The 56,823-nt window shown below is 51.2% G+C and carries 55 protein-coding genes (1 of these 55 running past the window's edge); 35 read left to right on the forward strand and 20 right to left on the reverse strand.

The features are described 5' to 3' along the window. Positions 1–39: 39 nt before the first annotated feature. The 3 genes from IXB28_RS03315 to IXB28_RS03325 all read right to left on the reverse strand — a co-directional run bounded on the left by IXB28_RS03315 (position 40) and on the right by IXB28_RS03325 (position 2,624). Positions 40–501 carry a DUF2996 domain-containing protein gene (locus IXB28_RS03315; protein WP_215617121.1) on the reverse strand — a complete coding sequence of 154 codons (462 nt, stop codon included), beginning with the start codon at positions 499–501 and terminating at the stop codon, positions 40–42. Positions 502–733: 232 nt separating this feature from the next. Further along, complete coding sequence (gene gmd, locus IXB28_RS03320) at positions 734–1,798, reverse strand: GDP-mannose 4,6-dehydratase (protein ID WP_215617122.1); 1,065 nt, start codon at positions 1,796–1,798, stop codon at positions 734–736. A gap of 547 nt (positions 1,799–2,345) precedes the next feature. Then, the gene (locus IXB28_RS03325; protein ID WP_215617123.1) at positions 2,346–2,624 is read right to left on the reverse strand and encodes a hypothetical protein; all 279 of its coding nucleotides are present in this window, start codon (positions 2,622–2,624) and stop codon (positions 2,346–2,348) included. A 32-nt stretch (positions 2,625–2,656) separates the two neighbouring features. Here IXB28_RS03325 and IXB28_RS03330 point away from each other — a divergent pair, with 32 nt between their 5' ends. After that, on the forward strand, positions 2,657–3,235 hold the full coding sequence (locus tag IXB28_RS03330; protein WP_215617124.1) for a DUF924 family protein: 579 nt from the start codon (positions 2,657–2,659) through the stop codon (positions 3,233–3,235). Between the two features lie 42 nt (positions 3,236–3,277). Here IXB28_RS03330 and queF read toward each other — a convergent pair whose 3' ends face one another. Next, positions 3,278–3,694, reverse strand: coding sequence for a preQ(1) synthase (gene queF, locus IXB28_RS03335; protein ID WP_215617125.1), 417 nt, complete (start codon positions 3,692–3,694; stop codon positions 3,278–3,280). A gap of 227 nt (positions 3,695–3,921) precedes the next feature. Between queF and IXB28_RS03340 the strand changes: the two genes are divergently transcribed. The 3 genes from IXB28_RS03340 to IXB28_RS03350 all read left to right on the forward strand — a co-directional run bounded on the left by IXB28_RS03340 (position 3,922) and on the right by IXB28_RS03350 (position 6,463). Further along, positions 3,922–4,491, forward strand: coding sequence for a hypothetical protein (locus tag IXB28_RS03340; RefSeq protein WP_215617126.1), 570 nt, complete (start codon positions 3,922–3,924; stop codon positions 4,489–4,491). Positions 4,492–4,862: 371 nt separating this feature from the next. Next, the gene (locus IXB28_RS03345; RefSeq protein ID WP_215617127.1) at positions 4,863–5,201 is read left to right on the forward strand and encodes a P-II family nitrogen regulator; all 339 of its coding nucleotides are present in this window, start codon (positions 4,863–4,865) and stop codon (positions 5,199–5,201) included. Continuing rightward, positions 5,201–6,463 (forward strand): bifunctional folylpolyglutamate synthase/dihydrofolate synthase, encoded by a 1,263-nt coding sequence (locus IXB28_RS03350; RefSeq protein WP_215617128.1) that lies wholly within the window; start codon positions 5,201–5,203, stop codon positions 6,461–6,463. Before IXB28_RS03345 ends, IXB28_RS03350 begins: the two co-directional genes overlap by 1 nt. Before the next feature lie 20 nt (positions 6,464–6,483). On the opposite strand, the gene IXB28_RS03355 is transcribed toward IXB28_RS03350, so the two are convergent. Beyond that, a complete protein-coding gene (locus tag IXB28_RS03355; RefSeq protein ID WP_215617129.1) occupies positions 6,484–7,767 on the reverse strand; it encodes an ABC transporter substrate-binding protein in 1,284 nt (427 codons plus the stop codon). 139 nt (positions 7,768–7,906) lie between these two features. After that, positions 7,907–9,148 (reverse strand): formate-dependent phosphoribosylglycinamide formyltransferase, encoded by a 1,242-nt coding sequence (purT, locus tag IXB28_RS03360; protein ID WP_215617130.1) that lies wholly within the window; start codon positions 9,146–9,148, stop codon positions 7,907–7,909. Positions 9,149–9,669: 521 nt separating this feature from the next. Here purT and pilM point away from each other — a divergent pair. The 6 genes from pilM (at position 9,670) to IXB28_RS03390 (ending at position 16,564) form a co-directional block, all read left to right on the forward strand. Beyond that, positions 9,670–10,773 carry a type IV pilus assembly protein PilM gene (gene pilM / locus IXB28_RS03365; RefSeq protein WP_215617131.1) on the forward strand — a complete coding sequence of 368 codons (1,104 nt, stop codon included), beginning with the start codon at positions 9,670–9,672 and terminating at the stop codon, positions 10,771–10,773. 3 nt (positions 10,774–10,776) lie between these two features. After that, positions 10,777–11,562, forward strand: coding sequence for a PilN domain-containing protein (locus IXB28_RS03370; protein ID WP_215617132.1), 786 nt, complete (start codon positions 10,777–10,779; stop codon positions 11,560–11,562). Continuing rightward, positions 11,562–12,377 carry a hypothetical protein gene (locus tag IXB28_RS03375; RefSeq protein ID WP_215617133.1) on the forward strand — a complete coding sequence of 272 codons (816 nt, stop codon included), beginning with the start codon at positions 11,562–11,564 and terminating at the stop codon, positions 12,375–12,377. Before IXB28_RS03370 ends, IXB28_RS03375 begins: the two co-directional genes overlap by 1 nt. A 93-nt stretch (positions 12,378–12,470) precedes the next feature. Then, a complete protein-coding gene (locus tag IXB28_RS03380; protein ID WP_215617134.1) occupies positions 12,471–14,519 on the forward strand; it encodes an AMIN domain-containing protein in 2,049 nt (682 codons plus the stop codon). Positions 14,520–14,786: 267 nt separating this feature from the next. Then, positions 14,787–15,110, forward strand: coding sequence for an HU family DNA-binding protein (locus IXB28_RS03385; protein WP_215617135.1), 324 nt, complete (start codon positions 14,787–14,789; stop codon positions 15,108–15,110). A 140-nt stretch (positions 15,111–15,250) separates the two neighbouring features. Continuing rightward, positions 15,251–16,564, forward strand: a complete 1,314-nt coding sequence (locus IXB28_RS03390) for an FAD-dependent oxidoreductase (RefSeq protein WP_215617136.1) — start codon at positions 15,251–15,253, stop codon at positions 16,562–16,564. A 3-nt stretch (positions 16,565–16,567) separates the two neighbouring features. Here IXB28_RS03390 and dcd read toward each other — a convergent pair whose 3' ends face one another. Both dcd and IXB28_RS03400 read right to left on the reverse strand, forming a co-directional pair. After that, on the reverse strand, positions 16,568–17,161 hold the full coding sequence (dcd, locus tag IXB28_RS03395) for a dCTP deaminase (RefSeq protein WP_215617137.1): 594 nt from the start codon (positions 17,159–17,161) through the stop codon (positions 16,568–16,570). Between the two features lie 66 nt (positions 17,162–17,227). Continuing rightward, positions 17,228–17,818 carry a cob(I)yrinic acid a,c-diamide adenosyltransferase gene (locus IXB28_RS03400; protein ID WP_215617138.1) on the reverse strand — a complete coding sequence of 197 codons (591 nt, stop codon included), beginning with the start codon at positions 17,816–17,818 and terminating at the stop codon, positions 17,228–17,230. Positions 17,819–18,259: 441 nt separating this feature from the next. Between IXB28_RS03400 and IXB28_RS03405 the strand changes: the two genes are divergently transcribed. Together IXB28_RS03405 and IXB28_RS03410 are read left to right on the forward strand one after the other, a co-directional pair. Beyond that, positions 18,260–18,943, forward strand: coding sequence for an HAD family hydrolase (locus IXB28_RS03405; protein WP_215617139.1), 684 nt, complete (start codon positions 18,260–18,262; stop codon positions 18,941–18,943). A gap of 123 nt (positions 18,944–19,066) precedes the next feature. Then, entirely contained in the window at positions 19,067–19,372 is a 306-nt protein-coding gene (locus tag IXB28_RS03410) for a hypothetical protein (RefSeq protein ID WP_215617140.1), read from the forward strand. 28 nt (positions 19,373–19,400) lie between these two features. Here the strand turns inward: IXB28_RS03410 and IXB28_RS03415 are convergent, their stop codons facing one another. Together IXB28_RS03415 and IXB28_RS03420 are read right to left on the reverse strand one after the other, a co-directional pair. Continuing rightward, a complete protein-coding gene (locus IXB28_RS03415) occupies positions 19,401–20,312 on the reverse strand; it encodes a cation diffusion facilitator family transporter (RefSeq protein ID WP_215617141.1) in 912 nt (303 codons plus the stop codon). Between the two features lie 659 nt (positions 20,313–20,971). Beyond that, the gene (locus IXB28_RS03420; protein ID WP_215617142.1) at positions 20,972–21,556 is read right to left on the reverse strand and encodes a hypothetical protein; all 585 of its coding nucleotides are present in this window, start codon (positions 21,554–21,556) and stop codon (positions 20,972–20,974) included. Positions 21,557–22,221: 665 nt separating this feature from the next. Between IXB28_RS03420 and IXB28_RS03425 the strand changes: the two genes are divergently transcribed. Beyond that, a complete protein-coding gene (locus tag IXB28_RS03425) occupies positions 22,222–22,926 on the forward strand; it encodes a Crp/Fnr family transcriptional regulator (protein ID WP_215617143.1) in 705 nt (234 codons plus the stop codon). Positions 22,927–23,043: 117 nt separating this feature from the next. On the opposite strand, the gene IXB28_RS17140 is transcribed toward IXB28_RS03425, so the two are convergent. Together IXB28_RS17140 and IXB28_RS03435 are read right to left on the reverse strand one after the other, a co-directional pair. Further along, the gene (locus tag IXB28_RS17140) at positions 23,044–25,116 is read right to left on the reverse strand and encodes a serine/threonine-protein kinase (protein ID WP_215617144.1); all 2,073 of its coding nucleotides are present in this window, start codon (positions 25,114–25,116) and stop codon (positions 23,044–23,046) included. Positions 25,117–25,135: 19 nt separating this feature from the next. After that, positions 25,136–26,176: a LysR family transcriptional regulator gene (locus IXB28_RS03435; RefSeq protein ID WP_215617145.1), complete on the reverse strand. Its 1,041-nt coding sequence runs from the start codon at positions 26,174–26,176 to the stop codon at positions 25,136–25,138. 413 nt (positions 26,177–26,589) lie between these two features. Here IXB28_RS03435 and IXB28_RS03440 point away from each other — a divergent pair, with 413 nt between their 5' ends. From IXB28_RS03440 to hrcA, 3 genes are all read left to right on the forward strand, one after another. Continuing rightward, on the forward strand, positions 26,590–27,336 hold the full coding sequence (locus IXB28_RS03440; protein WP_215617146.1) for a hypothetical protein: 747 nt from the start codon (positions 26,590–26,592) through the stop codon (positions 27,334–27,336). A 101-nt stretch (positions 27,337–27,437) separates the two neighbouring features. Further along, positions 27,438–27,917: a 2Fe-2S iron-sulfur cluster-binding protein gene (locus IXB28_RS03445; RefSeq protein WP_215617147.1), complete on the forward strand. Its 480-nt coding sequence runs from the start codon at positions 27,438–27,440 to the stop codon at positions 27,915–27,917. Positions 27,918–28,178: 261 nt separating this feature from the next. Further along, positions 28,179–29,267, forward strand: coding sequence for a heat-inducible transcriptional repressor HrcA (gene hrcA, locus IXB28_RS03450; RefSeq protein ID WP_215617148.1), 1,089 nt, complete (start codon positions 28,179–28,181; stop codon positions 29,265–29,267). Here hrcA and IXB28_RS03455 read toward each other — a convergent pair. Next, positions 29,225–29,839, reverse strand: a complete 615-nt coding sequence (locus IXB28_RS03455; RefSeq protein WP_215617149.1) for a rhomboid family intramembrane serine protease — start codon at positions 29,837–29,839, stop codon at positions 29,225–29,227. The two genes, hrcA and IXB28_RS03455, sit on opposite strands and share 43 nt — an antisense overlap. A gap of 478 nt (positions 29,840–30,317) precedes the next feature. On the opposite strand from IXB28_RS03455, the gene IXB28_RS03460 reads away from it, so the two are divergent. After that, complete coding sequence (locus IXB28_RS03460; protein WP_407659171.1) at positions 30,318–30,884, forward strand: DUF4126 domain-containing protein; 567 nt, start codon at positions 30,318–30,320, stop codon at positions 30,882–30,884. Positions 30,885–30,939: 55 nt separating this feature from the next. Here IXB28_RS03460 and hemH read toward each other — a convergent pair whose 3' ends face one another. Next, positions 30,940–32,103, reverse strand: coding sequence for a ferrochelatase (gene hemH, locus IXB28_RS03465; RefSeq protein ID WP_215617151.1), 1,164 nt, complete (start codon positions 32,101–32,103; stop codon positions 30,940–30,942). A 114-nt stretch (positions 32,104–32,217) separates the two neighbouring features. Between hemH and IXB28_RS03470 the strand changes: the two genes are divergently transcribed. Further along, on the forward strand, positions 32,218–33,405 hold the full coding sequence (locus IXB28_RS03470) for a site-specific integrase (RefSeq protein ID WP_215617152.1): 1,188 nt from the start codon (positions 32,218–32,220) through the stop codon (positions 33,403–33,405). A gap of 95 nt (positions 33,406–33,500) precedes the next feature. Here IXB28_RS03470 and fabG read toward each other — a convergent pair whose 3' ends face one another. Continuing rightward, complete coding sequence (gene fabG / locus IXB28_RS03475; protein ID WP_215617153.1) at positions 33,501–34,247, reverse strand: 3-oxoacyl-[acyl-carrier-protein] reductase; 747 nt, start codon at positions 34,245–34,247, stop codon at positions 33,501–33,503. Positions 34,248–34,426: 179 nt separating this feature from the next. Between fabG and trxA the strand changes: the two genes are divergently transcribed. The 4 genes from trxA (at position 34,427) to IXB28_RS03495 (ending at position 36,766) form a co-directional block, all read left to right on the forward strand. Next, entirely contained in the window at positions 34,427–34,744 is a 318-nt protein-coding gene (gene trxA / locus IXB28_RS03480) for a thioredoxin (RefSeq protein WP_215617154.1), read from the forward strand. Between the two features lie 163 nt (positions 34,745–34,907). Beyond that, the gene (gene folK / locus IXB28_RS03485) at positions 34,908–35,393 is read left to right on the forward strand and encodes a 2-amino-4-hydroxy-6-hydroxymethyldihydropteridine diphosphokinase (RefSeq protein WP_215617155.1); all 486 of its coding nucleotides are present in this window, start codon (positions 34,908–34,910) and stop codon (positions 35,391–35,393) included. A 135-nt stretch (positions 35,394–35,528) separates the two neighbouring features. After that, positions 35,529–36,083 (forward strand): NUDIX hydrolase, encoded by a 555-nt coding sequence (locus tag IXB28_RS03490; protein ID WP_215617156.1) that lies wholly within the window; start codon positions 35,529–35,531, stop codon positions 36,081–36,083. Positions 36,084–36,193: 110 nt separating this feature from the next. Beyond that, a complete protein-coding gene (locus IXB28_RS03495) occupies positions 36,194–36,766 on the forward strand; it encodes a hypothetical protein (protein ID WP_215617157.1) in 573 nt (190 codons plus the stop codon). Here the strand turns inward: IXB28_RS03495 and IXB28_RS03500 are convergent. Beyond that, positions 36,750–36,953 (reverse strand): Pepco domain-containing protein, encoded by a 204-nt coding sequence (locus tag IXB28_RS03500; protein WP_215617158.1) that lies wholly within the window; start codon positions 36,951–36,953, stop codon positions 36,750–36,752. The two genes, IXB28_RS03495 and IXB28_RS03500, sit on opposite strands and share 17 nt — an antisense overlap. A gap of 205 nt (positions 36,954–37,158) precedes the next feature. Between IXB28_RS03500 and IXB28_RS03505 the strand changes: the two genes are divergently transcribed. The 3 genes from IXB28_RS03505 (at position 37,159) to IXB28_RS03515 (ending at position 40,005) form a co-directional block, all read left to right on the forward strand. Beyond that, the gene (locus tag IXB28_RS03505) at positions 37,159–37,839 is read left to right on the forward strand and encodes a hypothetical protein (RefSeq protein WP_215617159.1); all 681 of its coding nucleotides are present in this window, start codon (positions 37,159–37,161) and stop codon (positions 37,837–37,839) included. A gap of 119 nt (positions 37,840–37,958) precedes the next feature. Next, the gene (locus IXB28_RS03510) at positions 37,959–38,627 is read left to right on the forward strand and encodes an HAD family hydrolase (protein WP_215617160.1); all 669 of its coding nucleotides are present in this window, start codon (positions 37,959–37,961) and stop codon (positions 38,625–38,627) included. 433 nt (positions 38,628–39,060) lie between these two features. Then, positions 39,061–40,005 (forward strand): hypothetical protein, encoded by a 945-nt coding sequence (locus IXB28_RS03515; RefSeq protein WP_215617161.1) that lies wholly within the window; start codon positions 39,061–39,063, stop codon positions 40,003–40,005. 73 nt (positions 40,006–40,078) lie between these two features. Here IXB28_RS03515 and IXB28_RS03520 read toward each other — a convergent pair whose 3' ends face one another. Further along, positions 40,079–40,264, reverse strand: coding sequence for a DUF4278 domain-containing protein (locus IXB28_RS03520; protein WP_215617162.1), 186 nt, complete (start codon positions 40,262–40,264; stop codon positions 40,079–40,081). A 147-nt stretch (positions 40,265–40,411) separates the two neighbouring features. Beyond that, positions 40,412–42,505 carry a S9 family peptidase gene (locus IXB28_RS03525; RefSeq protein WP_215617163.1) on the reverse strand — a complete coding sequence of 698 codons (2,094 nt, stop codon included), beginning with the start codon at positions 42,503–42,505 and terminating at the stop codon, positions 40,412–40,414. 121 nt (positions 42,506–42,626) lie between these two features. Here IXB28_RS03525 and IXB28_RS03530 point away from each other — a divergent pair, with 121 nt between their 5' ends. From IXB28_RS03530 to IXB28_RS03555, 6 genes are all read left to right on the forward strand, one after another. Further along, entirely contained in the window at positions 42,627–44,057 is a 1,431-nt protein-coding gene (locus tag IXB28_RS03530) for an FAD-binding domain-containing protein (RefSeq protein WP_215617164.1), read from the forward strand. Positions 44,058–44,521: 464 nt separating this feature from the next. Then, positions 44,522–44,788 (forward strand): TM2 domain-containing protein, encoded by a 267-nt coding sequence (locus IXB28_RS03535; RefSeq protein ID WP_215617165.1) that lies wholly within the window; start codon positions 44,522–44,524, stop codon positions 44,786–44,788. Positions 44,789–44,852: 64 nt separating this feature from the next. Further along, positions 44,853–45,242: a DUF2752 domain-containing protein gene (locus IXB28_RS03540; protein ID WP_215617166.1), complete on the forward strand. Its 390-nt coding sequence runs from the start codon at positions 44,853–44,855 to the stop codon at positions 45,240–45,242. A gap of 290 nt (positions 45,243–45,532) precedes the next feature. Further along, entirely contained in the window at positions 45,533–46,870 is a 1,338-nt protein-coding gene (locus IXB28_RS03545; RefSeq protein ID WP_215617167.1) for a leucine-rich repeat-containing protein kinase family protein, read from the forward strand. A gap of 546 nt (positions 46,871–47,416) precedes the next feature. Further along, the gene (locus IXB28_RS03550) at positions 47,417–51,574 is read left to right on the forward strand and encodes a DUF4347 domain-containing protein (protein WP_215617168.1); all 4,158 of its coding nucleotides are present in this window, start codon (positions 47,417–47,419) and stop codon (positions 51,572–51,574) included. Positions 51,575–51,742: 168 nt separating this feature from the next. After that, the gene (locus tag IXB28_RS03555) at positions 51,743–52,543 is read left to right on the forward strand and encodes an N-formylglutamate amidohydrolase (protein ID WP_215617169.1); all 801 of its coding nucleotides are present in this window, start codon (positions 51,743–51,745) and stop codon (positions 52,541–52,543) included. Between the two features lie 70 nt (positions 52,544–52,613). Here the strand turns inward: IXB28_RS03555 and IXB28_RS03560 are convergent, their stop codons facing one another. Further along, positions 52,614–53,279: a class I SAM-dependent methyltransferase gene (locus IXB28_RS03560; RefSeq protein ID WP_215617170.1), complete on the reverse strand. Its 666-nt coding sequence runs from the start codon at positions 53,277–53,279 to the stop codon at positions 52,614–52,616. 157 nt (positions 53,280–53,436) lie between these two features. Between IXB28_RS03560 and IXB28_RS03565 the strand changes: the two genes are divergently transcribed. Then, positions 53,437–53,622, forward strand: coding sequence for a hypothetical protein (locus tag IXB28_RS03565; RefSeq protein ID WP_215617171.1), 186 nt, complete (start codon positions 53,437–53,439; stop codon positions 53,620–53,622). A gap of 30 nt (positions 53,623–53,652) precedes the next feature. Here the strand turns inward: IXB28_RS03565 and IXB28_RS03570 are convergent, their stop codons facing one another. Further along, entirely contained in the window at positions 53,653–54,213 is a 561-nt protein-coding gene (locus IXB28_RS03570) for an SRPBCC family protein (RefSeq protein WP_215617172.1), read from the reverse strand. Between the two features lie 224 nt (positions 54,214–54,437). Here IXB28_RS03570 and IXB28_RS03575 point away from each other — a divergent pair, with 224 nt between their 5' ends. The 3 genes from IXB28_RS03575 to IXB28_RS03585 all read left to right on the forward strand — a co-directional run. Further along, entirely contained in the window at positions 54,438–54,623 is a 186-nt protein-coding gene (locus IXB28_RS03575) for a hypothetical protein (RefSeq protein ID WP_215617173.1), read from the forward strand. A 121-nt stretch (positions 54,624–54,744) separates the two neighbouring features. Beyond that, the gene (locus IXB28_RS03580; protein ID WP_215617174.1) at positions 54,745–55,251 is read left to right on the forward strand and encodes a sterol desaturase family protein; all 507 of its coding nucleotides are present in this window, start codon (positions 54,745–54,747) and stop codon (positions 55,249–55,251) included. Positions 55,252–55,490: 239 nt separating this feature from the next. Continuing rightward, positions 55,491–56,823, forward strand: the 5' portion of a protein-coding gene (locus tag IXB28_RS03585; protein ID WP_215617175.1) for an alpha-D-glucose phosphate-specific phosphoglucomutase. Its footprint extends 302 nt past the window's final position; only the first 1,333 of its 1,635 coding nucleotides appear in the window; its start codon is at positions 55,491–55,493; its stop codon lies beyond the right edge, outside the window.

A 56,823-nucleotide genomic window follows, 5' to 3' on the forward strand; every position in this document is an offset into this window, starting at 1 on the left:
CTATTTCCCCCCTGCCAGGGGGGAAATAGGAGGTGGGGACTAATTCCCTTTTAACCACTTTTGCCCTTTCAACCGGCGTAAGACATAGAGCACCATGAGGTCTAACGTAATCCGGCGCTCATCGCCCATAAATTGCTCAATGGTGCTGGGTGTCGCGCCATCGGTTGCAAAAGAATAAATTTTCGGGCCCGTAATGCTGTCTTCTAAAAAGGCAATATTGAACTGACGACTGCCCTTAGCCCAGCGACCAATGACCTGGGGATAGGCATCTTGATCGACGCCAATCACATTGATGGGTTGGGTCTCGAAAGAAATTTGAATATCGTTTAGGCCTTCTTCCTGCTCAAGAGCGGTTCTGACCGCGGGTAGAAAATGCTGCTCGATAAATTCAGCAAACGGCTTGTCTTCTAACTTGGGCGGTTTAGCCTTTTTGGCTTTTGCTGGTGCTTTTTTTGCCGCTGCTTTATCAGCGGGGGCCTTAGGAGTTGACTCGTCTGCCATGCTTTTATCTATCTACACGTGTTTGGGTTTAGAGGCTAAGCAATCTCCAAACCTGGTCCCTATAATATTAACTCCGTGTCCATGCAGCACCGTAGTTTTTCTGTGGTGGACTGTGGGAGACTCTTTGGCAAATACGACAAAACGCCTCGAACGGAAGATAAAGTCCTTCGTATCAAGGCGTTTTGATTTAGAAAAACTGGGGTGAGCCTAGCGTTGACAGTAGGTCGATTTGCTAGGACATGACGCCTGCGATCGCGCTACGAACGGTAGCCGCATCGGATTGCTTGCTAATCGGCGTTTGGCCAATTGCTTCGAGGTCAGCATCTACCATCAGTTTGACTAAGCCAGGGAAATCGATGGAGGGCTTCCAACCCAAGGTTTGTTGGGTGTGGCTGGGGTCACCGATCAGAATATCCACCTCTGCCGGACGCAGATAGCGCGGGTCAAATTTAACGTAGTCGTGCCAATTGAGGCTGACATAGTCAAAGGCGATATCGAGAAATTCTTTGATGGTGTGGGTTTCACCGGTGGCAACCACATAATCACCGGGTTCGTCCTGTTGTAGCATCATCCACATGGCGCGGACGTAGTCCTTGGCATAGCCCCAGTCTCGCTTGGAGTCCAAGTTACCCAGATAGAGATCCTTTTGCTTGCCTGCGACGATGCGGGCAACGGCGCGGGTGATCTTACGAGTCACAAAGGTTTCGCCACGACGGGGCGACTCATGGTTAAACAGAATGCCATTGCAGGCAAACATGTTGTACGACTCGCGGTAGTTAACGGTTTGCCAGTGGGCATAAACCTTGGCGCAGGCGTAGGGGCTACGGGGATAAAAAGGAGTGCTTTCCTTTTGGGGAATGTCTTGCACCTTGCCAAACATTTCGGAAGAGCCCGCTTGATAAAAACGGACTTCCTTATCGGTGCGCTGCTGATAGTCGCGAATGGCTTCCATCAGGCGTAGAGCCCCCATGGCAACGGTGTCTACTGTGTATTCAGGGGAGTCAAAACTAACCCGCACGTGGGATTGGGCGCCCAGGTTATAAACTTCGTTCGGTTCCACCTCTTCCAGAATCCGGCGCAGCATAGTGCCGTCATTGAGGTCGCCATAGTGCAAAAACAGTCGCGCATCTTCACTGTGGGGATCGACGTAGATGTGATCGATGCGGTCGGTATTAAATGTTGAAGTACGGCGGATAATGCCATGTACTTCGTAGCCTTTTTCTAATAAGAGTTCTGCTAGGTAGGAACCATCTTGACCCGTGATTCCCGTAATCAGTGCACGCTTAGCCTGCGTCATAGATTTAGTGTCCTTTTTTCTAATGTATAAAAGCTGTGTCGTTGCTGCTCCTTGGTATGGTGCAATCTGTAAAACCTAAACTTACAGTGACGCTGTCAGTTCGATCCATTCCCTAACACAGCAGTAACGACAGAATTGCCAGTAGATCACTCCGGTCAGTAGCTCTGTACATGGCATCCCAGTCAATGTCTGCATGGAAGCAGCGCTTTGTAGGAGGCCAGCTTTAACTTTGAATGACAAATATAAAAGCGTTCAAAAAGAGCTTGCGATGGTAAGTATGACAGTTAATTTAGGGAGAGTTATTGACTTAGGTTGGCACTATCAGCATAGGTTCACCTTCATAAAACTAAACTGTTTGATGAACTAATAGAATATCCGTCACCAGAATCATTTGTGGGATTCCAAGATACAGACTGGTTTCTGGCACAATCTCCCAAGACAATTGAAAAGTTTGTTGATGCAGTTTAATGAATCGCAGGATGGGTTGGTGAAATCCTTAGCTAACATGGCTTGGCAGGCATCTTTAACCGGATGTGTGCTCAAGATATTATGCCCTGCGATCTCGTTCAATATCGTAGATGGCCTTTTCCCAACACCATTGTTCTGACCGATCAGGATTTTGCGATCTGACCCGTTCTACTAAGCGTCCGGCCACGGCTCGGTTGCCATTGACCAGCCTCATTAACCGTTGGCGAGTCGATCGAGGTACCCCAGATGGGCCCGTGGGTAATGACGGTACGCCAAAGCGAATCGGCAATCGATACCCCGTTAACCAGCAGAAAACCGCCACCACTAGCACTGCCGCAAATATGACTGAAAAGGACATGATTGATTTCCCTGTGTCTTATCCCCAAACTGATGACTTCAGCTACAAGCAATAGCCAAGCCGTTTTAGATTTTTGGTTTGGCTCACCAGCCGGCACCTACCGTAAAGAGTGGTTTCGTAAAGATCCTGACTTTGATGCCCAGATCCTCCACCAGTTCCTAGCGGTGTATTGGGCTATGGTAGCGCCCCCATCTGAGAATGGGTTGAAGACGCTTAAGGCCAGGTTGGCGAGGATAATTGTGTTAGATCAGTTTGCACGCAATATGTTTCGTGGCAGCCCCCAGAGCTTTGCGGCCGATCCGCTGGCATTGGCCACGGCCGTGATGGCGATGGAACAGGGGGATGAGGCGAGGCTATTGCCGGTGGAACGATTTTTTCTCTATTTGCCGTTTGAGCACAGTGAAAATTTAGCGGATCAAAATCGCTGTGTTCAACTGTTTGAACAATTGGTGCAAGACGCGCCCCATCTACACCATGGCCTGGACTATGCGCGTCGCCATCGGGATGTGATCGCCCAATTTGGTCGATTTCCCCACCGCAATGAAATTTTAGGCCGCCAAAGTACAGCCGCGGAATTAGCCTTTCTCCAGCAGCCGGGGTCGAGGTTCTAATTGTTTGTCGGGGCGTCGTTTGCAACACGCCTGCAAAATTGTCTATGCGGGTTTTGCGTATTCGATTTCCACCGTGGTGTGGACGTTACCCCGGGGTAGAAAATCCCCTTTGATTTTGAACTTTAGGGGGTCCGCCGCCGCGATGAAGTCGTCCATGATTTGATTGATGGATTCTTCGTGGGAGATGTAGCGATCTCGATAGCCATTGATATAAAGCTTGATGGCCTTTAGCTCTACCACTTTTTCATTGGGCGTGTAGGTTAGGTAAATGGTGGCAAAGTCGGGGTACCCAGAAAATGGGCACTTACAAGTAAACTCTGGCAGCGTGATATTGACATCGTACTGACGTCCTGGGCGAGGATTGGGAAATGTAATAAGCTCATTGTCCTCAATTGCCCGTTCGCCATACTTAACTTCAGGAGCTTGATCGGTGGGCAATGGGGAGTGATTAGTCGCCATGGATGGGATAAAAATATGAAGGTATAGTCCACTCCCATTGATCTCACCGAACTAGTCCATAAATCAATAGTATTTGCCTCGGATCTAAATAACTTTGGTCAAACACTTGACGAATCGCGTTGACGTTGCTCTAATTTGAACGACCCGGGTGTGTCGTTGGCTAACTGTTGAGCTCATCCTGGATATCGCAACGCCTGTGTTTTATCGGAGATTTTTTGGACCTGCTTATGAATCCTTCCCACAACTCTGACTCGGCGAGGAATCAGGTGCGCTCAGAAGCCAGCTATTCCCCGTCGGTACCTGTGTCGGTCTATCGCGAGTTGGCGGCTGAACTGCATGCTACCAAGGCTATGGTGGATTCACTCAGTGCCCAGAATAATCATCTGCATCAGCAAAATCATGTGCTGCGTCAGAATATTCACCAAATGGTACAAGTGGCCCTTCAGCTGGGACACCATGCCGGAGTGGCCCATCCGGCGGAATCAGAGATGACCTACTCTGTGCCAGCTGCTGATTTTCCTGCTACGCCCTATGCGCCGGTTGAGCCTGTGGCTCCCCAGGCGATGATGCAAGAACCTCGGGTAGAAGACTCGGTAAAACCGCCTAGGCGGGTGAGAAAGGCTGAAATTTCTAAGTTGGTGACAGAGCAGTCGGGCGAAAACCGTCGCTATAGCTTGGAGTCTTCCGCTTCCGGCAGTATGAGTACTCTGTGGCTGGTGGTTTCCATTGCCATTATTATTTTGACCGCCTTTGGCGCTGGCTTTTTGATTATGCGGCCGCTGATCAGCGATCGCTAAGTCCTGAACATTTTGTTGGGCGGCCGCTGATCAGCGATCGCTAGGGGGCTATCAAGATTCAGAATTAGGATGAGGCTATGCGAGGGTAAACGAGATGAAGCGTCACTCTTGACCCTTGAACAAGACCAAATCTCAATTTTTAGCGTTGATGCGGCCCTAGCCTTGCTAGAGGCAAAATCGCTCTGAGCCCTCAATATCCCAGTTTTCAACCAGAAGTTATTTGGTTGGTTGACCAGGTTCTAATCTAAAATTGACTGCGCATGGGCGCTATCGTAGCAACCGTTACGGTGGAACCTCTGCATAACTCGTTAAACCTTGATATCGTGGTCCACAATGTTGTGGTCCCGGTGTGTGTGGAGCTATAAATTCGCATGAAAAAAATAGAAGCTATTATCCGGCCCTTTAAGCTAGACGAAGTAAAAATTGCACTGGTGAACGCAGGCGTTGTGGGTATGACCGTGTCTGAAGTGCGAGGATTTGGGCGCCAAAAGGGTCAGACAGAACGCTATCGAGGATCTGAGTACACCGTAGAGTTTCTCCAAAAGCTCAAGGTTGAAATTGTTGTCGATGATGATCAGGTGGACGCCATTGTGGATCAAGTGATTGCTGCGGCACGAACGGGTGAAATTGGCGACGGTAAGATTTTTGTCACCCCTGTAAATGAGGTGGTGCGTATTCGTACTGGTGAGAAAAACTCGGAAGCGGTTTAGTGTCTGCTGACAAGTTGTCCATTGACGACTTTTTAGACCGGTATGGTCGCTTTGGTATCAATCTGGGGTTATCGCGGATCCAAGCCTTGCTGGGTCGGCTAGATAACCCCCAGGAACGTGTACCCATCGTGCATGTGGCTGGTACTAACGGGAAGGGGTCTGTCTGTGCTTATGTGTCTTCGGTGCTATCAGCAGCCGGTTATCGTGTGGGGCGCTATACCTCTCCCCACTTGGTCAACTGGAATGAGCGAATTTGCATCAATCAGCAGCCAGTGTCCGACCAGCAGCTTCGGTTTCATTTGCAAGCTGTCGCTGCGGCCATTGACGACGGTGAGACGCCAACCCAGTTTGAAGTATTTACAGCGGCGGCTTGGTCCTATTTTGCGTCTGAAGCTGTTGACCTGGCGGTGATGGAGGTTGGTTTAGGGGGCCGCTTGGATGCTACCAATGTGTGTCCTACGCCGCTGGTGACGGCTATTGTGTCCTTGAGTCGTGAGCATTGGCAGCGTCTGGGGCCTACCTTGGCCGATATTGCTGGGGAAAAAGCAGGGGTGATTAAGGCGGGCCGACCGGTGGTGATGGGCCCCTTGCCAGAGGCGGCTGAGGCGGTGGTGCGTCGGCGGGCGGCTGACCTGGATGCCCCTTTGCATGCGATTACTCCAGCGGCAGATACTGTCGCTGGCCAATGGCGCAGTGGCCTAGGCGATACTACCGTGGACTACCGCGCTAGTTTGCTGGGAGAGCACCAGCGGGTAAATAGCAGTGTGGCGATCGCAATTCTTCAACTCTTACAACGGCAAGGCTGGGACATTTCCACCGAGGCGATTCAACAGGGGATGGCCACAACCCAATGGCCAGGTCGTTTGCAATGGCTGCGGTGGCGAGGGCAGCAGTTGCTGCTTGATGGGGCTCACAATGCCGCTGCGGCCATGATGCTGCGGCAGTATGTGGACCAGTTGCCCCAGCCCATAGCTTGGCTCATGGGTATGCTGGCCACTAAGGACCATCAAGACATTTTTGAAGCCTTGCTGCGACCAGGGGACACCCTATATCTGGTGCCAGTGCCAGAGTCTGACACCGCCGAGCCCGTCGCCCTAGCCCAGCTCGCCAATGCGGCCTGTCCAGCCCTAGGCAAGGTGTATACCCATGGCACTTTGCAGGGGGGGGTAGAAAATTTTGTTGCAGCCCCCCATGACACCAAGGTTTTCTGTGGTTCTCTGTACCTGATTGGGGCGTTTCGCGCGCGCTATGGCCAAGCCTGAGCCAGGTGCTGGCGATACGTTTATCGACTGTTCCACTCATCTGCGGCATCTGCCACGGCGTCATCTACGGTTTTTTCGCCTAGCATGGCCGCCTGCAAATTGTCATAGATGGCTTTTTGCAGCGTTTTCACATCTTCTAATGCCGGAATCAGCACTTCCGCATCGGCTAGCTGGTTGGCGCTAACGGCCCGTGCAATTTCAACTGGTGTTGCCCCTTCAGGGGCTTCCGTTAAGGTGCTATCCACCGCTGCAGCGGTGGAAGGTAGGACATTGGCCGCCTGGGCAAAGGATATTTGGTTGTCATTATTGGTGACATATAGGGCAAATTTAACGGCGGCTTCAGGGACATCCGTTGCTCTCGGCACCACTAGATTCATGGCTGCAACATTTTTTTTGCCGGTTTCTCCTGTGATCTGAGGCGCTGTTTTTGTGGCGGTGGCAATGGCTGGAGCATTTTTTTCAATGTTCGATAGCGCTTCGGCACCAGAGGCTAAAAAGACCGTTTCCCCTGCCTGGTAAAGCTCGATGGCACGACGGTGCCCCTGGGTGAGGACCTCACGCGGCAGCAGTTCTTGCTGGTAGAGGTCAGTCCAATATTGGAACACAGCCTTGCCTGCGGGGGTGTTAAAGGCCGCATTGCCCGCGTCATCCACCAGGGGCACACCCATCTGGATAAACGACTGCAGAACATCGGCGGCATCTTCAGGGACAAAGCTGATAAAAAAGGCATATTTGCCGGTTTTATCCTTAATCTGTTTGGCCGCTGTAGCGAGTTCGCCATAGGTGCTGGGGGGCTCACTAATCCCCGCTTGTTCCAGCAGTTGGCTATTGAACAGTGTGACTCGGGTGGTCAGATACCAGGGAAACCCGAAACTTTCTCCATTGAGCGTGGTGGCCTGCCAAATTTTGGGTAGGTAGGTGGCTTGGTCTTCAGGGCTAAGCTGTTGCTCCAGGGATAACCACGCATTGCGACTCGCCAATTGGGACGCAAAGTCAGGGTTGAGGTTGACCACATCGGGGGCCGTGCCCGCAGAAACAGCGGTTAAAATCTTGCTTTGCATGTCGGCCCAAGGGATATCGACCCAGACCACGTCCACGTCGGGGTTTGCTGCTTCAAAGTCGGCAATTAGCTGGTTGAAGTAGTCGGTAAATTTTGGCTGCAACTGCATTGTCCAAAATTCGACTTCCTGTTTGCCAGCTTGGCTAGTATCGCCGCCGCCACAGCCTGCTACGGCTAGCAATACCCCGGCAGTGGCCCAGGCTGCCATACGTGATAGAAAGTGCCGACGTTGAAACAGTTTCATGATGATTTTTTGGTAAACAAAAAATAAATCGATGGATGTGTTCAGACACTGTAGACCAAGACGGTCCGATGTGGTGTTTTGACTTTAGGGACGTGGCCTTGTTTCTATGGTTACACCTTGTGTTTGGCCAGGGATCAGGCTAGTGGACGCTGACCTGATGCGCACAGTCTGTGGCTCGGCTCCGGGCTTCTTCGATGGTGGCCCCTAGGGCGAGGGCTACCCCCATGCGGCGGTTCTTGTGGGCGCGGGGTTTGCCAAACAGTCTTAGTTTGCTGTCAGGGACCGTCAGGGCTGCAGCAACTCCGGTAAAGGTGGGACTATCGGTGGCGGCATTGGCGAGGATGACGGCGGAGGCGCCGGGGCGAATTTGTTCGATATTGCCAATGGGGAGGCCGACAATGGCGCGCACGTGCAGTTCAAATTCCGACATGTTTTGGCTCACCATGGTGACCATGCCGGTGTCGTGGGGGCGGGGGCTCACTTCGCTAAAGTAAACGGTTTGTTCTTGGCTAGGGTCGCCGGCAATAAATAGCTCAACGCCAAATAGACCAACGCCACCTAGGGCATCGGTGATGGCTTTGGCGATGGCCTGACATTTTTCTAGGGTGGTTGGATTTAGGGGGCAGGGTTGCCAAGATTCGCGGTAATCCCCGTCTTCTTGGCGATGGCCGATGGGGGGGCAAAAATGGGTTTTGGCTTCGGCATTGGCTAGGTGTGGTTGGGAGCGCACGGTCAGCAGAGTAATTTCGGTGTCAAAGTCTACGAAGCCTTCGACGATAACGCGTTGATCTTTGCCACGTCCGGCCTCAAAGGCATAGGTCCAGGCTTTGTCGATGTCTGGGGCGGTTTTGACCAGGCTTTGGCCTTTGCCGGAAGAACTCATGACGGGTTTGACGACACAGGGGAGGCCAATGGTTGCGATCGCGTCTCGATATTCCGCCTCGGTGGCCGCAAATCGATAGGGAGAGGTGGGCAATCCCAATTCCTCTGCGGCTAATCGTCGTATTCCTTCACGATCCATCGTGAGGCGGGTGGCTAAGGCCGTTGGTATTACCGTCCAACCCTCGTGCTCTAAAGCAATTAATGTGTCCGTTGCGAGGGCTTCCACCTCCGGCACAATCAGATCAGGTTTTTCCTTCGCGACAATATGTTTAAGTGCTTCACCATTCAGCATATTCAACACGTGGGAACGGTGTGCTACTTGCATGGCTGGAGCATGGGCGTAGCTATCTACCGCAATTACCTCAATCCCCAGTCGCATGGCCTCTAGGGCAACTTCTCGGCCCAGTTCTCCAGACCCCAATAACATAAGCCGCTGAGCGTTGGAAGCGAGCGGTGTGCCCCAGTTCCCATTGTTCGGCTGATTTGCCACGTTCGCCATAGTTACTCAAAAAAAACAATTTTTTTAGAAATCGTGTGATCAATTTAGCCAATTGCGTGTAATATCGCTCGTAAAAAATTACATTCTCTTCCAAAGCCATCTATTCTCAAGTTGGTTGGGGTTGAGGACATAGAGATTCACGTTGAGAACCAAGATTTCATTCAACCAACCCTTCAGGGCGGTTAACAATCCGCAATGAAGCTGTTGAATAAAGCCTGGAAACTAACCTGAAGCATGCATTTCTACCAAAGAAGTGCTTACATCTAAGGGCTCGGTTGTTGAGGAGGTCATTTAAAAAACAAATTGAATAATGTACGTTTTGTTTGCTTTTTAGGGCAGTCTCTACACCAAACTCTGTATTCTTTAGCGGTTGCTAGCCATTCCTGCGCAAATTGTGTACGATGCGTTAGCAAAAAATCAGTTTAAAGCTGAAACAGTTGGGTGTACTCCAACACAGACCAAGGCTCTGCCTAGTCCAAATTGCCTTCCATGACCGGATAACATCGTGACCGGATAATGCTGTGAATAGTTTAAAGTCGCTATTTTCAAGAAAACCCCCAGGTGTTGGTGTTGAACTAACACCAGAGCGGGTCAATGTCGCCCGCCTGCGGAAACAAGGGCAGAAGTTAAAGTTAGAAACCCTGGCTTCTGCGGAAATTCCAGAAGGCATTTTTGAAGAGGGGCAAATTATTGATACGGCAGCTATGGCAGAAGCCATCCGGTCTGCCTTAACGGAAAGCAAATTGAGGGTGAAACGGGCCACAACGGCTGTTCCTGGTCGTGCCATTACCCGAGTGATTCCAGTGCCAGCTGAGTTGGACGATAATGAGCTTCGCGAAATGGTGCTAAACCAAGAAGCAAGCCTTTACCTGCCATTTCCACGGGAAGAAGCTGACGTGGATTATCAAAAGCTAGGTTTCTTTGTGGATGAAGACGGCATTGAGAAAGTCCAGGTTTTGTTAGTGGCCGTCAAAAAAGAGGTGACTGATGCCTACATGGAAACCTTTCAACAGGCTGGCTTAGCTCTAGATGTGGTCGAAACCAGCAGCTTTGCCTTGATTCGTACCATTCGGGAACAATTACGGCAATTTACTCCCCAAGAGGCTGCGGCTATAGTCGATATTCAATTTGAGAGTACAGAAATCTCCATTGTTGTTGATGGCATTCCTCATTTTTCTAGAACAGTGCCCATCGGTACCTTTCAAATTCAAAGTGCGTTGAGCCGTGCGATGAACCTGCCGCCTACCCGTAATACTGAGTTACTTCAAGGTATGACGGTGCCAGCCACACCCATGGATAGCATGGGGGCTCCCCAAGTGGGTGGCGGTACTAATCCCGGCACAGCGGCTATGCTCAGGGTGCTGGGGGAATTATCCGATGAGCTACGGCGCTCCATTGACTTTTATCTGAATCAAGGAGAAGACATGGAAGTGGCTCAGCTATTGTTAGCAGGACCAGGCAGCGCCATTGGTCAATTAGATGAATTCTTTGCCCAGCGATTGAGTTTGCCAGCTAGCCCCATTGACCCGATTGAGGCCCTATCCCTCGAGGTCGGGGACGAAATTTCAGAGGCTCAGCGACCTGGGTTAGCAACAGTTCTCGGCTTGGGTTTGCGGGAGGTTTAGACCATGTATAGTATCGACATCAACTTTCTAAACGATCGCGAAGAACGTCCAGAACTAGCTTCTGGCGCTGCTCCGATTGTGCGTCAACAGTCAACCGCTGACCGTACGCCCATTGCCATTGGCCTAGGGGTGTTAGTGGCGGCATTGGCCGGTGTGGGCGGATTTTTTGGATTCTTGAAGTATCAAGAGTCCACGCTAGAAAAACGCCAGGCCGAGCTAGATTCTCAGCTGACTGAGTTGCAGGCCAAGTTAGCCCAGGTCGATCGGATTAAAGCTGAGACCGCGGCTGCTCGAGATGAAAGTCGTGCCTTGGCAGGTGTATTCACTAAGATTCGGCCCTGGTCTGCCATTGTCAAAGATATTCAGAATCGTATCCCTACCCGAGCGCAGTTGGGCCAAGTTTCTCAAACGGCTGGAGAGGCCGTACCGCTTGAATCTGGAGGAGAACCCGTGACTCCAGAAGCCGGTGGCATCAGCATTAACGGAACGGCCTGTTCCTTTGATGATGTCAACGACTTCATGTTGACTTTGAAAAATTCTCCCTTTTTAGAGAGTGAAACCGTTAAACTAACTACCTCTAGTTTGGGGGGAGAGGTGCTAGGGCGTTGCCCAGGTGAAGCTCAACGGGATGAGCCCACAGAGCTGGTGAACTACACCATTGGTGGCAATATCAAAAGTGTATCTACTGAACAATTTGATCGACTGCTTGCTGAATTGGAAAATCAACAGGCCTCTGTCGGTCTTTCCTCTAGGTTAAAAGCCCTTTTAGAGACAGGAGTGCTCAAATAATGACATTAAGCGGAGATTTTATCCCAGCCGAAGATGATTTATATGATGAGCCGTCAAATCCTGTTGTCTTCGGTATTGAGTTAACCCCCAAGGTGTTGGGTATTTTGGCAGCTCTAGCTGGCATTGGCTTAGCCATATTTTTATTCCAGCGATTTGTTCAGCCTGTGCGTCAAAGCAATCAAGAATTAAGGGCTGATATTGCCGAGAAAGAACAACAGCTCGAGACCCAGGCCCAACGCCTAGAGGAAATTGCCAAGTTGGAAGAAGAACGGGATGCGGCCCTGATTCAGCGTCGTAACGTTTATTCGTTATTTGCTAACGAGTCTTCTATGGATACGCTGTTGTTAGATATTAACCAGCGCATCAAAAACAGTAATGCGTCTATTGGGGCTGCGCGCAATCAGATCCAAGCTCGTGGCATCCCGCCCATTATTGTTGAGGCTAAGTTAAACAGTTTTGTGCCCAGTGGGGAGGTTGTTATTGAGGATGGCAGTTTAGGCGAGGACGTGAATGGGAAATTAAAGCGTCAAACCTATGATGTTCGCTTTTCGGGGGACTTTGCCCAAACTCAGTCGATTTTAGGCAATATTGAACGCCTTGAGCCTCTGCTAATGATGAGAGATTTTTCTTTGAATGGTTCTGAAACGGTGACTGAAACTGTCCTAAATGGCCAGGGGCAAGTGGTAGGCCAGCCAAAACAGCGCATTAATTCATCATTTGCCATCGATGCGCTCATTCCCACGGCGGATCCAAATGCCCCGCCAGAAATTGCCCCGGCTCCAGCACCTGAAGGTGAAGCCGCTGAGGCCCAGTAGCAGCGATATGAATCAGTCACCATAGGTGCTTTCAACTCGCGAGAATCCAGTCCCAGGTATCAACGTCCTCTAAATAAGATTAAGGAGTGAACTGTGAAACGCTTTTTCAAACTAGGAAGTTTAATTGCTGGCGGAGCTTTGAGCGTCCTCACAGCTCAGGCTGCTGACGCAGCGGCTACTGCTATTCAAAGTGTTGAAGTTAACACGACAAAAAACGGTATGGAGCTGTTGCTAGCCACGAAAGATGGTGACACTCCTCAAATCTTTGCGGTCAATCGAGATAATGTGCTGCAGGCGGACATTACGAATGCGCAGTTAGCCTTGCCCAGGAGCAAGGATTTCACTAAGGAAAATCTGCCTCCCGCGATCAAATCAATTCAGCTGCAAGCCTTGAACGACAATACGGTGCGGTTGACCATTAAGGGCGCTGATAAAGCCCCCGTTGCCGATCTTCAGAAGCTGGATGGCCAAGGATTGTTGGTGAGTTTGGATACCCGCCCCGATGCGGTCTCCCAGCCTAGCCCACTGCCGGAAAAACTTGAAACCGTTACTGACGCTACCCTGCTGCCGACACATCTGGCCCAGGCAGAGACCGATACTCCAGATATTTTAGTGCCGAGTCCTGAAGTGATTATTGACGGCAACCCTGTGTCTGCTCCTACGGTCAATGCGGCGCCTCCGTTTTTGCCTCGGGCTGTGGCACCTCCCGTGGGTGATATTGCCGTATCTGAAGTCAATGCCGGTTTGGATGTGATTGACTTGGGCACTGCTGAGCGAGTACCTCGCTTAGTTTTGCGGGATGCAACCGCCCGTGAAGCGCTTTCTTTGTTGGCTCGGGCTGCGGGGCTGAATTTGGCATTTACTGATGCCAGTGGTGAAGGTGGAGATGCCGCCGCCGCTGACACTAAAGTGACCTTAGACATTGAAGATGAGCCCGTGCAAAATGTATTCAATTACGTTTTGCAGATTTCTGGGTTAGAAGCGAATCGTGTGGGGCGGACTATTTTTGTTGGTCCTCGTTTACCCCAGTCGGCTCGCAATGTCACCATCCGCAGTGTGCGTCTGAACCAGGTTAATGTGGCGACAGCTATTAACTTCCTTGTGTTTATGGGGGCTGAAAGTGCCTTTACTGATCAGCAAGAAATTACAGAGGTGGTCGCAACCACAGATGTGGGCGAAGTGGAAGAAGTTGAGAGAACCGAACTGGAAACTAACGTTGAGGTGCTGCGGGCCGATTATCAAGACTCTGCTCCGCTGCTGCGGGGGTTAGAGGTAATTGGTGATGAGCGCACCAGTTCAGTCACGTTAGTGGGGACTCCCAGACAGATTGAGATTGCTACCGCTCAGCTTGTGCAGCTGGATCTGCGCCGTCGTCAGGTGGCTGTAAATGTGCGAGTGATTGATGTTGATTTAGGGGCGATTGAAGAAGTCGACACTAGCCTTTCGTTCCGTGCCGGTGATGTTGGTGTCAATATCGTTGACGGTGTTGCAAACTTTGGAATAAGAAGTTTAGCCAATATTGCCAGTAGTTTTATTTTGGATGTTGATGCTCAAATTCAAAACGGTAATGCCAAGATCATCACCGATCCAACCTTGATTGTTCAGGAAGGGCAAGATGCGGCTATTTCCCTAGTGGAGCAGGTGGTGAGCAGTGTGACAGTTAACTTTACTGAAACTGCAGGGGTGACCCGTGAGACCCAAACGGTGAATTTCGAGGATGTGGGCCTTAATTTAGCCATTAATATTGACCGCATTGATGATAATGGCTTTGTTAATCTTTCTGTTGCCCCAACGGTGTCATCGCCGTTGTCACAAATCGATTTGGATAATGCTGGAGCCTTTGCTACACCAATTACCACGCGTGCGCTTTCCTCAGGGTTGATTCGTGTGCGCGATGGGCAAACTCTGTTGCTGTCTGGGATTATCCAGGAAACCGACCGTGTAACCGTGACTAAGGTACCAATTCTTGGCGATTTGCCTTTGATTGGTGCGTTATTCCGAGACACTAGAAATGAAGATGAGCGTCGTGAGTTGATTGTGTTACTGACACCTCAAATCATGGATGACTCCGATGAAAGTATCTATGGATACAGCTATACGCCCGGTGAAGATGTTCGAGAATTGTTGGGAGAAGAAGAGTAAAGAAACTTGATCCTGTAACAATTTGTTAAGCCCGCCAAAGCCTTTAATCATGAGGCTTTGGCGGGTTTTTATGGATCCTATTCTTTTTGCCTGCAGGAAAAACGTATGAATTTTCCTAAAAATCGCTGAAATCCATATGAATTCAATGTTTTATAGATCCATACCGTCAACGTAGCCCTTAGAATAGGGCAGAGAAAATATGAGGGCTCAAGGGTTTCAGCGGTCTGCTGGAATTTTCCTTAATTTTTCTGGCTTGTTGGTTCAGCCATGGGCGTAGTTCATTCATTGGTTTTAATCTGCGAGGAGACAAAAATGAATAAAGGTGAACTGGTAGACAAGGTGTCTGAAAAGGCCTCTGTTACTAAAAAACAGGCCGATGCGGTAATTTCGGCGGCAATTGAGTCCATTATGGAAGCGGTTTCTAGTGGTGAAAAGGTCACCTTGGTGGGCTTTGGTTCTTTTGAGCCTCGCCATCGTAAGGAACGTGAAGGTCGTAATCCTAAGACTGGCGATACTATGGTGATTCCGGCTACCACTGTGCCTGCATTTTCCGCTGGTAAGTTGTTCAAGGAAATGGTTGCTAAAAAGTAATTGGTGCCATAGCTTCCAAAGTATTATTGGTGTCGCTATTGCTTTAGGTGTTTTTCGGTGCTGTGTGGGCAGTTTGTTTGCCTATTCGAGTCTGTTGACGCCTAGCAGTGGCGGCACTTTCTGTTTGATTTGGTAAAGCGGTGGTTCAGTGCAGCACTGAGTATGACTTAGCTATTTTGGGCGGCAGTACGGGGAGTCGTTTGGCCGCAATGCGGGCGGCTCAAATGGGTGCCCGTGTGGCTTTGATAGCCCCCTGCTGGCAGCTAAATGATGCTGTTGAGGCTAGTTTTCGTGCGATCGCACAGCCTGGTTTAGAGAGATCGCACCCATGGGCCCATGGGCGGGCATTGTTTGAGGTGGAATGTCGCCATCGGCCCTTATCCCCGGCTCAGCTGCGGGCCTGCGGTGTTGATGTTGTCTTAGCTGGGGCTAGCTTTAGTCAAACAAAATCCTTAAAAGTAGAGCAGCGGCACATTCAGGCCAGTCGGTATTTGTTGGCAGATGGATATAGCTTTTCCCCGTCGCCATCGGGAGCTTTGCTATGTCATCAACTCATGCAGTTAGACGTATTGCCGGAAAATATCACCTTAGTTGGCGGCGGTGCCGCGGCGGTGGAATGGGCCTTTGGCCTCAGTCGTTTTGCTAAGGTGACGCTGCTTTCCCCCCAACCCAGACTGTTGCCCGCAGAGGATGGGGATATTGAACGGTTGATGGCTGCGCAACTGCGTAGCTTAGGGGTTGCCATTGCGGCTTTAGATGGCGACTTTACCTACGCTGCAGAGCAGATGGCCACAATGGCTGAAACCGGCCAGGTCGTGCTGGTCCCCCAATATCAAGTGGATGCATCCCTCGGGATGGCCCAATTGGGTATCGAGGCCGGTGATCTATCTGTGAATGCTTATTTGCAAGTACGACAATGGCCCCAGCTGTATGCTGTGGGGGCCTGTTTAGGCGGCGTCAATCGTGCTGCCCTGGCCCAGCAGGAGATGGCCATTGCCTTGGATAATGCCCTATTTAATGCCCGGCGCCCCATGGGGTATGAACGCGTATTCTATGGAATTCACGGGCTGTCTCCGGTGGGACGCTGGGGGTTAACGGAGCAGCAGGCGCATCATCGGTATGGCGCTAGGGCCGTAGTTTTTAAATCTTCGTGTTTACCGGTGGCTGAACACGGGGGCGACACCAATTTTTGCAAACTCATTACCTTAGGCAAAACATTGATTGGCATCCATTTAATGGGTCGGGGAGCGATGGATCTGGTGAGTGTTTTAGCCCGGTGTGAAACCATGCCAACCCTGGCCCCATGGGCCGCAGGCCAATATCGCAGTGGCACCCTTTACCAGGCGATTTACCAAGCGATCGCACAGTGGGAAAACCAGCGCTGGCAACCCGGCCAATGGCGGCGGGACTGGGCAGAAAATTGGTTTAACTGGCGTCGTTCCCAAGGAAATTAGGCCCTATACCCGAGCAAGGGTGACCATTTCCGCTTGATCTTGGTATTTACCTTGGCGGGTCTCATAGCTCACCTGGCAGGGATCGCCCTCTAGGAACAGTAGCTGCACAACCCCTTCGCTGGCGTAGATGCGACAGTCGGCACTGGAAGAATTGGAAAACTCTAGCGTGAGATAGCCTCGCCAACCCGCTTCTGCCGGTGTGAGGTTCGCAATAATGCCACAGCGTGCGTAGGTGCTTTTGCCAATACAAATGGTGGTGATGTTGTCGGGAATGGCGAGGCGTTCTAGCGCCACCCCTAGACCGTAGGAGTGGGCGGGCAAAATGAAATAGCTACCGTGCTCATCACTACGCAGCTGGGTGGTCTCAAGGTTATCTGGATTAAAATTTTTGGGATCAATGACAGTGCCTGGAATATGGCGAAAAATGCGAAATTCCTTAGGAGATAGCCTAATGTCGTAGCCAAAGGACGATAGGCCATAGCTAATAACCGGCACATTAGCGCCATTAAGGTCCATGCGCCGCACCAGTTCAGACTCAAATGGGGCAATCATCCCCTGGGTGGCCATGTCCCGAATCCAGACATCATTCTTGATCATTGTTTTTCGCGTGTTGTTTACCACTCAGCGTTTGAGACCTATTGGCCCATGGGATTTGGACCCAGACTAGGGCAAAAATTCCCGTCGAAACTCAGTCACCTGATCCGCCATGGACAAAATGGCATAGGGCATCTTGGGCCCTGTCAAAATGATATCCATCTGTGCTGGACGCTGTTCCAAGAGTTCTAATACTTCACTTTCTGGAATCAGTCCGTATTCAATCGCCAGACTCAATTCATCCAACATCACCAACCCATATCGATTGGTTTGAATCATATTTTTAACGTAGGCCCAAAGCTCCAGAACAGCGTCCTGGGCATCGTCCGTCGTTTCAAAAATACAGCCAGCATAGCCACAGCGCACCCAGTCTAGGTTTTGTCCCATGTGGGTCATATGGTCTGGACCTTGGTCAATGCCACCCTTTAAAAACTGGGCGACGAGTACGGTCATGCCTTGGTCGGCTGAACGCAGGGATTGCACCATCACGTTGGTGAAAAAGCTGCGATGGACTGAGGTGAATACTTGTAACGAACCTTCAAGCGCCTGCAAAAATGGATGGTGCAGTCCTTTGGAAATACTGGCGGGCGGAGTCCCTGGAGTGGACGCGACACGCAGGGAACGACGGGGTGAAGCAGTAACGCGTAACTGTTGAACCATAGAAACGCTACATCTAGTGGCACTACATTTAATAGCGAACTAAATATAGCGCATGTAGTGGGAGTTTGGGTCGCTGTTTTAAGAATTGATCCGTGGGGCGTTTGTTTATAAAGGCGCAGTAAGAATTTCTCCCTCCCCACCTTCAAAGTAGTTAAAGTGTACTGCTTTGAAGGTGGGGAGACATTGTCGTAGGCCAGAACGATTGAGCTAGCGATGCTCGCTAACTAGCCCAAAGGACTGTGGGGAAAGAATAGTGGGGATGCGAGGGCAACGCTAGCAATCAGGGTGAGGGTTGCGATCGCAGCTAATACGGTGACTTTGTCTGGTTTTATCTGTTTTTTCATGGGCTACCTCCATACGATGGACCGTCGGCACGGGCTATGGTCAAGTAGTTAACCCGGTGCGGTCAGTTCACCGGCATACTTTGAGCATCACCACCCTATGTTAAAAGCTGTTTTATTCGATCTCGACGGTACCCTGGCCCATACGGACCCCATTCATTTCCAAGTGTGGCACGCTTTGCTAGCCCCCTATGGCATGACGGTAGACCAGGACTTTTACGATCGCCATATTAGTGGCCGTTTGAATCCTGACATTGTCAGTGACTTGCTACCTCAGCTATCCCTGGAGGAAGGCGTCGCCTTTAGCGCCGACAAAGAAGCCCAATTTCGGCAGCTAGCGGCGAATAAGTTACAGCGGATGGATGGCCTCACCGATTTTTTGCACCACCTTGGGCAACAGGGCTATGCCACTGCCCTCGTCACCAATGCCCCTCGCCCCAATGCGGAATTCATGTTAGACGTGTTGGCCCTCCAGGGGATATTTCAGCCCGTGGTTATTGCGGATGATCTACCCAGGGGAAAGCCCGATCCCTTGCCCTATCAAACCGCCCTAGGGCAATTGTCCCTAGCACCCGAAGAAGCGCTGGTATTTGAAGACTCCCCCACGGGGGTGCGGGCGGCGGTGGCGGCGGGGATTCCCACCGTGGGGGTGACATCCTCCCACAGTGACGCCACCCTGATGCAGCTGGGGGCAATGTGGGCCATTGCCGATTACACCGATCGTCGCTTAAATGCCTATTTGGCTGCCGCCACTGGGCCTAAGGATTCATGTCTATCCTATTGAGGGGGTAAAGATTTCCCGGTGGTGGCAGTTGCTGAGAATGGTGTAGTTGCCAGACTGCTAATGCCTCTTAGATGCTAAGTATGGATTAGGTTCAGATTTGATCAGCCACTGCCAATTGCCACCATGAGTAATGTTTCCGATAGTCCAGGGAGTCAGCCCCAAACGGTTCAGGATCGTCTGGCGAATTTACGACAGCTAGCCCAGGCGTTTCCGAAGGAACAACGGGAAGATGTCCTACTTGAATTGGATGACTTGAGTACCGATTTGCGTACGAATGGGTCGAGTTTGCAAACGCTTCAATCTCGGTTAAAGCGCCTTGCTGCGATCGCTATGATGGCTCGCATGTTTGCCACAAACAACCAACAAGCCATTGAAGACTTTGCCAGTAACCTGGTTGAGCTGACCAAGGCCACGAAGGTGGAGCATTGATGGGTGGGCGCAGGGTTAATCGGGGTAGCTAGTAATACTGCCTCAGGGGCATGGTGTAATCTTCTTCCACCCACACTTGCGTACTGACGGGACCATAGTGGTGGCGTAGGGCGCTGTCCACCCGTTCCCCAATGGTGCGGGACATGCCCAGGCACTCTGGATGCACGGCTAAATACAGTTCAATCCACACCTGTCGGCCGACCATGCCTCGGGACCGAATCCGGTTGCAGCGGGTTACCCCTTCCACGGTGGTCACCACTTGGGCAATGGCTTCTGGGGCAATGGCGGTGGGTTTTAGCAACATGGGGAGCTGGGTGTTGAGCACCCGCCAGAAACTCTGCAGCGTCAGTGTCACAAGGGCAATGGCCATGAAGGGATCCAGCCAGCTATAGCCGCGCCAAATGCCGATTAAGCCCACCAACATGGCTATACTCAGCCAGCCATTATCTAAAACATGTTGGGTGGTGAGCTTGAGGGCGATGCTGCCTAGGGCTCGTCCCCGATACGAGACGAAAAATGCTAAGCCGATAGCAACGGCCACCATGGCGGCGATCAGCTGTATTAGGGCGACCGTCACCTCCACTGGAAATGGATTGGTCGCTCCCCCCATGACGTCTTGAAATTGGCTGAGCGCAACGATCAAAATATTGACGCCAAAACAGCCCAAAAGCGCCGCCAGCATCAGCGTACTGCCAACTTCTCCGCGACCGTGGCCCCATATTTCTTTGCCCAATATCCGTTGTGGCGAGGCGATCGCCGTGAGGCTGAGGGCCGTGCTAAACACATCAATTAAGGTGTGTAGGGCTTCGGCCAATAGGGTGACCGATTGGCTGACCCAGCCAGCAATCACTTCAATGGTCAAAATTACCAAATTAGCCCACAGCAGCATCAGCAGTAGGCGATAACAGGTTTGCCTTTGCTGTCCGGTGTCTAGAACCATCCCGTCTCGCTGGTTGCGATCGCTAAAGCCCTGAAATAGTAGCAGCTATAGACAGTGCAAGCGAAAAAAACACAGTACAGTTGGCTTAACTTGTCAAAACCTTACTGATTCTTCCTTGGTAGGGCGTACTAAAAAAAGTAACCCCCGCCCCATACGGTCTATATTCAGTAGGCTTAACTCCATGGATGGCTCTACTGACACTATTTGAATCCTTAGAAAAATAATCTATGAACGGGGCCCTATTTTGTCCAATTGCTGGCCACTCACTAATTGCTGGCCACTCACCAATTGCTGGCCACTCACCAATTGCTGGCCACTCACCACTCGCTGGCCACTCACCAATTGCTGGCCACTCACCACTCGCTGGCCATGTACTTGATGTTCTGACTAAAATAATGACGGTAGCGGCATTTAGTCAGAAGCCAAGCGACCCATATCTTTTATCCAAAACTTCAAAGCATAATCGCGGCTAGATGCTCTGAAGCTCCTTAAGATTTTTAGAAATAGATAGTCGAAGAAAATTTAAAAGCAGAAAGGGCACCGACGACTGGCCGTGTTTCGTCTCGGTGCCCTTACTGGTTCGCTCCTCACACACAAGACAAGTTTAGGCTAACTGGCCGAGTTTGTCACCCCCACACCAAAAAAATATGGAACCTTTTTCAAAACTGTTCCACCAGTTGATAGCCCCAACTATTGTGTAGTAATTCTTTCAGCACCACTTGCGCTACTTGAATCCATGGCAAGACGATGGAGGATTCAGGTGATGTGGGTGAAATATGCCCTGTACATCGGTCAATGGCTGAGACCAAATCCGTCGCTTGATGTACGAGGTGTAAAGATGTGGTTTCATGCCAAGCATCACAAATATGCAACAGTCCATCCAGCATCTGCTTCAGGGAAGGTACTGACGTGATCAAGCTCAATCCATAGATTGTCTGCGTATGATCTCCTACGGTCTGGATATCGATGCTGGATATACGGGTAGACCATCGGTGGCATAGTTCATATCCAGACTGTAATTGCCACAAAATATCCGGCGTCATACTGGGGGCGGCTTGGGTCAGAGGGGGGAGGCCATGGAGGTGCAGGTATTGCTGCCATTGCTGGAGTCCCTGGTCTGCGATCACAAATTCCAGGCAGCCCGTGTCAGTTTTTTTGACCTGGTCCCAAATGGCCGGGTCCCCAGATTCTGTTAAAACGGATAATAATACCGACGCAACTTCGTCCACAGACCATGGGCCCATGGGGGCTATTTTCAGTGGAATTGCAGAAAAATACGTAACCGTCTCCTGACATATCAACTTTTTTACGGGAATGTCCCGATGACAAATCTTTGTGATTTTACCGATGCTTAATAAAACCCCTGAAGATGTAGCAGGAGTGTGAAGGTTTAATGTGTTGCTTCTTTGACTGATGTGATGGAGATCATCAATTTTTGAAGCTAGGTTAGATTGCAACGTCCGTTTTAACGAAAACCATGTCATATTTGTATTAACTCGGTAAAAGTACAGAGAAAATTCTGTGGTTCTTTTAGTTGAGGTGTAAGTAAACGTACATAGCGTTACTGAAAATTCAGTTGTCTGCTTCAAAGAAAGCTGAAGGAAATATAAAGAAGTTGATTTCAGGATGCCAACTGGATCAGCCGTTTGTATTAATGTACTTAATGTATTTGTTTCGTATACTGATCGTGGTTCTACGGTTGACGGATACAGCGGTTCCTTGGTAGGTGACGTAGGTCTTTAATATCCTTTTAAATTCACAATAAACGCTTATTTTCAGGGCGCATCAATGACTGGGGTTTTCTTATATCGAAAGCATTCCAGCCAGCTTGTTTTGGCTCAAAACTCTATGGCTTGACACTAGGTAAATGACACTAACTGAATTATCGACAACTTCCAGTACCGTTCCCATGTCCTCATCTATCCCATCGGATGACGCTCGGCCATTCCATGTGTGGCAACGCATTCTTGACTGGGCCCAGGAACACTATCGATGCCGTACTTTTAGTAAAGATGAGCGCATTCCTACTCGTCCAGGTCTGCTGTATTTAGTACAACAGGGAGCCGTGCGGTTGGTGGGGAGTGCCCAGGTCAGTGCCACCCTTAAGCAGCAAAAGAGTTCTTCATCTCGCATGCCATTGGTGGCAGCAGAGGAGGCCTTTTTAGGATTCGTTGGTGCCGGTCAACCCTTTGAAATTGTGGCCCAGCCTCCATTTACCCTGCAAAGTTTTTCCCACGTCGATCACACAACGATTGTGTGGCTTTACTGGAATGATCTAGATACTTGGCCCCATTTCCGCCGTGAAGTTTTAGATGCATTTCGCCGCCAGCACCAGCGCAAGCTGCTATGGCTAAGTACCTTAGGCCAGCGACGCACTATTGATCGTCTACTGGGCTTTTTGACCCTGCTAGTGGATGAGTATGGTGAGCCCTGTGAGAATGGCTACTATTTGCCCTTTCCATTGACCCATGCCCAAATTGGTAGTGCGATCGGCTCCACTCGAGTAACTGTGACACGTCTGATGGGTAAGTTGCGTCAGCGCGGTTTGATTCAAAGTCATGGAGAGAATTTAATCAGTATTCCCTTTGGTGCCAGCCTCAAACAGCAGGGATAGGCTTTGCAATATATACGCTTTAGATGAGGCGGGGGTAGTCCTCCGTCTTGATTTCTGTTGGCTGTAATCGGTCCGTTTTTATCGGTTCGTTCTGTGGCTGGTTTGGCTCTGATGCAATTATTGCAGGGATGCAAAACCGGCTTTGTTTAATGCCGCCTGTCCTTCTTTGGATCGCAACAGGGTGGCATAAATATTGCCTATGGGGTTGTCTGGTGTGCTTACGATATAGAGTGGTCGGGTCAGGGGATAGTCGCCCGATTCAAAGCTATCTAGGTTGAGTTGGTTGCGCTGGCCAGGGCAATTTTGCAAGTCGATATAAGGGAGCTGGTAGGGGGGATGCTGGTCAATGGCGATTGGCTTGACCGTGCATTGACCGACCACTTCTGGGGCCGATGCAAAGTAAATGGCGCCGGGCGTATTGCCGGTTAGGCGTAGGGCTTCCGTGGTGTTTGCGCTACGTTGAACGCTGGTGGCCAGGGCTTCTCCATTTAGTACAGTTTTGCTAAAGAAGATGACGGTGCCACCGACGTCACTGCGAGAAATCGGCACGATGGGTAAATCTGGCCCCCCTAGCTGCTGCCAGTTGACGGCTCGACCGGTGTAAATATCCCTTAGTTCTGCTAAACGAATAGTTTGGATTGGTAAGTCTGGGTGGGTGACCACGGCCACCCCTTCGGTCGCAATGGGGATCTCTTCTAGGGTTAGTCCCTGTTGTTGGGCCTGCTGTCGCTCAGCTGCGGTCAGGGGGCGAGAGGTTTGGGCAAAATCTAGTTCACCGTTGATGAGCATTTGGATGCCAGTGGATGAGCCTGCGGCTCCATTGGTTGGCGATTGATAGATCAGCTGCAAGCCTGGAATGGCCTGCTGAATTTGTGCATCCACAATTCCTCGAATCGGGGCCCAAGTGGTACTGCCGCCGTAGCTAAATTGGCCTGGGGGCACAGCTACATCCTGAAACTTGCTGACGGATGGAATTTGGACCGTTTGACTATTACTGGTGAAAAATCCTTTTTGTTTAATCCACCAGCTCCCCCCAGCGATCAGGCCGATGAGTAAGGCCACTGCCGCCAATATGCCTGCCCGTGGTGGTGTTTTTTTTGTGGATGGGGGCGCCGCCGGTGGGGAAGCTGGCGCTGGACTGATGGGCGCTGCGGCCGGTGCGGTTACGGGAATCGGTGGCGGCGGTGATTTTTGGGCATAGGGTGGGGCGCTTGGCGGCGGTGGTGATTTTGCCGTTGCTGGGGCCCTGTTTTGCAGTAAGGCATCTAGGCTGTCTTGGGCGCTGGCATAGCGGTCTTGGGGGCTAAAGTTCAGGAGCTTGTCGATGACGTTTGCGAGGGTTTGGTCTTGGATTTGGACGTGGGTTTGCCAATGCCAACGGTTGCTGTAGCTATCAAATAGTTCGGCGGTGGTTTTGCCGGTCAACAGCACAATGCAGGTCACTGCTAGGGAATAGAGGTCAGAGGCTGGGAAGACCTGGCCACCTGTGACTTGTTCTGGAGGGGCATAGCCGGTGGTGTAGATGCCGGTTGAGCGGTTTGATGCGGTTGCCCCGGTGACTTGTTTGACGGCACCAAAATCCAACAGGTACAGCTGATTGTCCACTGTTTTCATGATGTTGGACGGTTTAATGTCCCGGTGGATGGCTCCGTTTTGGTGGACAAAGTCTAGAACTTTTAGGATGGAAATTAGGATTGCCTTAACGGCGCCCTCAGGAAGATTGCCACGGCGGTCGAGGATCTGGTCTAAATCTTCCCCGTCGATAAATTCTTGGACTAGGTAAAAGTATTCTTCATCGTTGCCGGAGGTGGGGGATTTGACCACCATGGGGAAATAGGCGTACAAATCTGGAATTTGTGGATGTTGGTTGCCTAGGCGCTCAAGTACTTCGGCTTCTCGGGCAAAGAGGGTTTGGGCAATTTGTAGCTGTTGCGGATTTAGTTGGGAGGAGGGTTGGAACAGTTTGACGACACAGGGGCGCTGGGTGGGGGTGTAGCGATCGCAGGCATAATACGCTGCGCCAAACCCCCCTTGCCCCAGCAGCCGGGTGGGCAAATAGCGGCCGCTCAAGATTAAGGGCATGCCACAGCTAGTGCAAAACAACTGCGCAGTGGTTTGAATCGATTGTTTTAGATTGGGATGGGGATTAAGGGGCCGAGCACAGCCTGGCCGAGTGCAGTGTAATTGCATGGATCAGCAACGCTTTAAACTAATTGCTCTCTTCCACCGGGTTTTGAGCTATGGGTTTCCCATTCGCTGGTGATTTGGCCGGGGCTGATTGACCCGCGCCATTCTTTTTGCGGTCTGATCGCTGATCAAAATCAATATCCCGGTTAGTAAACTGGGGCAAAATTTCCTTGGTGAATGCCCCAGCGGCCGTAGAACGGTAGCGATTGGGATTGAAAATGACCGATAGGGTGCGCTTCACCACCACCGAATCAATTTTGGCCCGGTGGATGACGCCCATTTGCAATTCCTTTTCAATGGCGGAGATGGATACAAAGGCCACCCCGAGGCCAGATTGCACCGCATTTTTAATGGCCTCAATGGAATTGAGTTCCATTTCAATCCGCAAGCGCCGAGTTTCAATGCCGCAGCGAGTTAATACCTGGTCAATCACCTTGCGAATGGTGGACTGGGAATCGAGGGAAATAAACTTAAGTTTGTAGAGGTCTTCTCGCTGGATGGCCTGACTGCTAGCCAATGGATGGAACACGGGCATAATTAAGGCCAGCTCATCCTCTGCATAGGGGATAATTTCAAGGGAATCTTGCAATTCTGGCGGCACCTCTCCGCCAATGATGGCTAAATCAATTTGGCCATTGCCCACACTCCACGATGTGCGCCGCGTGGAATGGACATGGAGCTGAACGGCCACATCGGGATAGCGCTGGCGGAATAAGCCGATCATCCTGGGCAGTAAATAGGTGCCCGTGGTTTGGCTCGCGCCCACAATCAGGGTGCCCCCCTGTAACTTCTGCAAGTCTTCGATGGCGCGGCAGGTTTCTTGGCACAGACTCAAAATGCGATCGCCATATTCCAACAGCAAATGCCCAGCTTCTGTAAGCTGGGCGCGACGACCGCCGCGATCGAATAGGGGGACGTCGAGCTGGCGTTCCAGGTTTTGTACCTGAAGGCTGACAGCGGGCTGAGAAACATAAAGGCTATCGGCAGCTCGCTTAAAACTACCCTCCGCCGCAATCGCCTTAAGAATGCGCAATTGATCTAACGTAAACGGGAGGTCAGACATAACGGTTAGGGTGTCAACGCCGGTATTTCGAACAAAATCCGTGGCATGTTTCGTGAAAACCTGGCAAGAGCATTATAGGTAATCAGATGGCGCTACTCTATCGCTGTTGACAAGCTAGCCAGCGTATTAACACCGTCGAGTCCACAGAATGCATAGCTCAATCATTCCTTATGAGGGGAGAATAGCTTAAAACGTTAACTAATATGTTGATTTATGGAGGAAACTTTGAGAGAACTTTTTGAATGACAGTTTGAGATCGCAGATGATGCCCTGGCCAGAACTGGTTTATCGCCTGCATGTATTCACTACCACCATTCCCAATATCAGCAAAAAAACAATATTAAATGCCGACAGCCATCGTTCAACACTCACTTTCACTTTGATGTGGATTTGACCTGTCTGCCCTTATCTATATGCAGTGCCAACTGATTCAAAATTTTATAAATCTGCCCGGTATTATCGGCTTTAGCCTCACGTCCGTAGACCAGGGGGAAATCCCGAGCGACATATATTCCGTCGGCTTTAACCAGGGCCGTTGTCCCGATCAGCGTCCCCTGCTAGTGCAAGGGATTCAGCAAATTATTCAAACTACCCCCCCTGCGTTAGAGTTCTGTGTTTTTCAATTTGGTGGGTATCAAGTGGAACTACATAAAGCTGAGAATGGAGCAATTTTGCTGATTTTTGGTGAAGGACCGCGCTCCAGTCAGCATTCAAAAGCTGTCAATGAATTAATGCACTTCATTAAGGCAGACTATGCTGCTCTAATTGAAAGTATCGAAACCTTGAATGCGGGCAATGCCTCAGGGACGATTGCCACAGATCTCGAGCAGCTGCCTACCGTACCTGTGGACACGGTGCTCGCTGCGATGAATAGCGTTAGTCAGGTGGCTAGGCGCTATCTCGGTGCTCAGCTGGTGGTCAATCACTGGCGAGCGTCCCAGCTGCGCGATAGCGACTGGCTGGGGCAATTTCAAATCGCTGCGGATGGCACCCTCAGCGTTACCGAACGCCACCCAGAACTATCGCCAGAACAGCTCGCCGAGGTGCGCGTTTGGATTCAGCGGTTTCATCAGCGATGTACTCACATTATTCGAGACTATGACATCCTGTTGGCACAAACCCTGTCGCCATCCCATTGGCAGTTGTTATTTGGTGAATAGTTATTTGTTGAATAACCTTGTGATGCCCGGTTACCGATAATTAGAGATTTTTAGTTGAATAACCTCATAGCGCCCGGTTACCGATAATTAGAGATTTTTTAATGGTAAAAACAGTCCGTTTAGAACCGATTGCTCAAGAAAGTGCGGTGGAAACCAACGGCAACCTGTTGTCAGTGCTCTTGCATCGGGATTTGAGCGTCCTAAAAGAATGTGGCGGTCGAGGGATGTGCGCCACATGCCATATCTATGTTAACCGAGGCATGGAGTCGCTGACGCCCATCAGTCGTCGAGAACAGCGTACCCTTGCCATCATTACGTCCTGCCATGCTAATTCCCGGTTGGCCTGTCAAGCTCGAGTCATGGGCAATGGCGTAGTTGTGGAACTGCCCCCCGGCATGTACGTCAACTCTGTTCAAGATATTGAACCGTTGATTGGGCGGCGGGCGGATCAAGATTTGTTGCATCCCCTGACAGGAGCTGTGCTGGTAGAAAAAGGCAAGCTCATTACCCGGTCTATGTTGCGTCAAATTGAAAACAGCAAAGACTTAAACCTGAATGATTATTTTCAGCACAGTACCTAATGTTGGGCGCGTAGCCAAACGATGTGGCTCTTACGACTGCGGTTGTCAAGGGGGGGAAATTAACCTGGTGCCAGGGCATCCTGTAACAATATGTTTACACTTCAATTCTTAAAACTCTTTTAAGACAAGACAATCTAATATTTTTATTAAAGGATTTAGTATCCTATGGGTCTTTCTGACAGTTGGATAATTCTTACTATGGATTGGTAAGAGTGTCTCAATGGTGAATGGTGCTAAACACGTTGCTTACAATGAATTTTGATGGCTCCCGACAATACCAGTAACCTCAGTTCTCGTCAGCAGCAGGTGATGCGTGCCACTGTGCGCCACTACGTATCAACAGCGGAACCTGTCGGTTCGAGATCGTTGCTGGAAGCATTTGACTTAAATGTGAGTCCAGCGACGATTCGCAATGTTATGGGAGCCCTGGAACGTGCAGGTTTTTTGTATCAGCCCCATACGTCGGCGGGGCGGGTGCCGTCAGATTCAGGCTATCGGTTGTATGTGGATGAGCTGATTAAACCATCGAAGCCCACGGCCCAGCGTATGGATCGTTTGCTCAGCGAGCAGCTGCAGTGGCAGGGATGGAGTGTGGAGGCCTTGCTCCAAGAGGCAGTGCATATCTTGGCCCATCTGAGTGGCTATGTCGCGTTGGTAACGCTGCCTCAGCTAGAGAAAATGGTGGTCAAGCATCTACAGCTCGTGCAGATTGCGGCCCATCAGGTACTGCTGGTGGTCGTGCTCGATGGCTATGGTTCCGAATCGATGGTGGTGAGGTTGCCCCAGGGGACTACGGGGACGGGGGTGGCTGAGGACTCGACGGATCTCGATCGTGAGCTACAGATTTTATCTAATTTTTTAACCACTCAGCTGCGCGGACGGCCCCTATCTGAAATTTCTACTTTGGATTGGGAAGAGATAGACACGGCCGAGCACCATGTTCTGGCCCTGTGCCATGCCATTGACGACTTAGCCCAACGAAAACGCCATCCTCAAACCCATATTTTGGTGACGGGTATGGCAGATGTGCTGAGCCAGCCTGAATTTGCAGAGCAGAATCGGTTGCGTAATTTGGTGGCGTTATTGGCGGATGAGCGGGAGCAGCTTTGGCCACTGATGTGTGTGGATGAGAAACATCCGCTCAAAATTTGGATTGGCCAAGAGAACCCGTTAGAGCCGATGCAGGGATGTGCCTTGATTTCGGCTCCCTACAACCGGGATTCGATGGCGGTGGGAACGGTGGGGGTGATGGGCCCCACAAGGATGCTTTACGAAGATGCTATTGCGGCTGTGGAAGCGACGTCTAGCTATCTGTCTGAAATCATGTCAGGGTTGGATTTGAGTACGTAGGCGGCGATGATGCCGCTGATAAATCCAAATAGGTGGCTTTCCCAGGAAATGCCGGGTTGGGTGGGAAACAGACCCCAGAACATGGCCCCATAGGTAACCAATATAAATAAAGCTACTGCGATCGCACCCATGGTTCGTTCATAGTAGCCGCGCCCCAATAGAAAGCCAACGTAGCCAAAAATTACACCGCTAGCACCGATGTGTACTGAGCTGCCAGCCACCAATAGGCCGCCGAGTAGCCAGGTGCCCGCACCCCCTAAAAAAGCAATGATGACCGATGCCATTACCCAGGTGCGGATAGATTGCAGCATCACCCACCAGCTGAGGGTCAATAGGGGAATGCTATTGGCCATTAAGTGCTTAAAATCGCCATGGAGAAACGGCGCCAACCCAATTCCCCACAGGCCACTCAAAGATCGAGGACGAATACCGTATTGATTTAGACGGCCTCCAAAAACTAAAAAATCTATAATTTCTATGGCCCAAAGGGAAATTAATAAACAGCCCAACAGCTGAAACCGAGCTGTGGTGGCAGATTTTAGTTCAGTTAATAGAGGACGATCGGATGACATAGTGGGAGAGGGTACGAACTCACGATTTGGGCAGCCTATATAAAACCAAGTCGTTGCTGACTTTCCTTTAATCAGCAACGGCCAAACAAATTCCTGATGTAGGCTGCTTGTTTATTTATGGGGGGTGTCGCCTTGCGGGTCAGGATTTTTCTATCCCGTGGCATGCACGGACCTGTGGCATCCAAGGACCAAAGTTAACCCTGTGATCTACTAGTTCTAGATTAAGTCAACTCTTTAAAAGTTGCTGGTGCCTGGTTGGTAGTAAATGGGCGGTTATTGCTACTGGCCTCTGCCTGTCTTAAGTATTCGTCTGTTTAAAGATTGAACAAAGCTGACTGTTTACCCCACCTTGTGACCGCTGTGGATAGGGGTGTCCTTTCATTTTGTGTCTGTTTAATACTGGTTTGTTGGCCTGCGTTTTATTCAGATTGCTGTGGTCTTCAGGCTCATCTCACTCCATTGACCTAACGACGTGATTATTCCAGAACTCCTTGCCGTACTTGCAATTTCGGCGGCCACTGGTCTGAGGTTGGCCTTGCCTTTGTTGCTAATTGGCTTATTCGCAGGGGATAAGCTGTGGTCGACGGTGCCAATTTTGGCGAATATTCCAGAGACCTTGGTGATTGCTGTCTTGGTAATTTGGTCTTTGATCGAGCTGATTATTTCTAAGGATCGGGTCAGTCGCCGATTTTTGCAAAGTGCAGAACTATTTATTAGTCCCTTTGTGGGCACCATTGCTGGGATTGCGATCGCACGTTTAGCAGACATCACCGATAGCTGGCTGCTGGTGCTTTTAGCCATTACCGGTGGCGTCTTAGCGTTGGTAATTCAAATGGTGCAAGTGGGCTGGCTATATCGCTTTAAGAGCCCGCCCATGTGGGCCATCTTTATTGAAGATGCCCTGTGTATTTGTCTAGTATTTCTAGCATTTGATGCCCCTGAGCAAGGGGGCTTGATTGCCCTCTTCTTACTATGGTTGGCGATTCGCAGTTCTGCCATCTGGCGCCAATGGCCCAAAAAAGAAACAAATAGCCATAACAAATAGCCATGGGCATTGCACACAATACCCATGGCCAAAAACTATGAAATAAAACCGGTTACTACATCAAACCCGCAATATGTAGGGGACCGTGGCCGCTAACCATTTCCAATAGCAGGGCCAAGAACCCAACCATGGCCAAGCGGCCATTCCACACTTCTGCAAAGGGAGTCAGTCCCCATGCCGACTTGTCTTGGGGGTAGATCCGCACTTCCTTCTGGAGCTGGGCCGCATCTGAAAATAGCTTGCGGGGAGACTCTAGAGCTTTGACGACCATATTCCCCATATCTTCAATAAAGACAGGGTAGGTATTTAGGGCTGGCACCCGGTGAAACCCTTCGATGCCCGCTTCCTCAGCAATTTCTCGATATTCAATATCAATTTCTTGCAGGGTTTCGATGTGCTCTGACACAAAGCTAATGGGGACAACCACCAAATCATCGATGCCTTTCGCTGCCAACCCCTTGATGGCATCCTCAGTGTAAGGCTGCAGCCATTCCACCGGACCCACCCGGCTCTGGTAGGCCAGGGTGAAATCATTGGGGCGACCAACCGCCTGCATAATCAAATCAACGCAGTGCTCCATTTCCCGCTGATACGGGTCCCCAGCCTCTTCCACGTAGCTGACCGGCACCCCGTGGGCACTAAAGAAAATATGACCGGTATTAGAATCGGGTAGCTTATCCAATTCCTGGGTAATCAAATCAGCCATGGCTCTGACATAGCCGGGGCTGTTGTACCAGGATGGAATTAGGGTGTAGTCAATTTTTTGTAGAGCCGGGTCATCTTGCCACAACTTGTCTAATAGACGAAAGCTAGAGCCACTAGTACTAATAGAAAACTGAGGGTATAGCGGCAGAATGACAAGCTCTTCAATGCCATCTTGCTTAATTTGAGCAACCGCTTCCTCTGTAAAGGGGTACCAATAGCGCATGCCGATGTAAATTTTTACATCGCGCCCTAGTTTTTGTAGATAGGCTTTTAGAGCCTCTCCCTGCTCTTCGGTAATGCGTCGTAGCGGAGAACCACCACCGATTTCCTTATAATTTTCCTGGGACTTACTAGCACGGCTAGTGGAAATTAGCCAAGCCAATGGTTTTTGCAACCACGGAGAAGGGAGTCGAATAATCTCTGGGTCAGCAAACAGGTTGAACAGAAAGGGACGTACATCCTCAAGCTGTTCCGGACCCCCAAGATTCAGTAATAAGACTCCAGTACGACCCATGACAGCGCGCTTACCTTTTAAACGAAGTTTTAATCATCTTTGACTTATCGTAACAACTAACTCCGACCTAGGCATATCGGATTTGTAGAAAATGAGAATATTTTTCATTTACCCATGGCTAAAGTAGCCTCTGTTCATCCCCTAGATACGTCCTTAACCCAGGTTAACCAGCGTTTGAAGGCGGCCAAATTAGGGTTGCAAATTGAGCGCCGTGGCGATCGGCTAAATCTGCGAGGAACCTTGCCGCCGCGTCCTGGAAGTCCTAAGCTGCGCCCCTATCAACAGCGAGTGCCCCTAAAAATTGCGGCGACTAAAGCGGGGCTAAAGCAATGTGAGCAGACGGCTAAAATTATTGCGGCTCAGTTATTGCAAAATATTTTTGATTGGCGGGACTACTTAGGTCCCATAGCGGGGCTGCGTATGGGTGGGGCCGATTTATCTTCCCAGATCGATGCTTTTGAAGCTAACTTCTTTGCCGCGCGTTCTTCAGAAACGTCGGCTGCGTCCTTGCGCACCACTTGGGAAAAAGCCTACGTGCCCTATTTGCGTAAACTGCACACTACGGCAGATCGACATCCTAATCTGAGTTTGCCCGAAGCGATCTATGCCACGGTGCAAAGCACCCAGGCAAATTCTCGCAGTCGTCAAATTTGTTGTACCGCGTTAGCCGCCTTTGCCGAGTTTTTGAATTTGGAGCTGCCAACGGATCTGAAGTCCTTTTGGGGAACCTATGGTACTAGCCAGACCCAACTGCGCGATTTGCCCTCAGATGAGCAAATTCTCGAAGTTTATGACCGCCTAAAGAACCCTCGCTGGAAGTATGTTTACGGCATGATGGCCACCTATGGCTTACGTAACCATGAGGTGTTCTTTTGTGCGCCAGCCAGCGGCACGGGGGCAAAGCCATCCTCTGACCGTGAAATTATTGTGCAGGAAACGACCAAAACCGGTCGCCATGCGGTGTGGCCTTTCTATCCAGAATGGGTGGAACGGTTTGATCTATTAAATGGAGAACTGCCTAGGATCAATACTGACCTGAGCACCACGACGCTACAGCGGGTGGGACAACAGGTGACCACCCAGTTTCGGCGCTATGAAATTCCCTTTTCTCCCTATGATTTGCGCCATGCCTGGGCGGTGCGAACAATATTGATGGGGTTGCCCGATGCCGTTGCGGCCAAAATGATGGGCCACTCGGTGCAGGTGCACAATCGCACCTACCACCGTTGGATGACCCACCGGGATCAGCAGGCGGCTGTGCAAACCGCGTTGGCGAAAAATAAACTTTCGGCACCTATGTAGGGGACGGCTTCGACTCCGTTCAGGGACCGACGGCTGAGCGGAGTCGAAGCCGTCGGTCCCTGAACGGAGCTTTTGGCTAAGCCCCATAGGGGCGATTACATCACCATGCCGCCGTCGACATTCATGACCTGGCCAGTAATGTAGGCCGCTGCGGGATCGGCGGCTAGGAAACGAATCAGGCCTGCGACCTCATCTGCCTGACCGTAGCGGCCTAGGGGAATATACTTCAAAATTTCTTCGGTGTTGGGAAGCTCATTGGTCATGTCCGTGGCGATAAAGCCAGGGGCGACCGCATTCACTGTGACACCACGGGGGGCCATTTCCTTGGCCACGGTTTTGGTAAAGCCAATGACACCCGCTTTGGCTGCGCTGTAGTTAGCTTGGCCAGGGTTGCCCATGAGACCAGCCACAGAGGAAATATTGATGATGCGGCCGGAGCGTTGCTTTAGCATGATTTTGGCCACGGCGCGGGTGCAGAGAAATACGCCAGTGAGGTTGAGGTCGATGACCGCCTGCCAGTCGGCGGGTTTCATCCGCAGTAGCAGGGTGTCGCGGGTGATGCCAGCATTGTTTACCAGGACATCGATGCGACCAAATTTATCTTTGGTGGCCTTGATCAACGCATCTACTTGATCTTCTTGGGAGACATCGGCCTGCAGGGAGATCGCACTGCCCCCTGCCTCGGTAATTTCAGCGACCACTGCATCTGCAGCGGTACTAGAGCGTGCGTAGTTCACCACCACACTAGCGCCTTCTGCCGCGAGGGCAAGGGCTGCCGCTTTACCGATCCCGCGGGATGAGCCAGTGATGATAGCGACCTGATCTTGCATTGCTCCAGTCATGGTGAGGGGGAAATGGGTAACAGCTCGATCACTCTATTATTTTTGGGGCGCGAGGATCAAACGGCCGGTGCCCTGGCTGGTGGTCTTTTCTAAGGAATACAAAGGATTAGCTTAAATCACACCCAATTTTGTGGGGGCTCGCCTAGCATGAAGGCATAACCCATTCTGGATGTAGAACCATGGCTGTCAAACAACAATTTTCTAGTTTTCAAGAGATGCTGGAAGGCTCTGAAAAGCCTATGCTAGTGGACTTTTATGCCACATGGTGCGGCCCTTGTCAGTTAATGTCCGGCATATTGCAGCAGGTTAAAGGTCAGCTCCAAGATCAGGTGCAGATCGTGAAAATTGATACGGATAAGTATCCCAATGTGGCATCCCAGTATCAGGTGCATGCGTTGCCCACGATGGTGCTGTTTAAAGACGGTCAGATCGTGGATCGGATTGAAGGTGCCCTGAGTGCGGATAAGTTGGTGGCGCGGCTGCAGCCGAATTTGTAGGGATTATCAATGGTCAGTTAGGGAAGCTCGACTTTCTGGGGAGAAGTTCTTCTTTTGGAGGGACGGGTTTTCAGGTGCGGTGAATGTTCCGTGCGCTCTGTGGATCACAGCGGTTATGATAAAGAGCCCCCGAACTGGGGGGTGACAGACTTATCAAAACGGTATGGAAACGGCATGTGCCATTGCCCTGGGGAGTAACCTGGGGGACTCGGAGCAAACGATTGAAACGGCATTGGCACAACTGGATCAAATAGATGGTATGCGGTTGGGGCTGCGATCGCAGCTCTATAAAACCGCCCCAGTGGGTCCACCCCAGCCCGACTACATCAATGCCTGTGCCATTTTCCACACCACCCTCAGCCCAGAGCAGGTGCTCCAGGTTTTACTCCTCACCGAAACGAGGTGTGGCCGCGTTCGTCGTGAGCGTTGGGGACCGCGCACCCTTGATCTAGACCTATTGCTATATAGCGATCGCGTCATGGATACCCCTAGCCTGACCTTGCCCCATCCCAGGATGCATGAGCGCGCCTTTGTCCTGATGCCGCTGGCGGAAGTCGCCCCTGAGTTGCCCCATCCCATCCGCCAGCAAACAATCAAAGAATTATTGATGCAAGTAGATATTTCCGGCGTTTATCCATTAGTGGCTTAGTTGATCTGGTCAACCTGTCCTTCGCTGGCTGAGCGTAGTCGAAGCCAGCGAAGGACAGGCAAAGCCAGCTAGGGGCAGTCGAAGCTACCGTTTGATGGTGTACGCTAATGCCGTTACTCCACTGCATCTATTCTTATGTCCCTTGGTTTAGAACCTCCCCAGCTGCTGCAGAAGTGTCTCTTCTATGCCGGACGCAAATTTGACTTTGAAGTTAACCGCCTGCGGCTACCCAACAAAGTAGAAGGCCAGTGGGAATGTATTCGCCACCCAGGGGGAGCCATGGCCGTACCGATCACGTCCGATGGCCAACTGGTGTTGGTGCGGCAATATCGCTTTGCCGTACGGGGAAGACTGCTAGAGTTCCCGGCGGGCACGATTGAAACCGGGGAAGATGCATTTACAACCATCCAGCGAGAGATCGAAGAAGAGACCGGTTATAGCGCTAAAGATTGGACCAACCTAGGTAAGTTTCCATTAGCACCGGGCTACTCAGATGAATTTATTTTTGCGTTTCTGGCCAAAGGGTTAGAGCAGCTAGAGGTGGCACCGGAGCAAGATGATGACGAAGATATCGAAGTTGTCTTAATGACGCCAGAAGAATTTGAAAAAGCGATCCATAGTGGTGTGGGCGTAGATGCAAAATCGATTGCCGGGTACTTTTTAGCAAAACCATTTTTAGATCAAAAATAGCCGTTGCAGATTTTGGCAATGAAACGGTCTAGCACGGTGGCTTAATGTGCCGGATATAATCATTATTCTGAGGATCAGCAACGCCGAGAAAAAAACTGTAGGGGCAGCTCATGAATACCACCGATTTATTTGTTGAGCTGATTATCATTGGTGTCGGTGCCACCATCTGGGCTGTGCTTTTGGTGCTCAGCATTTTCGGCTATAGCTGGGTGCCATTTGATCATCTATTTGCCCTGCCGTCATTGCTGCCAATTTTGGCCATTACCTACATTCTGGGCATTGTCACCGATCGGGTGGCCGACAATCTATTTGATGCCCTATGGAAGTCAAAATTGGCGCAACAGTTTTATGCCAAAGATGGAGACGACTATGACGACCGTCGCTATATTTATCTGCGATCTGAGCGGTTAGCTAGTTTGTTGGAATATGGCAGAAGTCGGTTACGGATCTGTCGGGGGTGGGTACTAAACACAGCGTGTATAGTAATCAGTCTGGATCTGTTTATTTTGTTGCAGATCCCAGGACGATCAACCAAGATTTCGATGTTGTTGTTTAGTAATCTTTTCTTGGCTTTGTTGATCTATGGCCTCTGGTTTTCGTGGCAACAGCTAACGCTGGCAGACTATCGTAAGGTGAAACGCCAGTCTGCGTGGTTGCGCTCCCATACTACTGAGGACGGCTAAATGTGAGGGTGATGCCGCCGCTATTGCCGAGGGAGCCGCCATTGCCAATCAGGCTGAGGTTACCTTCGGCATTGATTTCAACCGAAAGGGTAACTTCGCTGAGGGGAAGCCAATTTGGGGTGGCGTCTTGTTCGAATAGGTCGTTGACGACGGCGAGTAGGCCCTGCATTTGGGATTTGAGCAGCACTGTAACGGTTGCAGATAGCGATAGCGATTAATCCCAACGGTGATTGCCCAGTTAGCCATGTACCATGAGTCAGCAAATTATACCGATTCTAATGGCTGCTTCACGGATTTTGCTAGCTTTCCGGTCGTGATTGCCTGTAGTTTGTATGAAAAATTTAAGCTGCGGCTAAGTCCTTGTTCTAAATTTGCACCGATTCCATGGCTCAATGAAAATCTTTAAACACACCGCTTCAGAACTATCTCTACACAATCCGATCCCTTGGACTAACAAACTTTTTGTGGGAGTCTGGGGGGTACTAGGGCAAGGATTACCTTTGTTAGCTCTACTTAGCTTAGTCTTCAGTTTGGGAGCCGGTCGGCAAAATTGTCAGCAGCTAGGCTCAATCCAGATCAGCCAGCCAGACCTGCTGCCTTCACGGTTGGTTGTGGAACCTACATTGAACCGCGTCACGCCTACGGTGGTTGGCACGAAAATCATTCTAGGCAACAGCCTTCTAACTTCGAATACGTCTGTGCTTAGTCAAAATCAAGGGCAATGTGACCAAACCGTACAAATGTCGGTGATTGCTATATTGGTCTTGTTTTTGTCTATTGGCCTTGGCATACCTTATTTCGCATTACAATCCGAGACACTGATTTTTGATAAATCCACCCAACAGTTTCGCTGCATTCGCCATACCCTGTTGGGTAACAAAACCTGGCAATGTCCCCTCCATGAGATTCATGACGTAACCATAAATATTAGGCGTAATGATAGAACCTCTAAAACATATACCTATACCCTGACACTATTGCCAAAAGTAGGGAAAAAAAAGCTTCTATATAGTCCCCAACATCAGACAGAGGAAGCACGGGACGCAATCAAACAGTTTTTGAAAATTCTTTAGGGATCAACCGTGTAACGTTTATCGATTTGTTGTGTGCACAGCATCAGCCGAGCGCTCGTAGCGGATAAGGTTTAAACCACTTTCTAGATCTGTCTTGCTACGGTAGCGGAGTGCCCTGAATGAAATATGGAATCATTGCCACAGATTATGACGGTACCCTAGCCACCGATGGCGTTGTTGCCGATGCCACCATTGTCGCCATGGAACGCTACCGCGAAGCTGGGGGCAAAATGCTGATGGTGACCGGTCGGGAGCTGACGAATTTGCAAACAGCCTGCCCCCGGCTAGACCTATTTGAAGGCGTCGTTGTGGAAAATGGTGCCGTATTTTATCGGCCCAGCACCGATGAAATGACCCTGCTGGCCCAACCCTTCCCACCAGAATTTATGGCCAGCCTCCAGGCCCAGGATATAGAACAGCTGCACCAGGGGCAGGTAATTGTTACCACCTGGCAACCCCATGGCGAAACCGTGCAAAGGACCATTGCGGAACTAAGTTTAGACGCCCAGGTCATTCTCAATAAGCGGGCGGTGATGGTACTACCCACAGGTGTGGACAAAGCCAGTGGCCTAGGGACAGCCTTGAAACTGCTAGATCTGGAGACGGAAAAGGTGGCAGGCATCGGCGATGCGGAAAACGATGTGGACCTGTTGCGACGGGCCGATGTGGGGGTCGCCGTTGCCAATGCGCTCCCTAGTCTAAAAGCCATTGCGGATAAGGTGACCACCCAACCCCGTGGTGCGGGGGTGGAAGAATTGATTGGGTTTATTCTGGGCGATTTGCTGTAGAAGCCAGTCAACGCTAAACGGCTGGGGGGCTACACAAATCGCTGCGGGATAGCGATTGAGTAAGGCTGCTATGTTTCAAGTTTTGATGATTTGTCAGGCTTCTCTGATAATTGAGCGTTCTTAGGCGATGTGGCCTGGGGGCTGAAATCAAGTTTAGCTAGTTGAATTAACCCATAGTTGAGCCCAGTGGGTGATAGCGGGCTCTATACATAAATTTCTAAGTGTTTTGAGTATCGTACTTTTGCTTTGGTCTATGGATGGCTGCAATTAAGTATTTGTACGGGGAACACTTAATTGTGTTGGCTGATGTTTTTCGGAACCCGTTGTGAAGTGGTGCGTCGGTTTTTACAGACAGACTGTCTATGCCAGGGACCGCACTGACTACGGTCAGTTACATCTACTTCTTGATTCGCATCACACCCACCATTCACATATGCAGATTGTTAAGCAGACGCCCTCAGAGCTGATTCTGAGAAATCAGCCATCGAACGTGCGTAAAGGCATTGTTATTTTATGGGCTGTATTATTTTCTGGTATTCCCCTAGCTATGATGGGGGCTTGGATTTACGGATTGGGGGTGACCCAACTGAGCTGTCAGCGGGAGTCGAGTCAGGTCGTGTGCGATCGCACGCAATCCCGCCTTTTGGGCGCTCTCCCTGGTCCGGTCGAAACCTTTGACCAAGTTACGGTAGCTGAACTAAAAACATCGGCGGCGACTGAACGCAGCGTCACTGTTGTCGACAATTGGGTGGCGCTACAAACCGCCAATGGTGAAGTGGCCTATGTGGAAGAGCCCATGCGCATCAATGGTCGCAAGGGAACGGCTAATGAAATGCAGGCCATCACCGACCAAATTAATCAGTTTTTAGCCTCTGAACAAACCACCCTCACCCTTGAACGGGATCTGCGCTTTCGTCTTGGCAATAGCCTCTTTCCCCTGTTGTTTATGGGGATGTTTGTTGTGATTGGTGGTGCGGTCGTATATGTCTCTTTTCGGTCCGAAGAACTGGTATTTGATGCTACGACGCAACAGTTTCACTCTAGTTGCCGCACGCTTTTGGGGACCAAGAACTGGCAATGTGCGTTGAGTGACCTAGAAGACGTGGCGATGGATGTGCGCACCGATAGCCATGGTGATGCCATCTATGCCCTGAAATTTATCCCCCAACCCAGTCAGCCAATATTTATGTCAGGTTCGAAAGCTGATGTGGAAGAGACTTGCGGCTTAATCCGTGCTTTTTTGCAGGGGCAGGAGCCGACGGCGCCCCCAAAAAAACATAAAAAACTGCACGCCTCCCTAGACGTGCAGCAACAGATGAAAGACTATTCAGCATCAACAGTAAGTTTGCCGACTGGACCAGATTATGGTGCAGCCTGAAACTTAGCTCACTTAGGCGATCAGTCGTAAGTTCAATTCCAACTAATATCCATTCATTAGACAGCGGCAGGGCCTAAAGCTCGTGGTTGTACTTCACCCCGCGATAGGTAAGCTGTACGCGCTGGTGGTCATGGTCAGGCACCTTAAACGCTTTGCGCTTGAGGGGGGCACCGCGATAGGTGCCAATCCTTTCTGTGTCGGTTACCTGAATATTTTCGAAGTGTGCTTCGTAGTTTGCACCGTGAAATGAGAGCTTCATTTCGGTTCCTCCAAATGTGTAGATGCCATGACAGTGTGCCCAGCAATGGAGACGTTTTGCTAAACTTTCCTGCCGAAAACATCAAAACTGTGTAATTGACTACAGTTTATATTTAATCTGAGTGCATTTGATATCGATTGACAAAGCTTAAACTACTGTTGCGTTGCTTAACAAAGGTGGCTCCGTTGTGGCTAGGTTTAGGCTGTCGAGCATAAAGGTATATTCAAAGGCGGTTTCTTCGAGCCAGCCGTAGCGGCCAGATGCGCCGCCGTGGCCCGCATCCATATTGGTTTTGAGCAGTAGCTGGTTTTGGTCGGTTTTGAGGTGCCGCAGTTTGGCGGTCCATTTTGCCGGTTCCCAGTAGGACACCCTGGGGTCGTTGAGGCCACCGGTGATCAGCAGGTCTGGATAGGCTTGGGCCGCTACGTTGTCGTAGGGGGAGTAGGACTTCATGTAGTCGTAAAATTCTTTTTCGTTGGGGTTGCCCCATTCGTCCCATTCCATCACGGAGAGGGGCAAGGTGGGATCCAAAATGGTGGTGACGACATCCACAAAGGGGACGGCTGCGATCGCAACTTTAAACAAGTCAGGCCGCATATTTAGCACCGCACCCATGAGGAGGCCCCCGGCGCTACCGCCCATAATGGCCAGACGGTCTGCGCGGGTCCATTGCTGGGCGATGAGATATTCGGCGCAGGCAATAAAGTCGGTAAAGGTGTTCTTTTTGTAGAGAAATTTGCCCGCTTCATACCAGGGGCGACCCATTTCGCCACCGCCGCGAATGTGGGCAATGGCAAACACCATGCCCCGGTCTAGCAACGACAGCCGGGGGGAGGAGAAATAGGCGGACATGCTGGCCCCATAGGAGCCGTAGCCGTAGAGCAGCAGAGGATTTTCGCCACTGGGCTGAATATCTTTTTTGTACACCAAAGAGATGGGGATTTGGGTGCCGTCGGCCGCTGTGGCCATCAGCCACTCGCTTTGGTATTGGCTGCGATCGTAGCCCCCTAGTACGGGCGTTTCTTTTTTTAGCTGCCGCTGGTGGGTGTCCATGTCGTAGTCGAACACGGAGGAGGGGGTGATCAGCGACGTGTAGGAAAACCGCAGGGTTTTGTTGTCAAATTCTGGCATGGCGCCGGACCAAACAGAGTAGGTGGGCTCGGGAAAGTCCAGGGCGGTTTCTTCTCCGGTGGAGAGTTTTTGGATGCGAATGGTGGGCAGTCCGCCCTGGCGTTCGTAGATCACCATGTGATCTGTAAAGATGTCGATGTCTTTTAGCTGCACATCGGCCCGGTGGGGGATTACGGTTTGCCAGGTCTCTTTGCTGAGATTGTCCACTGGCGTTACCAACAGCTTAAAGTTGATGGCCGCTTCGTTGGTGATAATGTAAAACCGGCTGGCGCTGTTGTGGTCTCCAGGGTGGTGAGAAATGGAATATTCCACGCCGTACTGTCGGGGGCACACCACCTGAAACTCTCCATCGGGCCGGTTGGCATCTAAAATGCGAAGCTCGGAGGTGACTTTGCTGTTGATGGCGATCAACAAGTAGGCATTGCTGCGGGTGCCACCCACCGAAAGATAAAAGGCGTCATCCGCTTCTTCGTAGATGAGCTGGTCTTGGTCCGGCGTTTCCCCGAGCTTGTGTTTCCACACTTGGTAGGGGCGATGGGCGTCGTCTAGACGGGTGTAAAATACGGTGCGGTTGTCGTTGGCCCAGACAACTTCGCTGGTGTTTTCGATGGCTTCTGGATATATCTGGCCGGTGGCTAGGTCTTTGAACACCAGGGTGTACCGTTCTGAGCCGTTGGTGTCGGTGGCGTAGGCCAGTAGCTGATGGTCGAGGCTGGTTTCGTAATCGCCCAGGTCAAAAAACTCGTGACCTGTTGCCAGTTGATTTTCGTCGAGTAAAATCTCTTCTGGGTTGTCTAGGCTGTGCCGCTTGCGGCACAAAATGCGGTAGGCTTTGCCTTCTTCGGTGCGGCTGTAGTAAAAGTAGTCGCCGTTTTTTGTGGGTACAGATAGGTCGGTTTCTTGAATGCGGCCCAGCATTTCGTCGTAGAGTGCCTTTTGGAACGCTTTGGTATGGGCTGTTTGGGCCTCGGTGTAGTCGTTTTCGGCCTTGAGGTAGTCGAGGGTGTCAGCAGCGGTGCGATCGCGCAGCCAATAGTAATCATCAATCCTAATATCCCCATGGTTTTCCAGGGTTTTAGGCTGTTTCTTTGCGATTGGTGCTCCAGACATATGCAATCCCCTAATCTGCTATTGGTTCTAGAATACTGAGTCAGAGTGACCATAATATGGCGACTCCCGTGCTTTCCTTAAAAACCTTCTATACTAATCAAACTCCATTTATCATTCCCGCATGGCTGATCTCATCCTGTTTTGGCACCGTCGCGATTTACGCATTAGCGATAATCTAGGCCTAGCTGCGGCTCGGGAGCGCAGTCCTAAGGTGGTGGGGGTGTTTTGTTTAGATCCTGGCATCCTCAATGGAGATGATGTAGCGCCAGCGCGGGTAGTTTATATGCTGGGGTGCCTGGCCCAACTGCAAGCACGCTACCGGTCCGTGGGCAGTGAGCTACTGATTTTGCAGGGCAATCCGGTGCAGCAAATCCCCCGGGCCGCGTCCGCATTACGGGCTGTGGCAGTGCATTGGAACCGGGATGTAGAACCCTATTCTCGCCAGCGGGATAATGCTGTGGCCGAGGCGTTGGGGGAAAAGGGCATTGAAATACGAACAAAAACCTGGGATCAGCTCCTCCATGCCCCAGGGGATGTGCTCACCGGGGCTGGCAAACCTTATACGGTCTATGGTCCGTTCTGGCGCAATTGGCAAAAGTCTCCCAAGCTGGCACCTGTGGAGACCCTGCACGATGCGGTGGGCTTGAGTGACGCGGAGCGGGACGGGGTGGATGCCATACCGCTGCCCACGGCGAAAGATTTGGGCTTTGTTTGGCAGGTGCCCTTGCCCCTAGAACCAGGGGAGCTGGCGGCCCAAGCTCAGCTTGCCAGCTTTGGGCAACAGGCCATGGAAGCCTATGACGACCAGCGCAATTTTCCTGCCGTTATTGGCACGTCCTTGCTCAGTGCCGCCCTTAAGTTTGGGGCTGTGGGTATACGTGAGGTGTGGCAAACGGCCACCGTTGCCTACGAGCAATGTCGCAGTGATGAGGGCCGTGCTAATGTCCAAACGTGGATGCAGGAACTGGCCTGGCGAGAGTTTTATCAGCATGTGATGTATTTCTTCCCAGAGTTGGCAGACGGCCCCTACCGGGCAGCTTGGAAAGATTTTCCCTGGGACAATAGTGAAACTCTGTTTGAGGCCTGGTGTGCAGGTCGCACGGGGTATCCCATTGTTGATGCTGCCATGCGCCAGCTAAACGAAACCGGTTGGATGCACAATCGCTGCCGGATGATTGTGGCCAGCTTTCTCACCAAAGATCTAATTATTGATTGGCGCTGGGGCGAGAAGTATTTTATGCAAAAACTGGTGGATGGTGACCTCAGTGCCAACAACGGTGGCTGGCAGTGGAGTGCGTCCAGTGGGATGGATCCTAAGCCTCTGAGGATTTTTAATCCGGCGAGTCAGGCGAAGAAGTTTGATGCGGATGCGGAGTATATTCGCCAGTGGTTGCCTGAAATTCGTCGGGTGGATACGGGTGCTTTAGTGAGTGGTAAAATCTCCCCCCTCGATGTGGAAGGGACGGGCTATGCTGCTCCTGTGGTGGATCATAAAAAACAACAGGCTTTGTTTAAGGAGCTGTATAAACAACAAAAAGCTAAGCTGCAGTAGCCATTGGTGCGGTTGATCCTCGAGATAATTTCATTGGCCCCATTTAGGTGATTGGCGTTTGTGCCTGACATTCTCCCCACAGCCCTATGGGCTTGTGCCCGGATGTTTGTTGCTGTTCTGTTGTTTTGTTTCCGCCAAAAATATGTAATATGTCTGCCGGCTTTTTGTCTGCGCCGAGAATATAGTGGTGGGTTTTGATGGGTGGCATTGCCTGGTCTCGAGTCGCCCTGGGCAGTCCGTTGCCTGATGTCTGAGGTTAGTTTGCCGACACCTGGTGTGCGCCCCTAATACAGCTTCGCAGTATCAAGTTTTCCTTTGTGATCCGGACTTGCTGCAATTTGTCTGGATTAAATTGTTATGGCAAAGTTTTTTGATTTCTAAAATCCGGCCACTTAACGGGGAAGTCGTCTTGTTTGCACAGTCGGCTAACACGATGGAAATTCATTTAAAGGGAATGAAGCGACATGACTAATTCAGGTAGTCCAGATGGGGCTGATAAGAAAATCGTGGCTGGAATCTGTGGCATTCTGCTCGGTGCCCTGGGTGTCCATAAGTTTATTTTGGGCTACACCACGGAAGGCGTGATTATGTTGGTGGGGAGCTTGGTAACCTGCGGGTTTGGGGCGGCTGTGTTCGGTGTAATTGGCTTGGTTGAAGGGATTTTATATCTGACTAAATCCGATGATGAATTTGTCAGCACTTACATCACCAATAAGAAGGGGTGGCTCTAGGCTAGGTCTGCCTCTATCTAGGCTGGCGCTGTATGGGCGCTTCGGCCTATGGGGGGCGCTATTGATGCCGTTGCTGATTGTTGTGCTTCACAGGCTGGGCTACGAGGTGCATCTGTGGGGCTGTTTTATGCAGGCATTGGTGGGTATTCCCTGCCCCACATGGGGGATGACTCGGGCTGTATTTGAGATCGCAAATGCCCAATGGTCGGCGGCCATCCAATACAACCTGCTCGCTCCCTTTGCCATTGTCCTGTGGGGCGTTGCCCTGGTGCACATCAGTGCCGAACTATGGACTAGGACGGTGCTGAGTCTTTGGTGGCGGCGGCGGTCGGTGTGGCTGGTGGTGGGGCTCATGGTCGTTGGCTACCATGGCCATCGGCTCTATGATTTATGGACCTCTGGCACCCTGGCGGTGACGGTGCAGCAGTCATGGCTCTATGGCCTATTGGGGTAGGTGTGTCGTTTTTTCCTTTTTCCGTAACCTATGGGTAATCAAAGGCTCCCTTTAAAAGCAGGATTAGCGATCGCAGGTTTAACCTACTTTCAGATTTTTTCTCATTTAGGGCTACACCCTATTCTAAAAAACTATCTGATTTTGGTGCCCGTTCAGATTGGCGTACTTATCTATTTTGGCTACATTTACTGGAGTGGCAAATCTGAGTCGCCCAGCCGCCTTCGGGCAAACGTTGCGGATAGAACAAAGAAGACGGAGTAGGATTGTATATACTCTAAATTAATCACTATATGAAGTCCTTAAGCTTAGATCTCGAGACATCCATCGGAGAACCGCGCCTCAAGTTAGCAGACAATTTAACTGAGTTCCCCCTAGAGATTCTAGAGCAGGCAGAATCATTAGAGATTTTAGACCTTTCCAATAATCAGCTGAAAACGCTGCCCGACGAGTTTGCCCGGTTAAAAAAACTGCGCATCGCCTTTTTTAACAATAACCAGTTTGAAGAGTTTCCCGAGGTTTTGGCAAAATGCCCAAATCTCTCCATGGTTAGCTTCAAGGGCAATCGGCTCCACACCATCCGTGAAACAGCCCTATCTCCCAACATTCGGTGGCTGATTCTCACCAATAACCAATTAACCCAATTGCCCAAGAGCATTGGCACCCTGACCAAGCTGCAAAAGTGCATGCTGGCGGGGAACCAGCTATCGGCTTTGCCAGGGGAAATGGCGAACTGTAAAAGCATAGAGCTGCTGCGGTTGGCGGCGAATCGATTTGAGTCATTGCCAGACTGGTTGTTCACATTGCCCCGTTTAACCTGGTTGGCCTATGCTGGCAACCCCTGCTGCCAGCCAACCGCAGCGCAGAAAAATGCCTTTTTGGCCATCATTGAACCGGAAGAACTGCAGCTGGGGGAGGTGCTGGGCCAAGGGGCCTCGGGCGTTATTTATAAAGCCCAGTGGCAGTCGGGCGGGCCCTCGGGGCTAGTGCAAGATGTGGCGGTCAAGCTGTTTAAAGGGGAAATGACCAGTGATGGCTTGCCCCTGGATGAAATGCAGGCCTGCATTGCTGCGGGCACCCACCCGAATTTAGTGAATGTGCTGGGGAAACTGGGGCAGCCGATTGATGGCAAAGCGGGGCTGGTGTTTGCTTACATTGCCAACAGCTACAGCAACTTGGGCAATCCCCCCAGCTTAGAGACCTGCACTCGGGATACCTACCCAGAGGATGCCAGTTTCTCTTTGCCCATGATTCTCAAAATTGCCTATGGTATTGCGTCGGTTGTGACCCATCTCCATGCCCGTGGCATTATGCATGGCGATCTCTATGCCCACAATATTTTGATCAATGCTCGGGGCAAGAGTATTTTGGGAGACTTTGGGGCAGCCTCTTTCTTTGATTTAGATGCTAAGCCAACAGCCCAAGCATTTCAGTGGCTGGAGTCGCGAGCCTTTGGCTGTCTTTTGGAAGACTTGCTCGATCGCTATGGGGCAGAGGCTGTCGATGGGGAAGCCGCAACTATGGAGCAACTGAGGGTGTTGCAACAGCAGTGTATGGCAGAAGAGCCCAGCAAACGTCCACTGTTTGAGACAATTTGTCAAACTCTATCGACGGCGTCTCAGATGGGGTAGGCGTTGGCTACCAAATAAAACAGCATCACCTAGTTGCGGATAGCAGGGATGCTGTTTTTGGGATGTTGATGGCAACAGCCATGCTGTTTAAGCTGGGGCAGCAACTCGTGTGGGGATAATTTTGCGATCGCAACTTTTCTTGCCGATGGAAAAGTGCGATCGCTTTTTGCTGTTAACAACTTCGTACATCCAGCCCCAGGGCACTGGAAAACCACCCAGACTTCAGCCGTGCCAATCATGCTGCAACCGCTCACCATTAAATTGCCTTGGTAAGTATATCCTTTATACATTCACCATTAGATTCATATAAACCTCATGGCCACCATGGGAAGCTGAGAATATACTGAGAACAACTTAAGAGCTTTATAGTCTTTGGGGACACATTTCATGTTGGTGCCATTGTTTCTAGGTGGTGCCCTATTTATTTTGCAGATGTAGTTGGTCGATTCCATTTGTTGCAATGGAATTGTTGCGTATTGTTTTCCTAACTCATCTCTGCTTTATCTCTTCATTTAAGCCTCAAATAATTAAAGTTTTTTTTGAAGCATGTCAGTAAATAATAGTCCTGCATCGGATGCATCCTCTGTTGTATCCATCGCTTTTGTTGATGGTGCTGTTGGTCAGGCAGATACCCTGATACAAGGTCTTCAAGTAGATAAAGTCTTTTTATTAAACGATAAAACCAATGCCATTGGGCAGATCTCTCAGGCGTTGGGGGCCCATCAAAACCTAGCGAGTATTCATATCTTTTCCCATGGTGGTGAGAATACTTTACAGTTTGCCAATGGCTATTTTTCTGCCGCGAACCTAGGCGATTATGAAGAGGAGCTAGCCGCCTGGGGAGATGCCCTATCCACCGACGGTGACCTGTTGTTCTATGGCTGTAACCTTGCGGCTGGGGGCGATCAATTTATTCAACAGGTGAGTCAGTTGACCCAGGCAGATGTGGCTGCTTCCGATGATATGACCGGCCACACCAGTCTCGGTGGAGATTGGGATTTGGAAACAACCATTGGCACCATTGAAGCTGCCATGGCGGTGGATCTGGCCACCCAAGCGGTTTACCGAGACACCTTAGATACGATTGTGGGCACGGCGGGGGCCGACGGTCTGTTGCAGGGCACGGCGGGTGACGACACGTTGAGTGGTCTGGGGGGCATTGATGCCCTCCGGGGAAATGGTGGCGCAGATGTCTTTATTTTGGGGGATGAAACCGGCGGTTTCTATAACCAGGCACAGTTTAGTGACTATGCCGATATCGTCGACTTTACCATCGGAGAAGATATCATCCAGCTCAACGGAGTGCTGGCTGACTATACCTTCCAAACGGTGGGCAACAACACTTGGATTTATCAGGGGCCTTCCTCCAGTGGTGAGTTGGTGGCCGATATCTTTGATACCAATGGTGTCGATATTACCGGCAGCATTGACTTTACGGACGATGGCACGCCCCCTAATCCGCCCAATCCGCCTAACCCCCCCAATCCGCCTAACCCGCCTAACCCGCCCAATCCACCCACCCCCGGCAATACTATCTTGGGTACGGCTGGCAGCGATGGTTTGTTGTCAGGAACCAATGGTGACGACACCATCAAGGGCCTAGGGGGCATTGACGCCTTGGCGGGCAATGGTGGGGCGGATGTGTTTGTGCTGGGGGATGAAACTGGCGGCTTTTACGACAGGGCCCAGTTTAGTGACTATGCCGACATCATTGACTTTACCGTCGGGGAAGACTTTATCCGTCTAGATGGGGGCTTTAGCGACTATACATTTGAAACCGTTGGCAACAATACCTGGATCTATAAAGGCCCCTCCAGCAGCGGTGAGCTGGTGGCTGATGTCTTTAATACCAATGGTGTGGACATTACCGGCAGTATTGACTTTGTGGATGGAGGCACGCCACCGCCAGAAGAGTCTACCTTTGCCCTCCAGGACAGCACCACCGTCTTTGTCAATGAGGCCGCCGGGGTGGCCACGATCACCGCTGTGCGCACCGGCGGCATTCAGCAACAGGCTACCCTGGAATATACCCTGAATGAGCTGGGGGAGAATTCGGCCACGGGCGATGTTGATTTTACCCGACCCACGTTTGATGGTCGGCCCAACACTGGACAAGTGGTCTTTGCTGCTGGCGTGTCCGAAGTGTCCTTTGCTATTCCCATTGTCAATGATGACGTGAGTGAAGGGGATGAAAGTTTTTCGGTGGGTATTCAAAACCCGACGGGCGGCACCCTCGGCGCCCCTCGAACCAAGCTGATTACCATCGTGGATGACGATGTTGCTTCAACCATTTCCCTGGGGCAAGGGTCGCTGAATGTGGCGGAATCTGACGGCACGGCTACGGTGACGGTCCAGCGAAGTGGCGATGCTGGGGTGGCAGCGTCTGTTACCTACAGTATTAGCGATGGTACGGCCAGTGTGGGCGAAGATTATGGTGGTGCCACGTCGGGTACGGTTAATTTTGCGCCGGGGCAAACCTCCCAAACCATTGATATTTCGATTTTGGAAGATAGTCTGACGGAAGGGAATGAGACGTTTTCCCTGTCGTTGGAGACTGCCACCAATGCTGCCCTGGGCGCTCAGCTGACCACCACCATTAATATTCTCGACAACGATCTGGATCTGGGGGCCTTAACCCGCACAACGGCGGTGACTGGATTGGTGCAGCCCACCACCCTGGATTGGACCCCCGATGGCCGCTACATGTTGGTGGCTGAAAAGGGCGGTGTGGTTAAGGTGGTGGATAACGGCGTATTGCGCTCAACGCCGCTGATTGACATTGCCGACCAGGTGAATGGCACCCGCGATCGCGGCCTGCTGGGGTTAGCCATTCACCCCGAATTTCCCAGTAACCCCTATGTGTATTTGCTCTACACCTACGATCCACCGGAGACCGCAGGTAGAACCGGGCTGGGTGGCCCCGACGGCAACGGCAACCGGCCATCGCGCATGGTGCGTGTCACCGTGGACCCCAACACCATGGTGGCGGATGCCAACAGTTTGCTCGTATTGGCGGGCACCAACAGCACCTGGGACTACACCAATAGCCCCACCGGCAACAGTACCGGCGATACGTCCATTACGCCGTCCGGCATTGTCAATGGCACCACCATTACGGCACCCGCCAGTGAAATCGAAATTGGCACCCAGGACAATGACCCCGATCGCCCTGGCATCCAAAACCAAAATATCCGCGACTACCTGGCCACCGATAGTGAATCCCATTCCATTGGCGATTTAGAATTTGGGGCCGATGGCTATCTCTATTTGAGTAACGGCGATGGCACCTCCTACAACTTTGTGGATGCGCGCACGGTGAGGGTGCAAGACATCAACAACCTGTCGGGTAAGGTGCTACGCATTGACCCCATCACAGGCGAAGGTGTTTCTACCAACCCGTTCTACAATGGCGACGGCGATAGCAACCAGTCCAAGGTCTTTTACTCGGGGCTGCGCAATCCGTTCCGGTTTGCCTTTGACCCGGTGACCGACCTCCCCGTCATCGGCGATGTGGGCTGGACCACTTGGGAAGAGGTGAATACTGGCCCCGCCGGGTCTAACTTTGGCTGGCCCTACATCGAAGGCCCCAACCCCACGGGCGGATACAGCAATTTAGCCCAAGCGATCGCATTTTATAACAATGGCAATCGCAACAACCCAGGGGATGAAGCCGCCGTAGTACCGCTCCTGCCCCGCACCCACGGCGCCCCGGATAATGCCAATGCCATTATGGTGGGCGACTTTTACAATGCCAACACCCTCATGTTTGGTGATGTGAACAATGGCACCCTCTATGCCGCCACCTTAGACGACAGTCGCCAGGTGACCAATGTGCAAGTGTTTGACTCCGGTGCCCAGTTTGTGGTGGATATGAAAATGGGACCCGATGACACGCTCTATGGTGTCAATCTGGTGTCTGGTAGCATTCTGCGCTGGGACACCGACAATACCCCACCGCCTACGAGTACCTACAATGGCAACACCTATGTGTTGACCAATGGCCTGAAGAGTTGGGAACAGGCCCAGGCGGAAGCCACTAGCCTGGGGGGGAACTTGGTCACCATCAACGATGGTGCAGAGGAAGCCTGGCTGCAGCAAACCTTTGGCAATACCGAACTGTATTGGATTGGCTTTACCGACCAACAAACCGAAGGGCAGTACGAATGGGTGAGTGGTGAGGCGGTGACCTATACCAACTGGGCCCCGGCGGAACCCAACAACTTTGGTGGCGATCAAGACTATGGCGTGATGAACTTTGGCCCCACCCGCCAATGGGACGATGACTCCACCAGTACCACCGGCAATGTCTTCCGAGGCATTATTGAGATTCCGGCCTTCACCTACAATGGCAAGTCCTATCGGCTAACCGACGGTGCTAAGAGCTGGGAACAGGCCCAGGCGGAAGCCACTAGCCTAGGGGGGAACTTGGTCACCATCAACGATGGCGCAGAAGAAACCTGGCTGAAGCAAACCTTTGGTAGCACCGAGCGGCTGTGGATTGGCCTTACGGATCAACAAACTGAGGGACAGTTTCGGTGGGTCAATGGTGAGGCGGTGACCTACACCAACTGGGCACCGGGGGAGCCCAACAACTTTGGCGGTGATCAGGACTTTGGCGTGATGAACTTCGGCGGCACCAGCCAATGGGATGATGACTCCACCGGCACCACCGGCAATATCTTCCGGGGCATTATCGAAATCTAACCCGCTCCTGCGGCATCGGTATCGATAAATCTTCCATGGAACAAGAGGGGGCAACTAAAATGTTGCCCCCTCTTGTCGTGGAGCATGCTGGCAAGCCTAATAGTGGATTGGATTGGATCCGATCGCCGTTTGCTACGATGGACAAACATTTGTCAGAGGTAGCAACATTTGTTTGATGCATCTCCTTTTCGAGTTCATCCACCGACCGGTCGCCCATGTCCTATTGTTGCCAGCATTCCCCACAGTGGGCTAACGGTGCCGACCGAAATGATGGAGCTGCTCCATGGACAATACCAAGATTTTCTACCCCACCAAGACTGGCACCTGAATCGGCTCTATGATTTTTTGCCTAGTTTAGGGATTACGGTCTTAGAAGCGGCCTATAGTCGCTATGTGGTGGATCTCAACCGAGTGGCCAAGGCTCCCTTTTTTGGCAGTTTTTGGCAGGCAGCGGTGCCACGACAAACCGCATTTGGCTCTGCCCTTTACCGAGTTGTGCCCGATCAACCGCAGATACAACGGCGCATTGATGCGATTTATCGCCCGTATCATCAACGGCTAGAGACCTTGCTCCAGGCTGCGATCGCACAGTTTGGGCAGGTTTATCTGCTCGACTTACACAGTTTTGCTGGCCCCATTACCGATCAAGTTTGTTTAGGCAATAACAATGGTCGCAGTTGTTCTAATCAATGGATGACAGCGGTTAAGGCGGGCTTTAACGGGCAGGACTATCAGGTCGCTTGCAACCATGTTTTCAACGGCGGATATATTACGCGCCACTATGGAGCCATGGCTAATGTGGACGCATTACAGATTGAATTTCGATATCACAACTATCTAGATCTGAAACAACTCGATCAGCCCCGGATTCCCGATTGGGATGTGCCAGAGTTCCACCAAGCGCAACAACGAGTTGCTGAGATTTTTCGATCTTTGGTAGATAATCTATCGCTTTCTTGCCAGCATTAGACCATCGGCCCTTGGTGGATAATCTATCGCGTTCTTGCCAGCATTAGACCATCGGCCCTTGGTGGATAATCTATCGCTTTCTTGCCAGCATTAGGCCATCGGCAATGGGGAGCAAACTCATCGCCACCCGCCCATCGCCATGGATTTTTTGGTTGAGGGCATGGATCCGCTTTGTGCGGTTGTCGTGGTCCGCCGGTGGGTTCGCCACCCGACCCGACCACAGAACATTATCAATGGCAATGAGGCCCCCCGTGCGCACAAGCTGCAACGCCCGCTCATAGTAGTTGTCGTAGTTGCTTTTGTCGGCATCGATAAAGGCAAAGTCAAAACTGTTGCTGTGGCCTGTTGCAATTAGCTGGTCAAGGGTGTCTAGGGCGGGGGCAATGCGCAAATCGATCTTGTGATCCACCCCGGCTTTTTGCCAATATTTGCGGGCCATGGCGGTGTAGTCATCGCTAATGTCGCAGGCAATTAGCTGGCCGTCTTCAGGTAGTGCCATGGCCACAACCAAAGAGCTATATCCGGTAAATACCCCCACCTCCAGCGCTTTTTTTACCCCCAACAGTTCCACCAAAAATCCCATGAGCTGGCCTTGTTCTGGGGCGATTTGCATCACTGCCCTAGGGTGTTGGGCATTCTCTTCTCGCAGTTGTTTTAAAATCTCACTGTCGCGTACGCTCACTGATAGGAGATAGCTGTGGAGAGTTTCAGTGAGGTTAAGAATCTGGGTAGACATGGAGAGGGAAGGCGCCGTTAACAATTAGGCAAGTGTTGCCTGGCCCCATTCTATCGCCAACATTTCTATCGCCAACATTGTGAATCCCAATTTTCTGTTACAGCTGTCTAGAACAGCAATTTGCTATTCTGGGGCTATATCAATGAGCAATGCTCCCATGGATGCAACTCCGGTCATACAGGTGGCTGCCCGAGTCGGGTGGATTATTGAAATTAGTCAACAGGGAAATGGATATCGCTGTTGGGTCATTAACCGTGAGTTAGATGTATTGAGCGACGGGTATGTCTATGCCACCAGCAGTGCGGCCCTAGCGGCAGGTCGCTTGTTTGTAGAACGAAGCTAGCCCGCCGCTAGGTTGCAACTATGCTGATAGTTAGGCCAGCACTTTTACCTTTTGCGACTGACACAACACGCGTCGCATGGTTTTGAGGTTGCCGGGGAGGTCAATGCGCATGGCCTGCTCGAGCAAAAATTTGGGCGCTGGAATTGTGGGGGTGGCCTGGACTGAATAGGTCAGCAGGGTGCCTTCGCCAAAGTCTTCTAGCACCAGGTCGGCGGCAAAGTCGGCAAAGGTGCCGCGCTCTAGGCGAAATTGGATGCTTTGGTGCACATGTTCAACGACGTGTAGATAAATTTCTACCTGGGCCGTAAATAAAATAAAGGCCTTGCGGGCAGCTTGATATAGTTTGCGCGTAATGCGCTGGGATTGGTGCTTGACCTGCTGCTTAACGGCCGTTTCTAGCTCGCGACTTTGGGTGATGTCGGGAAAATAGTGAACCCAGCGACTGTAGTCGGTGAGCTGTTCCCAAAGTTGAGAGCGCACCAACGGCACATACATTTGAGCAGTAACGGCGGCACCTTTACCGGAGTGATTGCGAGTTGCAATTAGAACATCGCCGCGCAGCAAAGCCGCTTGTTGTGTCGTTGAAACCATAGGAACTATAAGGAAAACTATATAGGTGTAATCAAATAAATAAGCGGATTAATAATGGCATTAAAGGCACCTGATTCACACGACAAATGAATTTGCCAGATTTTACTGATTCGTTGCCATTATTAACTAGACGGCGTAAGACTGGTGTCAAGCAGGCACATTATTGCGTAAAACCTTAGTGAACCTTATCGTTTCCTAGGCAAAACCCCTCATTAGTTTGACCGATGACTAATCGTTTTCGTTTGCGTCCAATCACTCAACTTTTGCTCGCCACCATGGCGATGACGGCGGTTGTGTGGATATTACGGGGAGTAGGGCTGCTGGCATTTTTGCCAGGGATTATCATTTGGTTGCTAATTTTGGCCTGTTTTGCGATCGCACTCTTCAGCACGCTGCAATCAACTCGATAACCTGTTGATACCACGGGAAAACACGATAGGTTAACGAATGTAACCAAAAATTAAATGTTGTATTAAATAAATTTTAAATTGACTTTGCTAGGTTGCCCCCAAGAGTTGTAAGGCAATCAGCATGGAATACGTAGAAATTGCAGGGTCAGTGTTCGCAGTTCCCTTACTGCTACTGCTGTTGGGGGATTTTGTCGCCACATTCATTTACCATGTGCCAGAGCATGTGTTTGGCCGATATCACAGCCTTGTGCACCACAGTCCGAATCGCAGTTTTGTTAGCTACGCGGTGCGCAAACATTGTCCCCAGGCCCTATTGCCCGGTTTCCTAGGGGCATTCCCCTATTTAATGTGGGTGCCGTTTTTATGGCTGCTGTCCCCGGTAGGCACCATGCTGGGGCTGCTGCTGGCGGAGCTCCATGTTATTTGGCGCCATCAGGAGGCCCCTAGCTACAGCACACCGAAATCGATTAAGACCCTGTGCCGTTGGTGCTGCATCACCACCCCTGAGCGTCACCAGCTGCACCATAGAAACGCCAACCTGGCCTATGGCGATGTGTTTACCTTTTACGGTGAGCCCGCCCAGCTGTGGCTCAACTTTCTGCGTCAGGTGAAACGCCAGCTTGCTTAGGAGTTCGGAATTCGGAATTCGGAGTTCGGAATTTAGTCAGCGCCCCTTGAGCGGAGTCGAAAGGGGGTATCGGCTATGGAACTTAGAGCCTTTAGGACTTCCCCATTCCGACTTCCCCATTCCGACTGCCCAAAGCCGGAACGCTGCGGATGTAGATCCGTCAAACACAGTGCAGTTGTAGTCATCCTGTTAATCTTTTAAGGATGAGTCAGCTTGCTGATGCAGAGATAAGGAGTATCATGGCCATCCAGACCGTTTCGACAAAGCCTTTTTCAGATCAAAAACCGGGCACGTCTGGTTTACGTAAGCAAGTTACTGTTTTCCAAAAGCCCAATTATTTAGAAAACTTTGTTCAATCTATTTTTGACAGTTTGGACGGCTATCAGGGGCAAACCCTGGTAGTGGGTGGAGATGGTCGATTTTATAATCGCCAGGCCATTCAAATCATTCTTAAAATGGCGGCCGCCAATGGCTTCGGTAAAGCGTTGGTGGGCCAGGGGGGCATTTTTTCCACCCCTGCGGTTTCTTGCATCATTCGTAAATACAGCGCCTTTGGTGGCATCATCCTGTCGGCTAGCCACAACCCCGGTGGCCCCGACGGCGACTTTGGCATCAAGTACAACACGGGCAACGGCGGTCCTGCCCCGGAGAAGGTGACCAGCGCCATCTTTGAGCGCAGTAAGACCATTGATGTCTACAAAATTTTAGAAGCAGAGGATGTCAACCTGGACCGGGTAGGCTCCACCGCCATCGGCAATATGACCGTTGAGGTGATGGACTCGGTGAATGACTATGCTGCCCTAATGGAAACGCTGTTTGACTTTGAGCAAATCCGGCAGCTGCTCACCTCTGGTAATTTCACCATGTGTATGGACTCGCTCCATGCGGTCACTGGCCCCTACACCAAGGCGATTTTTGAAGGGCTGCTGGGGGCACCCCAGGGCACGGTGCAAAACGGTGAGCCGTTGGAAGACTTTGGGGGTGGCCACCCGGACCCGAACCTGGTATATGCCCACGACCTGGTGGAGGTCATGTTTGCGGAGAATGCCCCCAGCTTTGGTGCGGCCTCCGATGGCGATGGCGATCGCAACATGATTGTGGGTAGCAACTTCTTTGTTACCCCCAGCGATAGCCTGGCCGTGCTGGCCGCTAACGCCACCCTGGTCCCCGGCTACCGTGGTGGCATCTCCGGTGTTGCCCGTTCCATGCCCACCAGCCAGGCCGTGGACCGCGTGGCCGAAAAGCTGGGGGTGGACTGCTACGAAACCCCCACCGGCTGGAAGTTCTTTGGCAACCTGTTAGATGCCGACAAAGCCACCCTCTGTGGTGAAGAAAGCTTTGGTACCGGCTCTAACCACGTGCGCGAAAAAGATGGTCTCTGGGCCGTACTGTTCTGGTTAAATATTTTGGCCGTGAAGGGACAGTCCGTGGAAGCTATTGTCAAAGACCATTGGGCCACCTATGGTCGCAACTACTATAGCCGCCACGACTTCGAAGGGGTGGAGACCGCTGCAGCCAATACATTGATGGAGGGCCTGCGGGGCCAGCTGGGTAGCCTCAAGGGCCAAACCC

Origin of the sequence: Leptothoe kymatousa TAU-MAC 1615 (genome assembly GCF_018739865.1) — a bacterium.
Taxonomy (GTDB): domain Bacteria; phylum Cyanobacteriota; class Cyanobacteriia; order Phormidesmidales; family Phormidesmidaceae; genus Leptothoe; species Leptothoe kymatousa.

Bases quoted from the DNA above. Each gene is read 5' to 3' on its own strand.
- IXB28_RS03315 (WP_215617121.1), bottom strand. From the start codon at position 501: ATGGCAGACGAGTCAACTCCTAAGGCCCCCGCTGATAAAGCAGCGGCA.
- gmd (WP_215617122.1), bottom strand. From the start codon at position 1,798: ATGACGCAGGCTAAGCGTGCACTGATTACGGGAATCACGGGTCAAGAT.
- IXB28_RS03325 (WP_215617123.1), bottom strand. From the start codon at position 2,624: ATGTCCTTTTCAGTCATATTTGCGGCAGTGCTAGTGGTGGCGGTTTTC.
- IXB28_RS03330 (WP_215617124.1), top strand. From the start codon at position 2,657: ATGACTTCAGCTACAAGCAATAGCCAAGCCGTTTTAGATTTTTGGTTT.
- queF (WP_215617125.1), bottom strand. From the start codon at position 3,694: ATGGCGACTAATCACTCCCCATTGCCCACCGATCAAGCTCCTGAAGTT.
- IXB28_RS03340 (WP_215617126.1), top strand. From the start codon at position 3,922: ATGAATCCTTCCCACAACTCTGACTCGGCGAGGAATCAGGTGCGCTCA.
- IXB28_RS03345 (WP_215617127.1), top strand. From the start codon at position 4,863: ATGAAAAAAATAGAAGCTATTATCCGGCCCTTTAAGCTAGACGAAGTA.
- IXB28_RS03355 (WP_215617129.1), bottom strand. From the start codon at position 7,767: ATGAAACTGTTTCAACGTCGGCACTTTCTATCACGTATGGCAGCCTGG.
- purT (WP_215617130.1), bottom strand. From the start codon at position 9,148: ATGGCGAACGTGGCAAATCAGCCGAACAATGGGAACTGGGGCACACCG.
- IXB28_RS03370 (WP_215617132.1), top strand. From the start codon at position 10,777: ATGTATAGTATCGACATCAACTTTCTAAACGATCGCGAAGAACGTCCA.
- IXB28_RS03375 (WP_215617133.1), top strand. From the start codon at position 11,562: ATGACATTAAGCGGAGATTTTATCCCAGCCGAAGATGATTTATATGAT.
- IXB28_RS03385 (WP_215617135.1), top strand. From the start codon at position 14,787: ATGGGCGTAGTTCATTCATTGGTTTTAATCTGCGAGGAGACAAAAATG.
- dcd (WP_215617137.1), bottom strand. From the start codon at position 17,161: ATGATCAAGAATGATGTCTGGATTCGGGACATGGCCACCCAGGGGATG.
- IXB28_RS03400 (WP_215617138.1), bottom strand. From the start codon at position 17,818: ATGGTTCAACAGTTACGCGTTACTGCTTCACCCCGTCGTTCCCTGCGT.
- IXB28_RS03405 (WP_215617139.1), top strand. From the start codon at position 18,260: ATGTTAAAAGCTGTTTTATTCGATCTCGACGGTACCCTGGCCCATACG.
- IXB28_RS03410 (WP_215617140.1), top strand. From the start codon at position 19,067: ATGAGTAATGTTTCCGATAGTCCAGGGAGTCAGCCCCAAACGGTTCAG.
- IXB28_RS03415 (WP_215617141.1), bottom strand. From the start codon at position 20,312: ATGGTTCTAGACACCGGACAGCAAAGGCAAACCTGTTATCGCCTACTG.
- IXB28_RS03420 (WP_215617142.1), bottom strand. From the start codon at position 21,556: ATGGGCCCATGGTCTGTGGACGAAGTTGCGTCGGTATTATTATCCGTT.
- IXB28_RS03425 (WP_215617143.1), top strand. From the start codon at position 22,222: ATGTCCTCATCTATCCCATCGGATGACGCTCGGCCATTCCATGTGTGG.
- IXB28_RS17140 (WP_215617144.1), bottom strand. From the start codon at position 25,116: ATGCAATTACACTGCACTCGGCCAGGCTGTGCTCGGCCCCTTAATCCC.
- IXB28_RS03435 (WP_215617145.1), bottom strand. From the start codon at position 26,176: ATGTCTGACCTCCCGTTTACGTTAGATCAATTGCGCATTCTTAAGGCG.
- IXB28_RS03440 (WP_215617146.1), top strand. From the start codon at position 26,590: ATGCAGTGCCAACTGATTCAAAATTTTATAAATCTGCCCGGTATTATC.
- IXB28_RS03445 (WP_215617147.1), top strand. From the start codon at position 27,438: ATGGTAAAAACAGTCCGTTTAGAACCGATTGCTCAAGAAAGTGCGGTG.
- hrcA (WP_215617148.1), top strand. From the start codon at position 28,179: ATGGCTCCCGACAATACCAGTAACCTCAGTTCTCGTCAGCAGCAGGTG.
- IXB28_RS03455 (WP_215617149.1), bottom strand. From the start codon at position 29,839: ATGTCATCCGATCGTCCTCTATTAACTGAACTAAAATCTGCCACCACA.
- hemH (WP_215617151.1), bottom strand. From the start codon at position 32,103: ATGGGTCGTACTGGAGTCTTATTACTGAATCTTGGGGGTCCGGAACAG.
- IXB28_RS03470 (WP_215617152.1), top strand. From the start codon at position 32,218: ATGGCTAAAGTAGCCTCTGTTCATCCCCTAGATACGTCCTTAACCCAG.
- fabG (WP_215617153.1), bottom strand. From the start codon at position 34,247: ATGACTGGAGCAATGCAAGATCAGGTCGCTATCATCACTGGCTCATCC.
- trxA (WP_215617154.1), top strand. From the start codon at position 34,427: ATGGCTGTCAAACAACAATTTTCTAGTTTTCAAGAGATGCTGGAAGGC.
- folK (WP_215617155.1), top strand. From the start codon at position 34,908: ATGGAAACGGCATGTGCCATTGCCCTGGGGAGTAACCTGGGGGACTCG.
- IXB28_RS03490 (WP_215617156.1), top strand. From the start codon at position 35,529: ATGTCCCTTGGTTTAGAACCTCCCCAGCTGCTGCAGAAGTGTCTCTTC.
- IXB28_RS03495 (WP_215617157.1), top strand. From the start codon at position 36,194: ATGAATACCACCGATTTATTTGTTGAGCTGATTATCATTGGTGTCGGT.
- IXB28_RS03505 (WP_215617159.1), top strand. From the start codon at position 37,159: ATGAAAATCTTTAAACACACCGCTTCAGAACTATCTCTACACAATCCG.
- IXB28_RS03510 (WP_215617160.1), top strand. From the start codon at position 37,959: ATGAAATATGGAATCATTGCCACAGATTATGACGGTACCCTAGCCACC.
- IXB28_RS03515 (WP_215617161.1), top strand. From the start codon at position 39,061: ATGCAGATTGTTAAGCAGACGCCCTCAGAGCTGATTCTGAGAAATCAG.
- IXB28_RS03520 (WP_215617162.1), bottom strand. From the start codon at position 40,264: ATGAAGCTCTCATTTCACGGTGCAAACTACGAAGCACACTTCGAAAAT.
- IXB28_RS03525 (WP_215617163.1), bottom strand. From the start codon at position 42,505: ATGTCTGGAGCACCAATCGCAAAGAAACAGCCTAAAACCCTGGAAAAC.
- IXB28_RS03530 (WP_215617164.1), top strand. From the start codon at position 42,627: ATGGCTGATCTCATCCTGTTTTGGCACCGTCGCGATTTACGCATTAGC.
- IXB28_RS03535 (WP_215617165.1), top strand. From the start codon at position 44,522: ATGACTAATTCAGGTAGTCCAGATGGGGCTGATAAGAAAATCGTGGCT.
- IXB28_RS03540 (WP_215617166.1), top strand. From the start codon at position 44,853: ATGCCGTTGCTGATTGTTGTGCTTCACAGGCTGGGCTACGAGGTGCAT.
- IXB28_RS03545 (WP_215617167.1), top strand. From the start codon at position 45,533: ATGAAGTCCTTAAGCTTAGATCTCGAGACATCCATCGGAGAACCGCGC.
- IXB28_RS03550 (WP_215617168.1), top strand. From the start codon at position 47,417: ATGTCAGTAAATAATAGTCCTGCATCGGATGCATCCTCTGTTGTATCC.
- IXB28_RS03560 (WP_215617170.1), bottom strand. From the start codon at position 53,279: ATGTCTACCCAGATTCTTAACCTCACTGAAACTCTCCACAGCTATCTC.
- IXB28_RS03565 (WP_215617171.1), top strand. From the start codon at position 53,437: ATGGATGCAACTCCGGTCATACAGGTGGCTGCCCGAGTCGGGTGGATT.
- IXB28_RS03570 (WP_215617172.1), bottom strand. From the start codon at position 54,213: ATGGTTTCAACGACACAACAAGCGGCTTTGCTGCGCGGCGATGTTCTA.
- IXB28_RS03575 (WP_215617173.1), top strand. From the start codon at position 54,438: ATGACTAATCGTTTTCGTTTGCGTCCAATCACTCAACTTTTGCTCGCC.
- IXB28_RS03580 (WP_215617174.1), top strand. From the start codon at position 54,745: ATGGAATACGTAGAAATTGCAGGGTCAGTGTTCGCAGTTCCCTTACTG.